Origin of the sequence: Rhodococcus sp. FH8, from assembly GCF_019266085.1 — a bacterium.
In the GTDB taxonomy this organism is placed as follows: Bacteria; Actinomycetota; Actinomycetes; order Mycobacteriales; family Mycobacteriaceae; genus Rhodococcus_F; species Rhodococcus_F qingshengii.
The window spans coordinates 228,798-269,534 of record NZ_LPNQ01000073.1 but is presented as its reverse complement, the minus strand read 5'-3'; the positions used below and the strand labels follow the sequence as shown (position 1 = coordinate 269,534).

The 40,737-nt window shown below is 60.1% G+C and carries 44 protein-coding genes and 2 pseudogenes (1 of these 46 cut by a window edge); 24 read left to right on the top strand and 22 right to left on the bottom strand.

What is annotated here, in order from left to right:
• Window positions 1-21: 21 nt before the first annotated feature.
• The 5 genes and pseudogenes from ATN38_RS19775 (at window position 22) to ATN38_RS19755 (ending at window position 4,131) form a co-directional block, all read left to right on the top strand.
• Window positions 22-378 (top strand): YraN family protein, encoded by a 357-nt coding sequence (locus tag ATN38_RS19775; protein WP_041815868.1) that lies wholly within the window; start codon window positions 22-24, stop codon window positions 376-378.
• A pseudogene (locus tag ATN38_RS19770) lies at window positions 378-1,301 on the top strand (YifB family Mg chelatase-like AAA ATPase); the annotation flags it as partial. The gene ATN38_RS19775 and the pseudogene ATN38_RS19770, both read left to right, overlap by 1 nt.
• Window positions 1,302-1,434: 133 nt before the next feature.
• Entirely contained in the window at window positions 1,435-2,373 is a 939-nt protein-coding gene (locus ATN38_RS19765) for a restriction endonuclease (protein ID WP_218748422.1), read from the top strand.
• 242 nt (window positions 2,374-2,615) lie between these two features.
• Window positions 2,616-2,924: a hypothetical protein gene (locus ATN38_RS19760; RefSeq protein ID WP_065455570.1), complete on the top strand. Its 309-nt coding sequence runs from the start codon at window positions 2,616-2,618 to the stop codon at window positions 2,922-2,924.
• A gap of 358 nt (window positions 2,925-3,282) precedes the next feature.
• Window positions 3,283-4,131, top strand: a complete 849-nt coding sequence (locus tag ATN38_RS19755) for a deaminase (protein WP_218748421.1) — start codon at window positions 3,283-3,285, stop codon at window positions 4,129-4,131.
• Window positions 4,132-4,176: 45 nt separating this feature from the next.
• Here the strand turns inward: ATN38_RS19755 and ATN38_RS19750 are convergent, their stop codons facing one another.
• The 12 genes from ATN38_RS19750 to ATN38_RS19695 form a co-directional block, all read right to left on the bottom strand.
• Window positions 4,177-4,674 (bottom strand): DUF3846 domain-containing protein, encoded by a 498-nt coding sequence (locus tag ATN38_RS19750; RefSeq protein WP_256932005.1) that lies wholly within the window; start codon window positions 4,672-4,674, stop codon window positions 4,177-4,179.
• 76 nt (window positions 4,675-4,750) lie between these two features.
• Window positions 4,751-5,338 carry a hypothetical protein gene (locus ATN38_RS19745; protein WP_218748419.1) on the bottom strand — a complete coding sequence of 196 codons (588 nt, stop codon included), beginning with the start codon at window positions 5,336-5,338 and terminating at the stop codon, window positions 4,751-4,753.
• A 182-nt stretch (window positions 5,339-5,520) separates the two neighbouring features.
• A complete protein-coding gene (locus tag ATN38_RS19740; RefSeq protein ID WP_218748418.1) occupies window positions 5,521-5,742 on the bottom strand; it encodes a hypothetical protein in 222 nt (73 codons plus the stop codon).
• Between the two features lie 144 nt (window positions 5,743-5,886).
• Window positions 5,887-6,153, bottom strand: a complete 267-nt coding sequence (locus ATN38_RS19735; protein ID WP_218748417.1) for a hypothetical protein — start codon at window positions 6,151-6,153, stop codon at window positions 5,887-5,889.
• Window positions 6,150-6,653 (bottom strand): hypothetical protein, encoded by a 504-nt coding sequence (locus ATN38_RS19730; RefSeq protein ID WP_218748416.1) that lies wholly within the window; start codon window positions 6,651-6,653, stop codon window positions 6,150-6,152. Before ATN38_RS19730 ends, ATN38_RS19735 begins: the two co-directional genes overlap by 4 nt.
• The gene (locus ATN38_RS19725) at window positions 6,650-6,877 is read right to left on the bottom strand and encodes a hypothetical protein (protein ID WP_030537804.1); all 228 of its coding nucleotides are present in this window, start codon (window positions 6,875-6,877) and stop codon (window positions 6,650-6,652) included. The genes ATN38_RS19730 and ATN38_RS19725 overlap by 4 nt, the downstream gene beginning before the upstream one ends.
• A 1,460-nt stretch (window positions 6,878-8,337) precedes the next feature.
• The gene (locus tag ATN38_RS19720) at window positions 8,338-9,117 is read right to left on the bottom strand and encodes an antirestriction protein ArdA (RefSeq protein ID WP_218748414.1); all 780 of its coding nucleotides are present in this window, start codon (window positions 9,115-9,117) and stop codon (window positions 8,338-8,340) included.
• A gap of 29 nt (window positions 9,118-9,146) precedes the next feature.
• Window positions 9,147-10,040 carry a toll/interleukin-1 receptor domain-containing protein gene (locus tag ATN38_RS19715; RefSeq protein WP_218748413.1) on the bottom strand — a complete coding sequence of 298 codons (894 nt, stop codon included), beginning with the start codon at window positions 10,038-10,040 and terminating at the stop codon, window positions 9,147-9,149.
• Between the two features lie 28 nt (window positions 10,041-10,068).
• A complete protein-coding gene (locus ATN38_RS19710; RefSeq protein WP_218748412.1) occupies window positions 10,069-10,473 on the bottom strand; it encodes a hypothetical protein in 405 nt (134 codons plus the stop codon).
• On the bottom strand, window positions 10,470-10,685 hold the full coding sequence (locus ATN38_RS19705; protein WP_218748410.1) for a helix-turn-helix domain-containing protein: 216 nt from the start codon (window positions 10,683-10,685) through the stop codon (window positions 10,470-10,472). The genes ATN38_RS19710 and ATN38_RS19705 overlap by 4 nt, the downstream gene beginning before the upstream one ends.
• Window positions 10,685-10,924 (bottom strand): hypothetical protein, encoded by a 240-nt coding sequence (locus ATN38_RS19700; RefSeq protein WP_030537810.1) that lies wholly within the window; start codon window positions 10,922-10,924, stop codon window positions 10,685-10,687. Before ATN38_RS19700 ends, ATN38_RS19705 begins: the two co-directional genes overlap by 1 nt.
• 592 nt (window positions 10,925-11,516) lie before the next feature.
• Window positions 11,517-12,095, bottom strand: coding sequence for a recombinase family protein (locus ATN38_RS19695; protein WP_218748408.1), 579 nt, complete (start codon window positions 12,093-12,095; stop codon window positions 11,517-11,519).
• A 37-nt stretch (window positions 12,096-12,132) separates the two neighbouring features.
• On the opposite strand from ATN38_RS19695, the pseudogene ATN38_RS19690 reads away from it, so the two are divergent.
• The 4 genes and pseudogenes from ATN38_RS19690 to ATN38_RS19675 form a co-directional block, all read left to right on the top strand.
• Window positions 12,133-12,855 (top strand): annotated as a pseudogene (locus tag ATN38_RS19690) (ATP-binding protein); the annotation flags it as partial.
• Window positions 12,852-13,979 carry a DNA-processing protein DprA gene (dprA, locus tag ATN38_RS19685; protein ID WP_003942814.1) on the top strand — a complete coding sequence of 376 codons (1,128 nt, stop codon included), beginning with the start codon at window positions 12,852-12,854 and terminating at the stop codon, window positions 13,977-13,979. The pseudogene ATN38_RS19690 and the gene dprA, both read left to right, overlap by 4 nt.
• 461 nt (window positions 13,980-14,440) lie before the next feature.
• Window positions 14,441-14,800: an Lsr2 family protein gene (locus ATN38_RS19680; RefSeq protein WP_003942721.1), complete on the top strand. Its 360-nt coding sequence runs from the start codon at window positions 14,441-14,443 to the stop codon at window positions 14,798-14,800.
• Between the two features lie 293 nt (window positions 14,801-15,093).
• On the top strand, window positions 15,094-15,864 hold the full coding sequence (locus tag ATN38_RS19675; protein WP_030535667.1) for a siderophore-interacting protein: 771 nt from the start codon (window positions 15,094-15,096) through the stop codon (window positions 15,862-15,864).
• On the opposite strand, the gene ATN38_RS19670 is transcribed toward ATN38_RS19675, so the two are convergent.
• Window positions 15,861-17,033, bottom strand: a complete 1,173-nt coding sequence (locus tag ATN38_RS19670; protein WP_165638371.1) for a multidrug effflux MFS transporter — start codon at window positions 17,031-17,033, stop codon at window positions 15,861-15,863. The genes ATN38_RS19675 and ATN38_RS19670 overlap by 4 nt on opposite strands.
• Before the next feature lie 84 nt (window positions 17,034-17,117).
• Here ATN38_RS19670 and ATN38_RS19665 point away from each other — a divergent pair, with 84 nt between their 5' ends.
• Together ATN38_RS19665 and ATN38_RS19660 are read left to right on the top strand one after the other, a co-directional pair.
• On the top strand, window positions 17,118-18,044 hold the full coding sequence (locus tag ATN38_RS19665; RefSeq protein ID WP_164490574.1) for a tyrosine recombinase XerC: 927 nt from the start codon (window positions 17,118-17,120) through the stop codon (window positions 18,042-18,044).
• Window positions 18,045-18,167: 123 nt separating this feature from the next.
• Window positions 18,168-19,277, top strand: coding sequence for a MinD/ParA family protein (locus ATN38_RS19660; RefSeq protein ID WP_058226325.1), 1,110 nt, complete (start codon window positions 18,168-18,170; stop codon window positions 19,275-19,277).
• A gap of 25 nt (window positions 19,278-19,302) precedes the next feature.
• On the opposite strand, the gene ATN38_RS19655 is transcribed toward ATN38_RS19660, so the two are convergent.
• Complete coding sequence (locus tag ATN38_RS19655) at window positions 19,303-19,803, bottom strand: M23 family metallopeptidase (protein WP_063316577.1); 501 nt, start codon at window positions 19,801-19,803, stop codon at window positions 19,303-19,305.
• Between the two features lie 307 nt (window positions 19,804-20,110).
• Between ATN38_RS19655 and rpsB the strand changes: the two genes are divergently transcribed.
• The 6 genes from rpsB to ATN38_RS19625 all read left to right on the top strand — a co-directional run bounded on the left by rpsB (window position 20,111) and on the right by ATN38_RS19625 (window position 25,158).
• Complete coding sequence (gene rpsB, locus ATN38_RS19650) at window positions 20,111-20,968, top strand: 30S ribosomal protein S2 (protein WP_003942709.1); 858 nt, start codon at window positions 20,111-20,113, stop codon at window positions 20,966-20,968.
• 152 nt (window positions 20,969-21,120) lie between these two features.
• On the top strand, window positions 21,121-21,948 hold the full coding sequence (gene tsf / locus ATN38_RS19645) for a translation elongation factor Ts (protein WP_003942779.1): 828 nt from the start codon (window positions 21,121-21,123) through the stop codon (window positions 21,946-21,948).
• A gap of 200 nt (window positions 21,949-22,148) precedes the next feature.
• Window positions 22,149-22,877: a UMP kinase gene (pyrH, locus tag ATN38_RS19640; protein ID WP_003942722.1), complete on the top strand. Its 729-nt coding sequence runs from the start codon at window positions 22,149-22,151 to the stop codon at window positions 22,875-22,877.
• A gap of 43 nt (window positions 22,878-22,920) precedes the next feature.
• Window positions 22,921-23,478 carry a ribosome recycling factor gene (gene frr / locus ATN38_RS19635; RefSeq protein WP_003942777.1) on the top strand — a complete coding sequence of 186 codons (558 nt, stop codon included), beginning with the start codon at window positions 22,921-22,923 and terminating at the stop codon, window positions 23,476-23,478.
• 48 nt (window positions 23,479-23,526) lie between these two features.
• Complete coding sequence (locus ATN38_RS19630) at window positions 23,527-24,423, top strand: phosphatidate cytidylyltransferase (protein WP_003942673.1); 897 nt, start codon at window positions 23,527-23,529, stop codon at window positions 24,421-24,423.
• 6 nt (window positions 24,424-24,429) lie between these two features.
• Complete coding sequence (locus tag ATN38_RS19625) at window positions 24,430-25,158, top strand: class I SAM-dependent methyltransferase (protein WP_218748407.1); 729 nt, start codon at window positions 24,430-24,432, stop codon at window positions 25,156-25,158.
• Between the two features lie 79 nt (window positions 25,159-25,237).
• On the opposite strand, the gene ATN38_RS19620 is transcribed toward ATN38_RS19625, so the two are convergent.
• Both ATN38_RS19620 and ATN38_RS19615 read right to left on the bottom strand, forming a co-directional pair.
• Window positions 25,238-26,080, bottom strand: coding sequence for a CoA ester lyase (locus ATN38_RS19620; RefSeq protein WP_030535660.1), 843 nt, complete (start codon window positions 26,078-26,080; stop codon window positions 25,238-25,240).
• A gap of 95 nt (window positions 26,081-26,175) precedes the next feature.
• Complete coding sequence (locus tag ATN38_RS19615; RefSeq protein WP_020969349.1) at window positions 26,176-26,586, bottom strand: lipopolysaccharide assembly LapA domain-containing protein; 411 nt, start codon at window positions 26,584-26,586, stop codon at window positions 26,176-26,178.
• Window positions 26,587-26,688: 102 nt separating this feature from the next.
• On the opposite strand from ATN38_RS19615, the gene rlmN reads away from it, so the two are divergent.
• Complete coding sequence (gene rlmN, locus ATN38_RS19610) at window positions 26,689-27,798, top strand: 23S rRNA (adenine(2503)-C(2))-methyltransferase RlmN (RefSeq protein ID WP_003942816.1); 1,110 nt, start codon at window positions 26,689-26,691, stop codon at window positions 27,796-27,798.
• A 77-nt stretch (window positions 27,799-27,875) separates the two neighbouring features.
• Here rlmN and ATN38_RS19605 read toward each other — a convergent pair whose 3' ends face one another.
• Window positions 27,876-28,145, bottom strand: coding sequence for a DUF2631 domain-containing protein (locus tag ATN38_RS19605; RefSeq protein WP_218748406.1), 270 nt, complete (start codon window positions 28,143-28,145; stop codon window positions 27,876-27,878).
• Between the two features lie 120 nt (window positions 28,146-28,265).
• Here ATN38_RS19605 and dxr point away from each other — a divergent pair, with 120 nt between their 5' ends.
• The 5 genes from dxr (at window position 28,266) to ATN38_RS19580 (ending at window position 34,728) form a co-directional block, all read left to right on the top strand.
• A complete protein-coding gene (gene dxr, locus ATN38_RS19600) occupies window positions 28,266-29,423 on the top strand; it encodes a 1-deoxy-D-xylulose-5-phosphate reductoisomerase (protein WP_218748405.1) in 1,158 nt (385 codons plus the stop codon).
• 7 nt (window positions 29,424-29,430) lie between these two features.
• On the top strand, window positions 29,431-30,651 hold the full coding sequence (locus tag ATN38_RS19595) for an RIP metalloprotease (RefSeq protein WP_218748404.1): 1,221 nt from the start codon (window positions 29,431-29,433) through the stop codon (window positions 30,649-30,651).
• Between the two features lie 87 nt (window positions 30,652-30,738).
• Entirely contained in the window at window positions 30,739-31,896 is a 1,158-nt protein-coding gene (gene ispG, locus ATN38_RS19590) for a flavodoxin-dependent (E)-4-hydroxy-3-methylbut-2-enyl-diphosphate synthase (protein WP_007734888.1), read from the top strand.
• Between the two features lie 111 nt (window positions 31,897-32,007).
• Window positions 32,008-32,844, top strand: a complete 837-nt coding sequence (locus ATN38_RS19585) for a GNAT family N-acetyltransferase (RefSeq protein ID WP_003942692.1) — start codon at window positions 32,008-32,010, stop codon at window positions 32,842-32,844.
• Window positions 32,845-32,913: 69 nt separating this feature from the next.
• Window positions 32,914-34,728: a penicillin-binding transpeptidase domain-containing protein gene (locus tag ATN38_RS19580; RefSeq protein WP_047271308.1), complete on the top strand. Its 1,815-nt coding sequence runs from the start codon at window positions 32,914-32,916 to the stop codon at window positions 34,726-34,728.
• Between the two features lie 4 nt (window positions 34,729-34,732).
• Here the strand turns inward: ATN38_RS19580 and ATN38_RS19575 are convergent, their stop codons facing one another.
• Window positions 34,733-35,542 (bottom strand): LuxR C-terminal-related transcriptional regulator, encoded by an 810-nt coding sequence (locus tag ATN38_RS19575; protein ID WP_042450799.1) that lies wholly within the window; start codon window positions 35,540-35,542, stop codon window positions 34,733-34,735.
• A 178-nt stretch (window positions 35,543-35,720) separates the two neighbouring features.
• Between ATN38_RS19575 and ATN38_RS19570 the strand changes: the two genes are divergently transcribed.
• On the top strand, window positions 35,721-37,343 hold the full coding sequence (locus tag ATN38_RS19570; protein WP_003942743.1) for an AMP-binding protein: 1,623 nt from the start codon (window positions 35,721-35,723) through the stop codon (window positions 37,341-37,343).
• Window positions 37,344-37,399: 56 nt separating this feature from the next.
• Here ATN38_RS19570 and ATN38_RS19565 read toward each other — a convergent pair whose 3' ends face one another.
• The 4 genes in view from ATN38_RS19565 to ATN38_RS19550 are tightly spaced (at most 2 nt apart) and all read right to left on the bottom strand, a layout consistent with a single transcriptional unit that may run on beyond the window.
• Window positions 37,400-38,185 (bottom strand): ABC transporter permease, encoded by a 786-nt coding sequence (locus ATN38_RS19565; protein WP_003942733.1) that lies wholly within the window; start codon window positions 38,183-38,185, stop codon window positions 37,400-37,402.
• The gene (locus tag ATN38_RS19560) at window positions 38,160-39,062 is read right to left on the bottom strand and encodes a 2-aminoethylphosphonate ABC transporter permease subunit (protein ID WP_149357715.1); all 903 of its coding nucleotides are present in this window, start codon (window positions 39,060-39,062) and stop codon (window positions 38,160-38,162) included. Before ATN38_RS19560 ends, ATN38_RS19565 begins: the two co-directional genes overlap by 26 nt.
• Complete coding sequence (locus tag ATN38_RS19555; RefSeq protein ID WP_161121033.1) at window positions 39,059-40,234, bottom strand: ABC transporter ATP-binding protein; 1,176 nt, start codon at window positions 40,232-40,234, stop codon at window positions 39,059-39,061. Before ATN38_RS19555 ends, ATN38_RS19560 begins: the two co-directional genes overlap by 4 nt.
• Before the next feature lie 2 nt (window positions 40,235-40,236).
• Window positions 40,237-40,737, bottom strand: partial view of a 2-aminoethylphosphonate ABC transporter substrate-binding protein gene (locus ATN38_RS19550; RefSeq protein WP_003942754.1) — the end only. 549 nt of this gene lie beyond the right edge of the window; the window shows 501 of its 1,050 coding nt (coding positions 550-1,050); its start codon lies beyond the right edge, outside the window; the stop codon is at window positions 40,237-40,239.

The window sequence follows — 40,737 nt, the reverse complement described above, 5'->3', positions numbered from 1 at the left end:
GTGTGAGTGGTGGGGGCTGTGATGGCGAGGAATATGGCGTTGGGGGCTCGGGGCGAGGATGTGGCTGTCGAGTTCCTGGTCGATGCGGGTTTGGAGATTGTCGAGCGGAATTGGCGTTGTCGGTACGGCGAGTTGGATGTTGTTGCGACTTCCGGTGATCGGATTGTGTTCGTGGAGGTGAAGACTCGGTCGGGTGTCGGGTACGGGAGTCCGGCGGAGTCGGTGACGTTCGCGAAGCAGCGTCGGATTCGGGTGTTGGCGATGCAGTGGCTCACTGATTCGGGTCGGTCGTGGTCGAGGGTGCGTTTTGATGTGGTGGCGGTGTTGATCGGCCGGGACGGTGTGCCTTCGGTCGAGCATTTTGTGGATGCGTTCTGATGGCGTTGGGGCGGGCGCATTCTGTTGCGGTCAGTGGCGTGGACGGGCAGATCGTGGAGATCGAGGCGGATATCGGGCGCGGGTTGCCTGCGGTGCATTTGGTGGGGCTGCCTGATACGGCGTTGCACGAGTCGCGTGATCGGATTCGGGCCGCGGTGACCAATTCTGGTGAGGAGTGGCCGGACAGCAAGGTGATTTTGGCGTTGTCGCCGGCGACGTTGCCGAAGGTGGGCAGTGTTTACGATTTGGCTTTGTCGTTGTCGGTTCTCGATGCGGCGAAGAAGTTGCCGCGGAAGTTGTTGCGGGAGACTGTGTTTTTGGGGGAGTTGGCGCTCGACGGTCGTTTGCGGACGGTGCGTGGTGTGTTGCCTGCGGTGCTTGCGGCGAAGCGGGCGGGGTGGGGGACTGTGGTGGTTCCGGCTCGGGCGTTGGCTGAGGCGGGCTTGGTGAAGGGGATCGAAGTGCTGGGTGCTGACGATCTGTCTGCGGTGATCGGGTGGTTGCGTGGTGAGTTGGCGCTGGCTGTTCCTGATGTTTTCGAGAGTGCTGGTGTGGTGGCGGTGCGGGATTTGAGTGAGGTTGTCGGGCAGACGGATGCTCGGTGGGCGATCGAGGTTGCGGCGGCGGGTGCGCATCATTTGATGTTGACGGGTCCGCCGGGGATCGGGAAAACGATGTTGGCGCAGAGGCTTCCGGGGATTCTTCCGCCGTTGACGGAGGGGGAGTCGTTGGAGGTGACGGCGATTCATTCGGTGGCGGGGGTGTTGCCGGAGGATCGGCCGTTGATCGATATGCCGCCTTTCATTGCGCCGCATCACAGTTCGTCGGTCAGTTCGCTGGTGGGTGGTGGTAGTGGGATGGCTCGTCCTGGTGCGGTCAGCCGCGCCCATCGCGGCGTGCTGTTTCTCGACGACGCGAAAGATCGGACGCCACCCCACAATGCCTAATCTCTAATACTTTCATAGGACGACTCTTCAGCGCCAGGTGTTGGGTCGGGCCTGAGGAGAATCGCGAATGCCCGAACCTTATGATTCCCTGTGACGATAGGGGAGTTAGATGGCGTTCATTGCCAGCGCACGAGAGGCTGAGATCAATGCAGCCGCGCGTATGCGTGAATTTGGGTTTGGTGATGCTCAAGCGACGCCCATTGGAGCAGACGGCGGCGTTGATGTTCGCTCATCGCGTGCCATAGCCGAAGTGAAGTGGAAGAGCGCACAGGCTGGTCGTCCCGAGGTTCAGAAGCTCTATGGTGCTCGTGGCACTAAGCATCATCTTCAGCTCTTTTTCTTCGCTGCTGGCGGTTTCTCAAAAGGCGCGGTTCAGTACGCGGACGAAACCGACGTGAAGTTGTTCACCTACGACCCCAACGGTGTCGTGACACCAGCAAACCGCATTGCAACGGCGTTTGTTCATCGGCTTCGAAGCGAGGAAGCGGAACGCAGAAGGCTGGCTGATCAAAAGCGCGCCGACGCTGAACGTGAGCGTGTCAAGGCAGCGCAGGAAAAGCGTGAGGCGGAGCAGCAACGCAGGACCGAGGAAGAGGAACGGAAGCGCCGCTCGGCTAGTCCTCCGCACGCTCATGCGACCCCTCCACCACCAACTGACGTATTTGCGGCCCAGCGTGCTCAGATTGAATCCGAGCTAGCAGCGCAGGAAAAGCGAGAGGCGAAGCGCCGCGAGACGGAAGCCGCACAGGCGCAACGACGAATACACGAGTACAACAAAAGGATGGTGGAGCTGCACCGGCAGAACGAGATTCGGTCGCGTGGCAAGATCCCCACATCCGCTGTCACAGTCGTTTTCTTGTGGTTTCTGGTTGTGGTTCTGTCGTTTGTGCTTTTCATATTCGCAGGTGGAGCTGCCACGGGATGGTTTCAAGGAGGCCCCTATGGTGAGGCAGCGATGGTCACCGTGGTTCTTCTAGTCATGGCTTCTCCGTTTGCGTTCCTGCTGCGCGGCATTCTCCGGTCATTGAAGCGCCGCGAAATCTTGTGACAGCTACTTGGCGTGGATTAGACGGGCGATTCTCAAGAGCGTCGGCTGATGCACCACTTTCAATGGAACCCCACTAGCCTGTGTGGATTTCGCAAGATAGGTAGCGAGATCAAATCCGTCTTTCATGTACCTCTATTGTCTCACATTTCCCTATTTACTTAAAGATTCAACTATGTCTAACTAGAAGTATCGCAATGGCAAAAGTCGTTGTGTCGCATCTAGTTTGAAAGTTGGTGAGAGCAATGGGTTTCAGAAGCGTTCGCGTATCTGACCTTACGGGTATCGAGCTCGATGATGACCAGGTGGTCAACGTCGTCGTTCGACATCCCGAGCACGAAGAGGCTCGTCAGTTCGACGCCTCGCAGGAAGAGCTGAAGGCGCTCAAGACAGTGGGAAACCTCGTGAGTCTCGAACTTCGGTTTGCAAATGGGACTTCGCAGGACGTGTTCGCCACTGCTGTCGAGTTCGCAAAGTTGGTTCCTGCGGAGAAGTTGACGACATTCGATCAGCTTCGTGGTCGTCGCAAGGGTTATCGTCCGAATGCTGACTGACCCGCTCGCCGGAAACGGCTGACTCACTGTCCCGACTACAGAACTAAATCATCCCCCACGTCAGCTGCAGAACATGCGCTGAGGTGGGGGATTTTCCACAGTATCGATCCCGACCAAGGAGTGCTTTGACAAATGACGAGATCCCGCCGATCGAGTATGAACCGCCGTACTCGGAAGATTTCATAGCCCACCTGCACGCTGGATGCTACGACGATGAACCTGACTTCACGAAAATCTTGCTGGCTGCACTAAAAGACGAGGGTGCTACTGAGCTGATCTTTCGCCTAGACGAAGTGCGAAGGATTCTTCGTCGCTAGGTCTTCATAGACTGACCGACAGCGAATTGGAAGGACTACGGGTGAACGAGTACACACAGAGGCGCGCCTTCATGCGTCGTGCAGTTGAGTTGGGTAAGAAGAGCATTTCGGAGGACGTCAAGAAGCCGGTAGTTGGTGTCGTGATTGTCCGCGACGGTGAAGTTCTTGGCGAATCGTTCCGAGGTGAAACAGGCGAGGGCCGTCACGCCGAGTTCGGACTGCTTGATCGACTCAAGTCAGAGGGCATCGACGTTGTTGGTGCCACTGTTTACTCGACACTGGAGCCGTGTTCGCGCCGCAACGAGCCGAAACGCCCTTGTGCTTCGCATCTGATGGAGGCCGGGGTGTCCGAGGTATGCGTCGGAATCTATGATCCCAATCCTGAGATCTACAGAGAAGGCTGGAAGCTGCTGAATGAAGCCGGGATCAAGCTGACAGACTTTGACGAGGACTTCCGTGACGCGATCAGCACTGACAATGCGGAGTTCATTGACCAGTACCGCGTGGCGATCGGAGAGCGTGGAAGTGCTCACTATGACTTCACGCAGAATGGCGGACGTTTTCGAATTCAGCATGAAGATTTGAAGTTCTCACTGCGAACCAGCGAGTGCGGCGATGACTCGGTTTACATCATCGATCACGCCGGGAACGTCGCGGCGCTGAAGCATGCGAGGGAGTTTGCCGAGGTTGATGACCCCGGAGCCTATGACTGGAGTAATTACACTCGAGACATCTCGGTCGGGGCGATTGGCGCGATACGTGTCGATGGCGGGTATTTGATGGTCAAGATCGTTGACGTCAAGTGTCAAAATCGGGGGGCGACCCACACAGAGGTGAGATTTGACTACGAGATCCGACGTAAGCGAGCGCTTCCAGCACCTGGCGAGTGATGAAATGCCCCGGCTCGCAATGAGCCGGGGTCTTACTCCCACGATCTAAGCTGCAACGACACGAGCTTCCTTGACGAGCTGCCACCGTGAAGCCAGTTCCAGCACGCTATGTGCGGCTTCCCAGTAGTCAGGGAACTCCAGGTTGTTGCTGCTCCAGGAGTCCTCGTCGTTGAGGGTGGTGACCTCGCCCTTGTACTTCTCGGTACTGAACAGCAGATCCACCAACTCTTGCGGAACGGATGTGGAGTCGCCTTCATCGTCAGGTGGTCCGATGATGAACACGTTGCCTGCCACGACATCTTGGAATCGCCAGACACTATCCGACAGCCAGAGCAGCATCGTCGCTCTCTGGTTCATTTTGAGGCCGATGTTCTTCCCCTCCTCGTTCACGAACATCGATGCCTTCTGAGCTTCGAGTTCGAGTACTTGGAAACGTCCATCAACGATGCCTTGCATAGTCTTGATGTCGCCTTGTTCAAGTTCCATCGTCTGTACCAGTACATCGAGGTCTGCAGGAATGATGAGGCATTGGATTGAACCCATCGTGCTCACGTCCTTCTTGATCGTGGGGCCTACCTGATCTCGGCTGAGATCAGGACAAGCACCGCGAGCGGCGCTACTATTTGACCTTGGGCTTCTTGTAGGTCGAGCTGAATGCGCAGTGCTTGTCGAGACAACGGTTAGAGCCAGGCGAGACGATGTGACCGTTACGGCAAGTGGCTACACCGGATATAGCGATGCGCTTTGTCAGTTCGGACAATGCGTTTGACGGGTTCGGCTCCACCACGAGTTCTTTACTGCCGTTGTCGTTCTGGTCGCCAAGGTAGGTGAGTCGACTTGCGGGGATCGGAGATCTCAGATCATCGATCTCAGCAGTGAGGTCTCGGATCTGAACTGCGAGGTTAACCAGGTCATCGAACGGGATGCAGGCGAGTACGTCATCGTCTGCGTTGAACACGAGTGTAGGGATTCGACCAGGACTCGTGCCGGCCTTTGTCTGTCGCATCCACTCTTTAATCGCGATGGACTTGTGATTTTTTGCTTCGATTGAGAATGGGGTGTCTTGGAAGTAGTCAGTCAGATCCATCTTCTGATGCGAACCTGCACCACTTCGCTTGTCCCGCTGGACTCTTGCGCCTAGCTTCTTACGGAGGGTCTTGGCGATGTGCTCTTCGAGAGACTTGCCCTTTTCGCTGGCGAGGCTCATGACAACCCCGCTGCGAGCGTTCCGCTAGTCAAGAACGTGATCATGAGTGCAAAGAGCAGATGCTTAGCGAACCTACCCGTTCGGCTGCCGCTGGCGTTCGATACAACCACATGAAATGCAACGGCAACCATTGGTAGACATGTAAGAAGACACAGCGCTAGGAAGAAGTTGTGCCAGTTCATTTACTCGACCGCCCGTACACGCTTCTTACGTGACTTCGGCTCGATCTCGAAGGCTACGAGTACGTCTGTGATCTCGTACGCTGCATCAAGGTTGCGTTGAGCTTCAAGTAGAAGGTTCGCTCTCAACTCGATCAGGGCGTCAGGTGACTGATCCTCGTAAAAGGCTTCGCGGGGGATGCCTAGTTGTTCTGCTGCTGTTTCTGCTGTGTGTAGTTCACTCATATCACCTCTTTCATTCTGTTGAGTTTGTGTTTGACCAGGTGCCTCAGCTTCCTGTTTCGTTTCTTGAATCCGTATGCGCCGTCATCCATCTTGCAACAAGGTTCTCGACGGCCGGACGCCTTCCATTGCTTGAGATGGATGTTCTTACTCACTGCTCACCCCTGGTGTGTCTGGTTGCGTTTCAACATCTTCCGGCCGATACACCTCGACCGTTGGTCGGTAGAAGTCCCCGCTCCATCGCCATGCGAGGCCGCCAAGGCGCAGTCTGCGGTTAAGTTCAAACTCTTCGTCGTCGTAACCGAAGTCTTGGGCGTGCTCCATCTTGCGGATGAGTTGAGCGTTCGGGATACCTACGAACTTGGCAGCGATCTCGGTTTCTATGCGGGATGGTTTTGGCGGTTGTTCGTTCATAGCTGGCTTCCAATCTCTTGCAACGCTGCAATGATCGGTTTCAACTCGTGATTCCTGAACGCACTCTCCGCGTACACAACCCCTTTGGTGAAGTGGTAGCTGTTGGATTCAAGGTATTCTTGTGCGGCCTTTTCGGTAAGGAAAGCTACGCCGTCATACCCACCAACCGCCGGTAGTAGTTCGATGTCGTAGGTCCAATGCGCATCAGCAAGACCGTCGCAGTAGCAATCGTCTTCGCCAAGTGCTGGCAACTTGTCATCGTTCCAATCAAACTCTTCCCAGATCCGCTTGCACGGTTCACACCAGTGTTCATGTGCGCCTTCATAATCAAGTCGTTCAGTATGGTCGCCGCATCCGTCGCGACGCTCGACCTTCTGCTCTTCGTAGATGCGGAAGATTGGAGTATCGGTATGACGGTTGTTCTGTGTGCTCAGTTCATGGGCGATGCTCTTGATGAACAGGGCTGTTTCTTCGTTGATGTCCACAGTCAGTTTGCTCATGCAGCACCTCCCCGGTAAGCACCGTGCAAGATGTGCGGAGCCAATGCCTCCATGCGTACAAGAGCTTCTTCCCGTGTAATCAGGCGCTCGTCTACCTCGCTGAAGGTGTCCTCGAACGCGAGTATGAGTGCGAGCTTGGCGATGTCTGCCCGTAGATCCACCGTGTCGGCTAGATGGTCGATGCACGGTTGGTTTGGCAGTGATTCAGGTCCGTTGTGTGCCATGGATGATTCCTTGTTCAGTTGTTATTTAGTTGTGTGACAGTCGATCTGGTTGCGCCATCGAGTAATCAAGCGTCCTGTTGAGGGTGGGCTTCAACAGAACCTCGATGGAGCAACTCGATACCCGTCATGAGTCCACGTACTAGCCGTCATGCAAGCGGATTACGTTCCACGGGCAGGAAACTTCAGAGAAGCTGGAGGGCAAACTTTGAAGCCAAATGAATTGTGGGAACTCGTGACAGGTACGAAGTGCTGATCCAGGTGCAGAGATCAGCGACTTGGGGTCAGGGGGTGAGCTGGGCCTCGCGGAAGGAGGTCTCACGACGTGGACTCACTTGCGCCTTATTAATCGGCGCGACCGTCTCACCTAAACCCTAACCAGTAGAGCGCACGAGCTGTGGGTTCATGCGCCCACTTCCCAGCACACGATGAATATGCCGGGAAGTGGAAGTGGTTCATGCGGTTAAAAGGCTGCTAGTAGTAGTGGCCCTAGTCCGGATCAGCTCGAAAGCCTCACTCCGCCGCAGATCACTCTTTTGGCTGCCCTACTACTAACAGTGGTCTATGTAAGCAACTGAGGGCGCTACCCTAGATACTCGGTCAAATGCCTTCAACCGCTCGTTCCTGTCGAAATAAGTCCGAGTTTTATATCTATTCGTTTCGACAGCGCCCTCAGTTACTTACATAGTCCATGTTGTGCATACAAGGCGGTACTCGAAACCGCACCTTTCCTCCCGGATAAACGCGACTGCTGCTACCAACTTGAGCTACTTGTATGCCCATTGAAGCGCACCAGGTAGTTGTAAAAAATCGCAATCTAATGCTCTAATTATTTTCTGATGCGCCCATCTAACTGCATGAACTGTATTGAGCGCATGGTGCTAGTAGCAATTACCCTCCGCCGTGCACGGTTATGGCTTCGCTAACTAGTATGTGTGCGATTTTGAACACTCCATATAGCGGTTTGTAGGCCGCCAGCTTTGCCTCTCCTGTTGTATCGTCTCCTAGAGTCAGTTGTTTCACTACCGGCACTACTACGCTCAATGCTCTAATTCTGTAAAGGTGCATCTCGGCCGCCCTCGCTGTGCGGCTAAGTGTGGTGCTTGGTTGCCGTCCTAATCAGACGCGGCCTTACCGTTCGAGACGGGGTTTTGCGGGCAACCTTGCTACCTTCTGGGTCTCACTATCGCAGTGAACGCTTTCGTGAGATGAAAGACTGTGAGCGCGATAATATCGTCTCCTTGTCTTTGCGAGCCTCACGTGCTCGGCGCTTTGTCTTGTACTGGCCGATCAACCGTAGAAACGGTGTGTCATCGGCGTGCTCGTACTCGAGATTGATGTTCACGATTTCGCGTTCTGTATTCATTGCTTTGGTGTTCCCCTCTGCGAATAACTATGAGCCAAACCGTCTTCTTTTGCAATAGCGAAATGTCACGAAATGCGTTGTGGTTGTGGATAACTCGCTACTTGGTGAACAGGTACAGATGGCCGTCGTCGTCTTCAACAGAGTGGATGGTGTTCAGGGCGAAGTCGTGCGCGATACTTGCCTCATCCCACTTGGCGTGTTGTCTCATGTCTTCGGGTAGGTACTGCCTCAACTGATCCAGCTGAGCTTCGAGTCCGCTCTCGTTCAGGTAGTCGGCTGCGTATGCCTCGATGCTCTCGAAGTGACCCAGGTAGTGGTCCTCGAACATGTTGATCGCCGCTTCTAGCTCTTCGCCGTTCCGGAAGCCGACGTACTCAAGCCAGTGTGCGACTGCGATTCCCTTAGTTGTGACAGCCTGTTCAACCCGTTCAAGTAGCTCGGGATCTTCTTCACCGAGTGGGCAACCTACGGAGTGAGGGGCGGATATGTGGGCGCGACAGGCGGGGCAAAAGTCATCTTGTTCAGCTGATTCATCTGGGGGAGTGAGCCACTGCTTCGACCATCCTTCGACGGGATCATGTGACTCACGAGCCATGACGTACGCGCCGAGGGCTTCGAGGTGTTCGCGGTTGTAGTCGGTGTCTGCGTTGGCCCAAGACTCGTTGATCTCAGCGACTACCTGGGGTAGATCGATAGCTCCAGTACTGGTGAGGCTGTAGAGGGCGCTCGCCTGACCGCCATGCCATTGCGAGGCGATCACGCGTGCGCCAGCGTCTCCAATTGAGCGTTCTTCTGATGTGGCGCTTGCTATTTCGTGGTCGATGAGTTGTTCATCTGACCAGTGTTCAGGGTTGGGCTGGTTTAGTTTTTCATTCATATCACCTCCTTAGGTTTTCGTTGGTTGAGCTATTTGCTATGAGTGGCGTCGTCTGACTGTGTAGGCAAGAAGTGATAGGAGATATTCAGCCCCTCCTTCCTGAGTCGGGCAACAAGGTCGTCCAGGATTCTTCTGTGCTTCCTGTTGTAGGTGTCGCTCATGCCCACTTCGTATGTGTCGATTCCATCGACCATCCCTAGCCACATCATCTGGGTGGGCTTGATCCCCGACTCATTGAGGACGCCGAGGATGTAAGAGTCCGCGTCCCCCTTGGTGCGCGGCCCAATAGCCCAGTCAGCCTTCGCGAATCGTGGACCGTTGACGGGTTTCGGCGGAATGTCTCGCTGAATCTCACGGACGATGGTCAGTACCTCGTCAAGCATCTCTTCGGATGTACGGGTTGACGGCTTGGCTGGATTCAGGGCATTGACGATGCAGTCGTTGAATCGCTGTTCGTACTCGGGCGACCACGCTCGATTGAAGGTTCTTTCTTTAGTTGACCAGTCAGCATCGACTCCCTTCGCGATTGTCTTCAGGATCTTCATGACGCCCTCTTGGTTCAGCAGATTGCCTTGAAACTGCTTCAAGGGGCTAGTCACCTGTGACGGAGACGTGAAGTTGACCAGACTGGGCATCACGCGAGTGGTCGCGTCAGACAGGGCCTTTGAGAGCGCGCCTGCCTCGAAGTTGAGCCACGGAGCGTTCTGGTTTTCGGGAGTCACGACGATAATCCCGAAGGACGTTCCGTCTAGCTCCCGCTTGATGTCGTCAAGTGGACGTGCACCGGCCTCGATGTCGAGATCAGAGACCCACGGTGTGGCGCGGTCGAACATCTCAAGTAGCAGGTCATGCCATACGCGTGCGATGGACTTTGCTAGGTCGCCGGACCAGCTAATAAAGATCTTGAGATCGTCGTCTGCCATGCCGGAACAGTACCAATCCGACCAGTCCCTACGTGTGCCAGATCAGCACTGGAACGATGAACAGCGACAGGTAGAGGGTTCCAACGATGATCACGGCGGTTACCAGGAACATCGCGATCCATCGGCCGGCTAGCTTGAGTGCGGGGATCAAGTAGGGGAGAAGATTCATGCTGCTGCCCCGTGAAGCTCGTTGTACATCACGGCGTGGTTCTCTGCATTCGTGATGTCCCCGTTCATTTGCCTGGTACCAGCTGCCGCCATCCAGGCTGAGTTCGCCGCACTTGCAGGTAACCCAGTCGTGTCGGTTCTTGCTACGGATGATCCACCCGCACTTGGTGTGCCGTACCTGGTTGATGAAGATGTCGCCAACGTCCAGCTTCCGACGCTCGATTGAAGGGGTGATTATGGTGGTGAACTCGAGGTAGTCGGTCATACCACCACTCCGTCGTCCTGTTCGCCGTCGTAGATGTAGAACCACAGCGGTCCCTTGTCGTGGACACTGCGGATCAGGTGACCTTCGTGCTTCAGATCGAGGACGCGAGCGGGGTAGCGCCACGCGACCTTGCGGAGTTCAAGGTTGCTGACCTTGCCCTTGGTCTTGAGCAGTTTGAGGATCTTGGCTGTGTGAGTTTCCTTGGTAGCCATTACGAGTTGACCCGTCCGTCTGGTGACACCCCGACGTACAGCCGTGACTCACCATCTACGTAACCGCCAACCCAACCCTCGGCATAGCCTGGACACATTGCTGCATCTGGTGGGTAGACGTAGTAGTCGTCAGCTCGGTACTCCACGCCGTAGCGGTGGCAGAGGTTGCGTAGTGCTTCCTCTTGAGCGGTGTTGATCTTGTAGCGCTCGGGTTCTTCGGGGGAGGGGAAGCGTTCCATCAGTTGCTCCCTCGCTGGGGTTTTCGTTCAACCCAGGGGAGGCGATCGCCTTCATCGCCGTTTGCTTTGGCGACAGCCAGTGCATCTGACAGACCCCTCTTGATGCCACGCAGACGTCCACGTACTTCGTGGAGTGCCGCAACGTCTGGTGTGTGGGCGAGTGCGTTGGTTGCTTCGCCCAGTAGTAGTTCAATGTCAACGCGGCCCAACGCAATCCAGTACTGGCGCTTGCCGGATGGTGCGATTTGATCGTGTCTGAATCTCATAATGGTTCTCCTTATTAAGTTGTGTATTCGCTGACACAGCTGGACGACGAGCGGGTGTATAGCAACTAACATCGCGATTTCGCTTGGATAGTTAGTTACGCTCGACGGCCAGCAATGCCAGCGGTTTGTCAAGAGAAAAGTTGTTCACTTGACGATTTTCGATTTCAATGTGCTGCTACCTGTGGATAAGTTTCCCATTGACTTTCGCTGCGATTTGATGTCGCAACCACGTCCAGCAGATCTTGCATATATCTACTAATTGGTGGTTTTGTTGTGGCGTCTCCACAGCAATTCCCGGTCCAAATTTTGACGTTTGATGTAGCGATTCAATGTTTCGCGGTTACGTCAAACATGCGGGCGATTGCCGACTTGGAGACTCGTTTCAGCTGAAGTTCGAGGATCTGCTCGTCTTTGCCATACAGCTTGAGGTTTTCGACCTTGCCCGAACCAATTGGCCGGCCCAGGATCATGCCTTCAGCTTTTTTGCGTGCCAACGCTTCCCGTGTTCGTGCCGAGATGAGATTGCGCTCGATCTCAGCAGACAGTCCGAACGCGAACGCGAGCACCTTGGAGTTGATGTCGTCCTTGAAGACGATGTTCTCTTTGACCGCGACGACACCGATGCCACGATCGAGTAGGTCATGGATCGTGTTCTGTACGTCCAAAAGCCGACGCGAGATACGACTGGTCTCGCTCACGACGAGCATGTCGCCGCGTTCAAGCCCTTCGAGTACTTCGCTTAACTTTCGTTCGGTGAGGGTGCTCTTGTAACCACTGATCGTCTCGCCGACAGTCTCAGTGATCTCGATTCGTTCTCGCTCGGCAAAGATGCGTATGCCGCTGAGTTGGTTCTCCACGTCTTGCTTGTTGGTGCTGACTCGCACATAGGCGATAACTCTTGGCATAGGCCTCCTCTATTTGGCTTTGTAGTGATTCGTGTGNATCGATATGCCGCCTTTCATTGCGCCGCATCACAGTTCGTCGGTCAGTTCGCTGGTGGGTGGTGGTAGTGGGATGGCTCGTCCTGGTGCGGTCAGCCGCGCCCATCGCGGCGTGCTGTTTCTCGACGAATGTGCCGAGATCGGGGTGAAGGTGCTCGAAGCGCTACGCACACCACTCGAAGACGGGGAAGTGCGAATCGCCCGGCGGGACGGAGTTGCTCGGTACCCGGCGCGGTTCCAGCTGATACTGGCCGCGAATCCGTGCCCATGCGCGCCGCCGCGAGATGCGGACTGCGTCTGCGCACCCGCGGCGCGTCGCCGTTACCTGGGGAAATTGTCTGGCCCGCTCTTGGACCGAGTCGACATCAGGGTCCGGATGCAGGCGGTTGCGACCGGAGCGCTGATCGACGAAGTGGGGGAAAGCACCAGCGATGTTCGTGCGCGCGTGGCGGCAGCTCGAGACACTGCAGCCCAGCGGTGGAGTGAGTACGGGTGGCGGACCAACGCGGAGGTACCAGGGCCGGCGTTGAGACAGAAGTTCAGACTCTCGCGTGCAGCGCTGGCGCCGGTGGAACGGGCGCTGCGTAAAGGTGTCATCACTGCTCGTGGGGCGGACCGAGCGTTGCGGGTTGCCTGGAGTGTCGCCGATCTGGCAGGTGAGCCGATGCCCGGACCAGACCAAGTTGTCACCGCACTCGACTTTCGAGACAGGGGATTCCAATGACTGCACACGATCCACGACTACTCGCTTGGGCATATCTGTCCCGCGTCGTGCAGGGCCCTAGCGCATATATGTCCATGTTGATCGGCGAGCTCGGGGTCGAAGAAACTGCGAGGGCGGTTCGCAACGGCGATCTGCCACCCGCAATCGAGGAGAAGACGCGAGCCCGCGCTCACATCGACACAGCCCAACGAGACCTCGACCTGATGGAGGCGATGGGTGGCAGACTCGTAACACCGAACTGCGCCGATTGGCCGGCGTGGCGAATGCTTTCCTTTGACGGACTCGATCCCTCCGGGGGTGAGACGGCACCATTTGTGTTGTGGGTGTTGGGGTCCGGGGATTTGGTTGATCTGACCGAGAGATCGGTTGGAATTGTGGGCACGCGGGCATCTACTGCGTACGGCGAACACGTGACGGCAGAGATTGCCGGTGACCTCGCTGTCGACGGATGGACCGTGATTTCCGGGGCGGCCTTCGGTATCGACGGGGCCGCGCACCGCGCTGCATTGGGCGTAGGTGGAAACACACTGGCTGTCTTGGCCTGTGGGGTGGACCGGGCGTATCCGTCAGGGCATGCGCGACTACTCAAACAGATAGCGAGTTCGGGTGCAGTGATAAGTGAATATCCGCCGGGCACAACACCTGCAAAGTTCCGGTTTCTGGCAAGGAATCGACTGGTAGCTGCGTTGTCGGACGGAGTAGTGGTGGTCGAGGCGGGTTGGCGCAGTGGTGCACGCAATACCGCCAATTGGGCTCGAAAACTAGGCCGTCCCGTGATGGCGGTGCCCGGACCGGTTACCTCGGCATCGTCGACCGGATGTCACCGGATGATCCGCGAAGGTGAAGCGCAACTCGTTTCCAATGCCGTGGATGTAGTCGAAGCGTCAGGCCCATTTGGAGTCGGGGATTCCGCGGAGGATGCAGCCGCGACGCGTGACATCGACGCATTGCGAGGCAATTCTCGATTGGTATACGAAGCATTGCCGGGAACGGGGTCTCGCAGTACGCGTGAGTTGTCCGAGGAATCGGGATTGCTCATAGCTCAGGTTCGTGCCACTCTTCCTCTGCTCGAACTGGAGGGATTTGCAAGTTCTGATTCCAGTGGTTGGTTTCGGACGCGGTAGTACGTGAACTACTTCTGCGCCCGTCAGACCATGCGTGGCGATGCTCACTAATCGTTTGCGAAGACCGTGAATCGTCAATACCCGCAGCGCATCGGAAATGGCACGTCAGGGCTATTTTTCACGAATTTGCTCGACTGTGTGCAATGTAATTCTCGATGCGTTTCGCCGACCCGACCCGCAAGTTCGACGGGTCTCAGGAAAGCCTCAGGTCAATGTGCATGGAAGTCCGATTAGTCTGGATCACGATGACGGCGGGTATTGATTGACACCCGGCATCCGAGGGATGAATGTGCAGAATTTTCAGGGTCGTGTTCGGTCGAGGCAATGCCGCTAACCCGCTGCTAATTCGGACCATTGAGTCTGTTCGGAAACGGTGAAGGCTTTCGAACTTCTTTTGTTCATCAACGCTCTATCTGTGTATTGTGAAGGAGAATTGAATCGATCATTGAAAGAGGAGTGCAATGGCTGAGAAGCTGATTCGGCAACTCATCGACGACCTTGATGGTAAGCCGATTGACGATGGATTCGGTGATCGAATTGAGTTCTCTTACCAGGGAACGGATTACGTGATCGATCTGCGCGCCACCAATGCAGAGAAGTTCGACGCTGCGGTGAAGCCGTTCGTCGAGGCTGCTGCGAAGGTGAGCGGGAAGCGCGGCAAGAAGGCTCAGGCTGCATCTCCACAGGCCACATCAGGTTCCGGACGCTCCAAGGAGACGCTCCAGGCCATCCGTGACTGGGCAGGTAAGAACGGTTACGAAGTTGCTCCGCGTGGGCGTATCAAAGCGGAAATCATCGACGCTTTCGACGCTGCACACTAGATTGAATTAAATACACCTCTGGCTCTCGGCGAACTCGCCGGGAGCCAGAGGTGTATTTTACTGTTGCTTTGCCGAGTTCTCGGACAGCTTTGTCCGACAGGTCGTCCGTGTGAAGCAGATCAGATAATTCGTCTAAACAGCGCCGAATTTACCCAGCAGATTGGTCGGTTTCTTTCGCTGTGCACAAAGGTCGACAGAGCGCTATGTGGAGTCGCCGGCGAGGTATTTCGCCCTCGTGCTGCAATAGTCGTGTACATTAGTTAGGTAACACTAACTTTCGGAAGGATCTTTCTGTGGCCAAGCCGACAACTGCATTGACGGTTCTGCGGACCGAACAATTGACCCCCCATATGGTACGAGTGTTTCTCGGGGGACCAGGCTTCGAGTCGTTCACTCCCAGCGAATACAGCGATTCCTATGTAAAGATCGAATTCGGCACTCCTGATCAGCCGACACTGCGCACCTACACGATTCGTTCGTACGATCTTGATGCCAAAGAGATTGCAATCGATTTTGTCGTCCACGGCGACATGGGTGTCGCAGGTCCGTGGGCCGCGTCAGTTCAGCCGGGCGCTGAGATTACTCTGCGGGGACCCGGTGGCGCGTTTTTGCCGTCACCAACCGCTGATTGGTATCTCTTCGTCGGAGACGAGACCGCAATACCCGCTATTTCCGCGTCGATAGCGCGATTGGCGCCGAATGCGGTCGGCTACGCCGTCGTCGAAGTCGGGGGACCGGAAGACGAAATCGCGCTCGATGCCCCAGAAGGTATTGCCGTGACCTGGCTGCATCGCGGGGCATCGTCCGACGCGGTCGGCGAAGAATTGGCGGGCGACAACGCTCCGGTTGTCGCCGCGGTCAAGGCGCTCGAGTGGTTGCCGGGCGAACCGCACGTGTTCATTCACGGTGAAGCGCAAGCCGTCATGCACAACCTCCGGCCGTACATTCGCAAGGAACGAAATGTCCCGGCGTCGGCCGCTTCTATTTCCGGCTATTGGCGTCGTGGTCGCACCGAAGAGGGCTTCCGGGTCTGGAAGTCCGAACTCGCTGCGGCCGAAAACTAACTCGCGGCGGCCGTGCCGCGAGTCAGCAACACGAGCGCAACGGCCGCGAGAACTCCGAAGGTGGGAATTGCGATTGCCATCGGAACTGCCGTGTCTTCTCCCGCAATTCCCACCAACGGCGAAACCAGCGCCGCCAAGCCGAACTGGCCCGCTCCCATCAGCGCTGAACCGGTCCCGGCCGCGTTGGTGACCTCTCCTTGGGCGAGAGCGGTCGCATTGCCCATGATGAACCCGATGCTCGAAATTGCCACCAACAGTGGGACCAAGATCAACCAGGTATTCGTGGAACTGAAAACCACGCTGGTGCAGAACAATACGGCGCCGCCCATGAGGAGTAGGCACACGCCGAAACGCAGCAGCGTGCGTGCTCCGACGCGACCGAGCAGGCGAGTGGTGATCATCGCTGCCGTGACCATTCCGGTGGCGTTCACTGCGAACACGATCGAGAATTGTGACGGACTCAGCCCGAGAACGTTCTGAACGACGAACGGTGACGCGGAGATGTAGGCGAACAGGGCGCCGAATCCGAAGACGAATGCGAGCGCATATCCGAGGTAGTGCCGATTGCGGACCACGTATCGCAGATTCGAGATCAGGGCCTTCAATCCGCCGCCGTGGCGTCGCTCGGGCGGAAGTGTCTCGGGAACGAGCAAAACGACACCAGCCACCATCACGGCGCCCGCGACAGCCAGGACCCAGAAGATTCCGCGCCATCCGACGGGGCCGAGAAGTGCGCCGCCGATCAGTGGCGCGACGACGGGAGCGATACCGCCGATGATCATCATGATGCTGAAGAGCTTCGCTGCGTCGTCGCCGCGCGCTCGGTCGGCAATACAAGCGCGGGCAAGAACGATGGCAGCGCCTCCACTCAAGCCCTGGACGAGTCGTGCACCGATGAGAAACTCGATGTTCGGCGCCACCGCGCATGCCGCGCCGCTCAGTGCCGTGATGATTGTCGCGGCCAGCAGTATTCGTCGCCTGCCAAGTCCGTCGGAGATCGGACCGATGATCAGCTGGCCGATTCCGAGGCCTGCCATGAAGGTGGTCAGCGTGAGTTGAACGCTGGCGGCAGTAGTGTCGAGTGCATCCGCCATCAACGGTAGGCCGGGCAGGTACATGTCGATAGACAGTGGAGCGATTGCGGAAATCAGTGCCAGTACGCACAACATCTTCAGAGGAATTGCTCGATTCACCGATCAACCCTATCGGCGAGGGAGCTTGCAGTTTCAATCGCGGCGAGCGAGCGTGTGTTCATGACTGACGCATTGCCGGCGAGCTTGAGCGTTCACCTCGATGCGTATGCCGAGCACCTCCGACTGAGCCGAGGCCGGTCGGAACACACGATCCGCGCCTACGTCGGTGACGCGCGGGCATTGCTGACCCATTTCTCCGCGGGTTCGGAGAATGCAGATCTCGACCGCCTCGACCTTGGAGTCATGCGTTCGTGGTTGGCCGCCCAGAATGCCGTAGGAACAGCCCGTACGACGGTAGCTCGACGGGCTTCTTCGGCGCGTGGGTTCACTGCGTGGCTCGCGCAGACTGGACGCATTTCCGTCGACCCGGGCACACGTCTGGCGGCTCCACCCGCTCGCCGGACGCTGCCGACGGTGCTGCGTCAGAGCCAGGCCCTCGACGCAATGGATGCGGCGGAAAGCGGTGCGCAGCAACAAGAGCCGCTCGCCCTGCGAGACCGACTCATCGTGGAATTGTTGTACTCCACCGGAATTCGAGTCGGCGAGTTGTGTGGGCTGGACGTCGAGTCGGTCGATGCGGATCGACGTTTGCTTCGTGTTCTCGGCAAGGGGAACAAGGAGCGGTCGGTGCCATACGGCCTGCCCGCGGAATCGGCACTGAACGGCTGGCTGGAGCACGGACGACCCGCGCTGTGTTCGGATCGGTCCGGGCGAGCGTTGCTCCTCGGAGTTCGAGGCGGCCGGCTCGATCAGCGTCAGGCGCGTTCGGTGGTCCACGAAACCATGGCTGCAATTCCAGGGGCTCCCGACATGGGTCCGCACGGGCTTCGGCACTCGGCTGCGACACATTTGCTGGAGGGTGGTGCGGACCTTCGTGTGGTCCAAGAACTCCTCGGTCATGCGAGTTTGGCGACCACTCAGCTGTACACGCACGTGTCGGTCGAACGGCTTCGATCCGTCCACGATCAGGCCCATCCGCGCGCCTGATTTGTGGAGCGACGCGAGTTCTCGGCTGGTATTTGGTAGCGTCGCAGCTCAGAAGAGTGAACAATCGGCAAAGTTCGATCGTCGTATCGAGACACTCGATTACATGCGATATCCGGGGGATTCGTGAACCGCCAAGATGTGAAGCACCTGCCGAACAGCGGCCAACCAGCCTGGCTGTCCGAATCGCCGCAACCGGCTCCCGAGCCGGCGCCGACGCCGGAGCCTGTGGCGCGACTGCAAGAGGTCTGGTCCGCGCCACCGCCACCGTCGAGTCAACAGCAGGTGACAAACCAGGATCTGGTTGCCGAAGCTTTACTGAAACGCCCGAAACGGACGCCGCGTGGCGGCTGGCGTAGGGGATTGCATCGTGCGACCGGAGGTGTGGTCAATCTGGGGGATTCGACCAACGAACAGCGCAACCGTGCACTGGCCGCCCGAATCGAGCAGCCGATCCGCAACGACTACCGAGTCGCTCTGCTCTCGCTCAAAGGGGGAGTGGGCAAGACGACGGTCACGGTCGGACTCGGTGCGACGTTTGCTTCGCTGCGTGGTGACTGCGTCGTGGCGGTTGACGCCAATCCCGATTTCGGGACTTTGGCACAACGTGTTCCGCTGCAGACCAATTCGACAGTGCGCGATCTGATTGCTGCTAGACCGGACATAAAGAGCTATTCGGACGTTCGAGTGCACACATCCCAGTCGTCGAGTCGTCTCGAGGTGCTGGCGAGTGAGCAGGATCCGGCGATTTCGGAGGCATTCAGCGAGGCCGACTATCGCCAGGTCATCGACATCTTGCAGGTCTACTACAACATCATCCTCACTGATTGCGGTACCGGGATCATGCACTCGGCGATGAACGGCGTTCTGGATCTTGCCAATTCGTTGGTTCTGGTCAGTTCGCCGGCAATCGACGGAGCGCGCAGTGCGGCGGCAACGCTCGATTGGCTTCAGTTGCACGGATACGGCCATCTGGTCGAGCGGACCGTCGTCGTCATCAGCGCCGCCCGACCAGGGTCGAGCGTCATCGACATGGACGCGTTGGTGGACTATTTCATGCGTCGATGCCGCGCCGTCGAGGTCATTCCTTTCGACGAGCATCTCGCGGAGGGGTCGGTGATGGACCTCGAATTGATGCGACCGGCCACCAGACGAGCGTTCATGGAACTGGCAGCGATGGTGGCCGACGACTTCGCGGACGCTGTGGGTCGGCACGCCGTTTCCGAGTGGCACTGATTCTGCGACCGATTTCTGCGACCGATCAGCCTCCTTTCAATGGCTTGAGCCTGAGCGGTTGCGACCGAACCAGTCCGAGTGGATCGAGATACTCGCGTCCTCTGCGCAAGCCCCAGTGCAAACATGCTTCGACAGCGCACCCTTCGTGCCCGGTTTCGAGGGTTCCGATCACTGACCTGGCTGCGACGCGTTCACCTGTGCGAACGACTGCGGTGACGGGTTCGTAGGTCGTGCGTAGGCCGCCGGAATGATCGATCGACACCGTCGGCTTTCCGGCGACCACTCCCGCGAACACCACGATGCCGTCGCCGGCCGCGAGGACGGATTGGCCGGCGCTGCCGCCGAGATCGACCCCGCGATGACCCGGCAGCCAGTTCTCGGCCGGTTTGTCGAAAGCGCGTTCCACGTGCGGCCGAGGAGCGAGCGGCCAGTCGAATCGCGTGTCTGCTGACGCCGTGCCTACGGCGACACAGCAGGAGATCACGGCAAAGACCACGCCTCGTCGAGCTCCGCGCAACATCGTCATTCCTTGATCTTGCGTGGAGTAGCGCACGCTTCAATGCAGATCAGACGGGTAATCCACAAGGTAGCCGCCGATCCACAACCGCCGGTTCGGTCTGTTGCTTCCGGGGTGGTTATGGCATCGGGGGACGAGGACGTACACTTGTCGAGCGGTCTGTGCTCGCACAGTCCGACTTCGCGCGCCCGCGCACGTTTTCCGGCCTCGGCTGGTCCTGGTTCTCACGAAACAGGTCCGACGGCCGTGCGGGTGCCAGGGCAGGGATCACCCGATCGCCTGCATCAACCGGATTGAAAGTTTGAGGTACACAGCCATGGCTGTCGTAACCATGAAGCAGATGCTCGATAGTGGAACCCACTTCGGACATCAGACCCGTCGCTGGAACCCGAAGATGAAGCGATTCATCTTGACCGACCGCAACGGCATCTACATCATCGACCTCCAGCAGACGCTGACGTACATCGACAAGGCGTACGAGTTCGTCAAGGAGACCGTTGCCCACGGCGGCACCGTTCTCTTCGTCGGTACCAAGAAGCAGGCGCAGGAGTCCATCGCTTCCGAAGCGACTCGCGTCGGAATGCCCTACGTCAACCAGCGTTGGCTCGGCGGCATGCTCACCAACTTCACCACCGTTCACAAGCGTCTGCTTCGCCTCAAGGAGCTCGAGGCAATGGAGCAGACCGGTGGATTCGAAGGTCGCACCAAGAAGGAAATCCTCATGCTCACGCGTGAGATGACCAAGCTGGATCGCACCCTCGGTGGTATCCGCGACATGGCCAAGGTTCCTTCCGCGGTGTGGATCGTCGACACCAACAAGGAGCACCTGGCAGTTGCCGAGGCTCGCAAGCTGAACATCCCGGTCATCGCGATCCTGGACACCAACTGCGACCCCGACCTCGTCGACTACCCGATCCCGGGCAACGACGACGCCATCCGTTCCGCAGCACTGCTGACCAAGGTTGTCGCTTCCGCGGTTGCCGAAGGTGTGCAGGCACGTGCAGGACTGAGCGCCGACAAGGACGCGAAGCCCGAAGCCGGCGCAGGCGAGCCCCTCGCCGAGTGGGAGCAGGAACTGCTCTCGCAGGCAGCTCCGGCCGCAGAGGCTGAGGCAGCTCCGGCTGCAGAGGCTGAGGCAGCCCCCGCCGCAGAGGCACCGGCCACCGAGGCCTGATTCGTTGAAACCGGCCCTGACCAAGAGTTCTTTTGGTCAGGGCCGTTTCACCGTTAGGCCCGAGCACCACCGTCAGGCCGTGCTTCACCGTTAGGCCGTGCTTCACCGTTAGTCCTAGGTCCGAAACAGACACATGAGGAGGCTCGCTAATCATGGCGAACTACACCGCCGCTGACGTCAAGCGGCTCCGTGAGCTCACCGGCTCCGGAATGATGGCATGTAAGAACGCACTCGCAGATGCAGACGGCGATTTCGACAAGGCCGTCGAGCAGCTGCGCATCAAGGGCGCGAAGGATGTCGGAAAGCGCGCAGAGCGCACCACTGCTGAGGGTCTCGTCGTCGCCAAGGACGGCGTCATGATCGAGATCAACTGCGAGACCGACTTCGTCGCCAAGAACGACGAGTTCATCAAGCTGGCCGACGAGATCGTGACCGTCGCTGCTGCTGGTAAGCCTGCTGACCTCGACGCTCTCAAGGCGCTCGAGCTCGACGGCAAGACCATCGACACCGTCATTGCGGAGCAGTCCGCGAAGATCGGTGAGAAGCTCGAACTGAGCCGCGTCGCTTCCTTCGACGGCCCCGTCGCCGTTTACCTGCACAAGCGCAGCTCCGACTTGCCGCCCGCTGTCGGCGTTCTCGTCGAGTACACCGGTGAAGGCGATGTTGCTGCTGAGGCCGCTCGCGGCGCTGCAATGCAGGTCGCAGCACTCAAGGCGAAGTACGTCACGCGTGACGAGGTTCCCGAGGAGATCGTCGCTTCCGAGCGTCACATCGCCGAAGAGACCGCCCGCGCAGAAGGCAAGCCCGAGCAGGCACTGCCGAAGATCATCGAAGGCCGCGTCAACGGTTACTTCAAGGACGTCGTTCTGACCGAGCAGTCTTCGGTCACGGACTCCAAGAAGACCGTCAAGGCGATCCTCGACGAGGCAGGCGTGACCATCAAGCGCTTCGTGCGTTTCGAGGTCGGCGCCTCCGCTTAATTCGGAGCCCGCACACATGGACCCCGCCTGAAGAGCATTTGCTCTACCGGCGGGGTCTACGTGTACCTGGGGCCTCCGATGAGGCAGGATGAGAGTGCCTCGGGACGAGTCCCGGGGGCTTTCCTATGCCGCGGTGTCCGATTCGGCGGCAGAAGAAGAATGAAGGACCTACAAGGTCTTGTATCGAACTGAGGAGAACAATGTCCGAACCAGCCAACGAACGTCCAGGATTCAAGCGGGTCCTGCTCAAACTCGGCGGCGAAATGTTCGGAGGCGGCAAAGTCGGTCTCGATCCCGACGTGGTCACCAAGGTGGCTGAGCAGATCGCAGAGGTCGTTCGATCGGGCGTACAGGTTGCAGTGGTCATCGGCGGCGGAAACTTCTTCCGCGGAGCGGAATTGCAGCAGCGTGGCCTCGATCGCGCGCGCTCCGACTACATGGGCATGCTAGGCACCGTCATGAACTGCCTCGCTCTGCAGGATTTCCTGGAGAAGGCGGGCGTCGATTCTCGCGTGCAGACGGCCATCACCATGGGCCAGGTCGCCGAGCCGTACCTCCCCCTTCGCGCACGTAGGCACCTCGAGAAGGGGCGCGTAGTCATCTTCGGTGCCGGGATGGGTATGCCCTACTTCTCGACTGACACCACTGCTGCGCAGCGCGCGCTGGAGATCGGTGCCGAGGTAGTGCTGATGGCCAAGGCTGTCGACGGCGTCTACTCGGCCGACCCGCGTCTCGACCCGGACGCGACGATGTACGAACAGATCACGCACCGTGAGGTCATCGAACGTGAGCTCAAGGTCGCGGACGCGACGGCATTCAGCCTGTGCATGGACAACTCGATGCCGATGATGGTGTTCAACCTCCTCACCGAAGGAAACATCGCTCGCGCGGTGTCCGGTGAGAAGATCGGCACCCTGATCAAGTCGTGAGTGACACCCAAAAAATGATGCAGAACAACATGGAGGAACAGCCGTGATCGATGAAGCGCTCTTCGAGGCAGAAGAGAAGATGGAAAAGGCTGTCACGGTAGCCAAGGACGATCTCGGCTCGGTTCGCACCGGACGCGCGAACCCCGGTATGTTCTCGCGCATCGTGATCGACTACTACGGTTCGATCACGCCGATCACGCAGCTCGCGAGCATCAACGTCCCCGAGGCCCGCATGGTCATCGTCAAGCCGTACGAGGCTTCGCAGCTCAACGCGATCGAGACGGCGATCCGCAACTCGGATCTCGGTGTGAACCCGTCCAACGACGGCAGCATCATCCGTATTTCGGTTCCGCAGCTCACGGAAGAGCGTCGTCGTGAACTGGTGAAGCAGGCCAAGTCCAAGGGCGAGGATTCGAAGGTCACGCTGCGCAACATCCGCCGCAAGGCGATGGACGAACTCGGCCGGATCCAGAAGGACGGTGAAGCCGGCGAGGACGAGGTCGGTCGCGCAGAGAAAGAACTCGACAAGACCACGGCGAAGTACGTGCACACGGTCGAGGAACTCGTCAAGCACAAGGAAGCAGAGTTGATGGAGGTATAGCCTCCTCATTTGCAGTGTTTGTCGTCGGGAGTAGATCAGGGAGTTTGGGTGCACGCACAAGAGGGAACCGCCGGTGGTCCCGTCACGGACGGGCCTACGGGCGGCGCTGAGGGCGCGCAACCGCCGAAGTCGAAGGCGGGCAGGAACCTACCTGCCGCCATCGGCGTCGGAGCTGGCCTCGGCGCCTTGGTCATCGGCACTTTGATCTTCCTGCCCCCGGGATGGATCGCTGTCGTCGCGATCGCGATGTTCATCGCGACGTGGGAGGTCACCACGCGGCTTCGTGAAGCCGACATCGAGGTGCCGCGAATTCCGCTTCTCGTCGGCGGGCAAGCCACGATCTGGCTCGGCTGGCCGTGGGGACCGGTCGGGGTGCTCAGCGGATTCACCGCGACCGTTCTGGTGTGCATGGTGTGGCGGTTGTTCGACCACGGGCTCAAAGCGACCCCGAAGAACTTCCTGCGAGACACCTCCATCACGGTGTTCGTTCTGGCGTGGATCCCGCTGTTGGCGTCATTCGGTGCGTTGATGGTGCTCGAAGACGACGGCCCCGGTCGCGTCTTCGTCCTGATGATCGGTGTCGTGTGCTCCGACATCGGCGGCTACGCGGCTGGAGTGCTGTTCGGGAAGCACCCGATGGTGCCGGCTGTGAGCCCGAAGAAGTCCTGGGAAGGATTCGTCGGCTCCCTCATTTTCTGCGTCATCGGCAGTCTGCTTTCGGTGACGTTGATCCTCGACGCGAATTCGATGATCGGCGTCCTGCTCGGTGTCGTCCTGGTGGTAGTCGCGACGGTCGGCGACCTGATCGAATCGCAGATCAAGCGTGAACTCGGCATCAAGGACATGGGAACCTTGCTTCCCGGCCACGGCGGAATCATGGACCGCCTGGATTCACTCCTGCCGTCGGCATTTGTCACCTGGCTGATTCTGTACGCACTCGTCTGATTTCTCGTGCGTGATTTCTTCTCCGGCCGATCCAAGCCCATTCCCAGTCCGAACATCTGGCATTGGCCGGACGTCTACGAGGTCGAGAACCGCGCGCAGGACGTCGACGGTTCCATCTGGGCCGCGATGGGAGCCCAGGTCGACTGGTCTGGACGCGATGTCGTCGATGTCGGCTGTGGGGCAGGGTTCCATCTACCGGAGTTCGCTCGTACTGCCCGTCGTGTTGTCGGAGTGGAGCCGCACGCACCGCTGGTGAAGGCCGCGCGGGAACGAACCCGCGATTCGGCGTCGATCGACGTAGTCCAGGGTTCAGCAGAGTCCACGGGTCTGGTGGATGCTTCAGTCGATCTCGTTCATGCCCGTACGGCGTACTTCTTCGGAAAAGGCTGCGGCCCGGGAATTCGTGAGGCCATGCGCATCCTGAGGCCCGGGGGAGTCTTGCTGATCGTGGACCTCGATGTGAGCGCCGGACCGTACGGGGAGTGGATGAGGGCGGATCTGCCCAAATACGATCCCGCGGCGGTCGAAGCGTTCTTCGAGGCTCAAGGATTCTCGCTCACGCGCGTCGACACCCGGTGGGAGTTCGAGAATCGAGACGATATGCGGCGGGTACTCGGAATCGAGTTCACCGAGAAGACTGCCGAGCGTGCGTTCTCGCAAGTAACGGGATCGGGCTTCACGGTGCGATACCGGATCCATGTTCGGTCCAAACCACGATCACTCGAACTTGCGTGAAGGCGGGCTCAAAAGACGAACGTCAGGCGCTCCGACTTGAGCGCCTGACGTTTTCTGCACCGATTCAGTAGTAAAAAAATCAGTGATCGGTGGGGATGTGGAACAGGGTGGCGAGCTTGTGAATCTTCTTCGCCTTGGCGAGCTTGGGCAAGTCGCTGCCGTCGCGCACGCGTGAGCCGTCTTCGCCGAGATCGTCGATGACATTCTGAGCCCAGATCGCGTCGGCTACAGAGGGACTCAGTCCTGCGTTGACGGGGGCAGTCTGCGCGGTGGTCATGCAGAGTTTGCCGGCCATGCCGAGTGACAAGGTGATCGCACAGTCTCGGGCGAGCAGATCCAGATCGGGGCCGAGCGTGGGACCGTCGATCGGCGGAGCGATGCGTGCCGCGCGGCTGGCGATGGTGAGCCGCGAACGCGGGTACGACATCGACGTGGGGGAGTCGTCCATCCCAGTGTCGCGCCGGAAGTCGCCGCTGCCGAATGCGAGACGGAAGATGCCGTCAGTGCGTGCGATCTCGGGGGCAGCCTCGAGTCCCACCGCAGATTCGACGAGAGCAAGAATCTTGGTGCCGTCGGGAAGTCGCTCGGCCGTGGCGTCGGCCTGCTGACCGCTTTCGGTCTTTGCGAGCATGACACCCTCGAGTCCGGGGAGGCCCGCGAGTACGGCCAGATCCTCTTCCCAGAACGGTGTCGTGGCGTCGTTGATCCGAACCCAGGCGTGATTGTGTTCGCTCAGGAATGCGGCGACATCGCGGCGGGCAGCTGGTTTGTTGGGTGCGGTGACGGCATCCTCGAGGTCGAGAATGACGGCGTCGGCCGCACTCGCGAGTGCGGCGTCGAAGGTGTCCGGTTTGGACGCGGGGACGAGGAGCCAGGATCTTGCCTGCTGCGGGGCAATTCGCGAGGTCACAGGTCTCTCCATGTGAGTAGTCACATCAGGGCCTTTCCGGTGATTTCCACGACATCAATGATGCCTGCTGGCCCATCGATCGACCCAATTGCGTAACTAGATTTCAGTCACATCTGCCGCTTCGCTGCGCGCCGGATCTGAATGATGCGAACGCCACCTGCCAACGCCATGATCAACGCGCCCGCGATGGCGGAAAGCAGGATCGTGATTCCGAGCGGAAAGTCGATCTGCCAGGCGAGGATCTTGACGGAGACGCTCTCGAGGTTCTGCAGGATGAACACAAGCAGTAAGATCAGCACAATTGCGCCTATGACCAGGCCAACCCAGGTCGTCGCAGCCCTGGTTCGGTCGGTGACCGACGTTCCGGTCGGCACCGGTTCAGGCGTCGGTGTCGGTTCCGGATCGTGTTTTTCCACTGCCTTGTCCTCGCCCACCTTCGGAAGTTCCGGATCGGGACCGAAACCGTCGGCTGGGCCGTACACGGGGGAGTTCGACGGATCCTCTGGTGTGGTTGACATGACATGATCATCACGCAACCTGCGCAAAGTTGCACGGGTAATCCGGCCACAATCGGGTGGCAGTGGGGTAGCACCCCAAAACAATGGGACAATGGTGTAACTATGGCTGCCTCTCTTCCCCTCGTTTTCACTGCACCCAAGCGCGGAATGCCTCCACGGCACCTCGCCGATCTCGATTCCGCCGAGCGCAAAGAAGCGGTGAAAGAGCTCGGCCTTCCGGCTTTCCGGGCTGATCAGCTGGCGCGTCAGTACTACGCGCGGCTCGAAGCCGATCCGGAGAAGATGACCGATCTTCCCGCATCGGTGCGCGAGAAGGTGGGGGAGTCGCTGTTCCCGACCTTGTTGACCCCGATCAAGCACCTCGCGTGCGATTCGGGCGACACTCGCAAGACCCTGTGGAAGGCACATGACGGAACGCTGCTCGAAAGCGTCCTGATGCGTTATCCCGATCGGGCGACACTCTGTATCTCGAGTCAGGCGGGCTGCGGAATGGCCTGCCCGTTCTGTGCGACGGGTCAGGGCGGCCTCGACCGCAACCTCTCGACCGCCGAGATCGTCGATCAGGTTCGCGAGGCAGCGGCCGCCATGCGCGACGGCGAAGTCGCCGGCGGCCCCGGACGCCTCTCGAACGTCGTGTTCATGGGTATGGGCGAGCCTTTGGCGAACTACAAGCGCGTGGTGGCAGCGGTACGACGCATCACCTCGCCCGCACCCGACGGGCTCGGCCTGTCTCAGCGGTCCGTCACGGTCTCGACCGTCGGCCTCGCTCCCGCTATCCGCAAGCTCGCTGACGAAGGCCTGAGCGTCACGCTGGCGGTATCGCTGCACACACCGGACGACGAACTGCGCGACACACTTGTGCCGGTCAACAATCGCTGGTCAGTGTCGGAGGTACTTCAGGCTGCCCGGTACTACGCAGACAAGACCGGTCGCCGTGTGTCCATCGAGTACGCGATGATCAAGAACGTCAACGATCAGCCGTGGCGCGCGGACATGCTGGGCAAGAAGCTGAAGAAAGCACTCGGCGGGTTGGTGCACGTCAACCTGATTCCGCTCAACCCGACTCCGGGTAGCGAGTGGGACGCGAGCCCCAAGGACGTCGAGCGTGAGTTCGTGCGTCGGGTCATCGCCCAGGGCGTCTCGTGCACGGTGCGCGATACGCGCGGTCAGGAAATCGCCGCAGCCTGTGGCCAGCTGGCAGCCGAGAACTGAAACGTTCCAGGCCTGAACACGTAAAGAGAAGGCCTCCACGAACTTTCGTTCGTGGAGGCCTTCTCTTTGTCAGGTCTCTAGCGCGGGCGGCGACGGATCACGATGTCGCGGACCAGAATGAAGACCATCAATCCGGCGGTGCCGATGAGCCACAGATCCTCGACCTTGCCGTGATGGTTTCCGATCATCATCAGAAGCAGGAATATTGCGAAGAACCATCCGAGGAAACGGAAAAACTTGAGTCCTTCACCACTCCACCCCCATGCGGCAGAGGGAACCTCGGCCTCATCGACGTGCGAGACCACGACGGGGGCGCTGGACTTGACGTCCAACTGGGTATCGGCCACGGTCGATCCTCCTGCTCATTCGGTTGCACTACTGCCCAATATGGTGACATACGACTGCCTGTCGTACGTAGTTGGGCGTCGATAAGGTTGTTCTCAGGTGTTATCAGGAACAATGGGCGAGTGCAGGAAACCACACGTACCCGCGTCCTCCTCCTCGGCAGTACCGGTTCGATCGGTACCCAAGCGCTGGAGGTCATCGCTGCCAACCCCGACCGTTTCGAAGTAGTCGGTCTTGCAGCGGGCGGCAACAACGTCGAGTTGTTGGCCGAACAGATTCGTGCAACCGGCGTTACGGACGTCGCCGTCGCCGATCCTGCAGCGGCATCGGCGCTGGAATCGGTAACCGCCCGTTCGGGACCGAGCGCCGTGACAGAACTGGTTCGGGACAGCGGTGCCGATGTTGTCCTCAATGCGCTCGTCGGTTCTTTGGGACTCGAACCGACACTGGCGGCTTTGAACTCGGGAGCGCGCCTGGCGCTGGCGAACAAGGAATCGCTTGTCGCCGGCGGAGCGCTGGTGACGAAAGCCGCCGCCCCCGGTCAGATCGTGCCGGTCGACTCGGAGCATTCGGCGCTTGCCCAGTGCCTACGTGGTGGAACAGGCGACGAGGTGGCCCGGTTGGTTCTCACCGCTTCGGGTGGGCCGTTCCGTGGCTGGAGCGCCGAGGATCTCGAAAGTGTGAATCCGGCTCAGGCAGGTGCGCACCCCACCTGGTCGATGGGCCCCATGAACACCCTCAACTCGGCAACTCTGGTCAACAAGGGCCTCGAGTTGATCGAGACGAACCTGCTGTTCGGGATCGACTACGACCGCATCGACGTCACCGTGCATCCGCAATCGATCGTGCACTCCATGGTGACCTTCTTCGACGGATCGACGCTGGCACAGGCGAGTCCACCGGACATGAAGCTCCCGATCGCTCTCGCTCTCGGCTGGCCGGACCGCATCGAAGGTGCGGCGTCGGCATGCGACTTCACCACCGCCACCACCTGGGAATTCGAGCCGCTCGATTCGTCGGTGTTCCCAGCCGTCGATCTGGCGCGAAGCGCAGGAAAATCCGGAGGTTGCTTCACCGCGATCTACAACGCGGCCAACGAAGTGGCGGCTCAGGCATTCCTCGACGGTGTCATTTCCTTCCCGGCGATCGTCCGCACGGTGGCTGCTGTTCTCGACGATGCAGGTCAATGGTCCGCAGAACCGGTTACCGTGGACGACGTTCTGGCCGCAGACGGCTGGGCACGCACACGAGCGCGTCAGCTCGTGAAGCAGGAGGGCTAGAGCTTTCATGGTTTTTGCACTGGGCGTAGTGCTGTTTGCCCTCGGCATCGGCGTGTCCATCGCCCTGCACGAAGCCGGTCACATGTGGACGGCCAAGGCTTTGGGAATGAAGGTTCGCCGCTACTACATCGGCTTCGGACCGAAAATCTTCTCGTTCCGTCGAGGTGAGACCGAGTACGGCCTCAAGGCGCTGCCGCTGGGCGGATTCTGCGACATCGCGGGCATGACGGCCCTGGACGAGATGACGCCTGAAGAAGAGCCGCACGCGATGTACAAGAAGGCGGCGTGGAAGCGCGTCGTCGTCATGTCCGGCGGTATCGCGATGAACTTCATTCTCGGGTTTGCGCTGCTGTACGGGCTGGCTCTCGGCTGGGGCCTGCCGGATCGCAGCGGGGATACGTTGGCGAAGGTGGGCAGTCTGTCGTGCGTCGCACCGACGCAGTCCAAAGACGGAACTCTGGCGACCTGCTCCGGTGACGGTCCGGCGCAACGGGCTGGGTTGGAGCCGTCGGATGTGATCACAGCCGTTGATGGGCAACCGGTGTCGACATCGGCCGATGTGGTGGCCAAATTGCAGCCGGTCACCGGTACTGCAGTGCTCAGCGTCGAACGCGACGGGCAGGATCTAACGATTCCAGTCGTCGTAGAACAAGCGCAGCGGTGGGTGACGGATCCGGCAACAGGTGATTTGCGTTCGGCGACTGTGGGCGCGGTCGGAATGAGCCTGGGTACCGTGTCGCCACCCCTGCTCCAGTTCAACGCTTTCAGCGCAGTTCCGGGCACCCTGAGTTTCACCGGCTTCACTCTGGTCGAATCGGTCAAGGCCATGGCTGATCTGCCGGCAAAGGTCGGTGCGTTGTGGGAATCGGTGACAGGCGGCGAACGCGCCCAGGACACACCTATCAGCGTGGTCGGTGCAAGCGTTATCGGCGGTGAAGCGGCGGACCGTGCACAGTGGGCGACGTTCGTCGGACTGCTCGCATCGATCAACTTCTTCCTCGGTGTTTTCAACATCCTGCCGCTGTTGCCGCTCGACGGCGGTCACATCGCGGTGGTCTTCTACGAGAAGATCCGTGATTGGTTCCGCGCCCGCCGAGGCTTGATTCCCGGCGGCCCGGTCGACTACACGCGACTCCTTCCGATTACTTACGTATTCATCGTGATCGGTGGCGCGTTCATGTTGCTGACACTCACGGCTGACATCGTCAATCCGATCAAGATCTTCTGACCGTGTGAGAAGGGTGACGGTTGCCGCGCGGTAGTGCGGCGATCGCCCGGCTAAACTTGCAGTGAAGCTATGAAAGAAGGCACAGACGTGACCATCCCTATCGGACTGGGAATGCCCTCGGCACCCGCAGCGATCCTTGCTCCTCGACGCAAGACACGGCAGCTGCAGGTCGGCACGGTAGGTGTGGGCAGCGATTTCCCCATCTCGGTGCAGTCCATGTGCACCACGAAGACGCACGACGTCAATGCAACGCTCCAGCAGATCGCGGAACTGACCGCGTCCGGTTGCGACATCGTCCGTGTCGCCTGCCCGCGTCAGGAAGACGCGGACGCGTTGTCGATCATTGCGAAGAAGAGCCAGATCCCGGTTATCGCCGACATCCACTTCCAGCCGCGCTACATCTTCGCGGCAATCGATGCGGGATGCGCTGCGGTGCGCGTCAATCCGGGCAACATCAAGGAATTCGACGGCCGTGTCAAAGAGGTAGCCAAGGCTGCCGGTGATGCAGGCATTCCGATTCGTATCGGTGTCAACGCGGGATCGCTCGATCCTCGGTTGATGGAGAAGTACGGCAAGGCGACGCCCGAAGCGTTGGTCGAGTCCGCGCTGTGGGAGGCCGGGTTGTTCGAAGAGCACGGCTTCGGTGACATCAAGATCTCCGTCAAGCACAACGATCCGGTGATCATGGTCGAGGCTTACCGCCAACTCGCCGCCAAATGCGATTACCCGTTGCACCTCGGCGTCACGGAGGCAGGGCCGGCGTTTCAGGGCACGATCAAGTCCGCGGTCGCCTTCGGTGCGCTGCTCGCGGAGGGTATCGGCGACACGATCCGGGTTTCGCTCTCGGCCCCGCCGGCCGAGGAAATCAAGGTCGGTAACCAGATTCTGCAGTCTCTGAACCTGCGTCCCCGCAAGCTCGAGATCGTCTCTTGCCCCTCGTGTGGCCGTGCACAGGTCGATGTCTACACGCTTGCCGACGAGGTCTCCGCTGGCCTCGAAGGCATGGAGATTCCGCTGCGCGTGGCAGTCATGGGTTGCGTCGTGAACGGACCGGGCGAAGCGCGTGAGGCCGACCTCGGTGTGGCGTCCGGCAACGGCAAGGGCCAGATCTTCGTCAAGGGCAAGGTCATCAAGACGGTGCCCGAGGCACAGATCGTCGAGACGTTGATCGAAGAGGCGATGAAAATTGCCGAAAGCATGGAGGGTGACGCTTCGGAGGGTGCGCCGGTCGTCACCGTGAGTTGAGTGATTGCCGGATGAATCTTCCCCGTCGGTGTCAGGTTCGTGGCAATCTGAGTGCATCATGATCGGGTAGTGATATTCGTGGACGCGCAGTCGAGTCGAGGGGGTTGACGGATGCTCAAACTCCTCGGAGCCAAGCAGGTCGGAAGTCGAGATCTCGAAGACGTCCGACGGGTACTCGACGCCGATCCGGTGGCGGCCTGCATGATTGCCGCGCGCGTCGAAGAATGCGGCGTCGACCCACGCATGATTCACGGCGAGCTGTGGAGTCGAGGCGGGCCGTTGTCCTCACTGTGCTTTGCCGGGGCGAACCTGGTTCCACTTCGAGGCGATCCGGATGACATTCGGGCATTCGCCGACCGTGCCTGTCGGATTCCGCGCATGTGCTCGTCGGTGGTCGGCCGCGCCGAATTGGCGCTGCCGCTGTGGGAGATGCTCGAGCTCGACTGGGGAACTGCGCGGGAGGTGCGCCCCGAACAGCCGTTGCTCGCGGTTTCCGAGCCGCTGGCGTGCCCGTCGGATCCACTGGTCCGGCAGGTTCGCTCGGACGAACTCGAGATCTATCTGCCTGCCGCGATCGCGATGTTCATCGAAGAGGTCGGAGTCGACCCGCGTGCCAACGACGGTGGGCGCGGATACCGGCACCGTGTCGCTAGCCTGATCGCCGCTGGTCGAGCGTGGGCGCACATCGAGGACGGCCAGGTCGTTTTCAAGGCGGAGGTTGGTTCGATGTCTGCTCGCTGTGGCCAGATTCAGGGTGTGTGGGTCAACCCGGAATTTCGTGGGCAGGGCTTCGGCGTGACCGGTACAGCGGCTGTAGCGGAGTCGATCATGGCGACCGGTCGCATTGCGAGCCTGTACGTCAACAGCTTCAATACGATTGCGCGGTCGACCTATTCGCGGGTGGGGTTCCGACAGGTCGCGACCTTCTCGACGGTGCTGCTCGACTGACCGTACAAGCTGCGTGCAATGGTCGCGCCTACGCTGGGTGGAGCATTTGTCGCCCTACTATGGGGCTCGATGAACACTCGGCATTTCTCTCGTAGTCGCTCGGCCCAACTGTTGGCCTCCTGCACCGTGATTCTCTTGGCGGTGGGGATCAGTTCGTGTACTCCTAAACCCGCCGGCCCCGAGCCCGTCGCGCAGCAGTTCCTGAGTGCGTTCGGTGACAGGGATATCGACGAGGCAGCAAAACTGACGGACCGGCCTGACTCCGCGGGTCCTGTATTGAGTGACACCTGGGATGCGCTCCAGGCCGAGTCGATGACTGCCGAGACCACGTCGGTGAAGATGAACGGTGACACTGCGACGGTCGGCTACACCTACGAGTGGCACCTTCCGAAAGACCGCGTGTGGACGTACGACGGCGAGCTGCAGATGGGACGCAAGGACGGCGACTGGTCCGTCCGGTGGAGTTCGACGGACGTTCATCCGCGCCTCGGTGACAAGCAGACGATGTCGTTGCGGGCAACCGCGGCGCCGCGAGCGCGGGTCAACGAGCATTCAGGCACGGATGTCCTGGTGCCGGGAATCGTCTACCGAGTGAAGTTCGATCGCTCCAAGAGCAACGACATCATCGGTTCCGCGAACAGTCTCGCAAGTGTTCTCGGTCGGTTCGATTCTTCGCTGACGGGTCAATCGATCGCCGAATCCTCGACGGCCGTCAAGGGTGACTATCTGGTGACCCGCCTGCGCAGTGACGACTACGACCAGGTATCGGCGCAACTGGGAGCCATCTCGGGAGTATCTGTCTCGGACGAATCGGATCTCGTCTCGACGGACCCGGAGTTCGCGCCCGACCTTCTCGGGCAGATCAAGAAGACGATCATCGACGAGGTCGACGGCAAAGCCGGCTGGAGTGTCGTCACGGTCAACCAGAACGGCGTCGACACCGATGTGCTGACCGAGACTGCGCCGCAACCTGTTCCGTCGTTCAGTATCAGTTTGGACCGCAACATTCAGATCGCTGCTCAGCGTGCCGTGAACGTGAACAAGGATCAGGCGATGATGGTAGTCATCGAACCGTCGAGTGGGGCGATCCTGGCTGTCGCACAGAACAAGGCAGCAGACCGCGACGGACCGGTCGCGACGATGGGTCAGTACCCGCCCGGTTCGACGTTCAAGATCATCACGGCAGGCGCCGCAATTTCGACCGGTCAGGCGACCCCCGACACGATGGTGCCCTGCCCGGGCCGGATCGAGATCGGTGAGCGAAGCGTCCCCAACTACAACGAGTTCTCACTCGGCACGGTGCCGATGGCAACGGCCTTCGCGCGTTCGTGCAACACGTCCTTCGCCAAGCTGGCCAGCGAGATGCAACCAGACACGTTGACCACTGCCGCAGCGCAGTTCGGCATCGGCCAGGACTACAACGTGGTGGGATTGCCCATCGATTCCGGTTCGGTGCCGCCGGCGTCGGACCTGGTGCAGCGGACCGAAGACGGGTTCGGTCAGGGAAAGGTCGTGGTCAGTCCGTTCGGAATGGCGATGGCAGCGGCGACGGTCGCGAACGGTTCGACTCCGGTGCCGCAACTGATTTCAGGGCGCGAAACCACCATCGACGGTGAGCGCCCGGCGATCTCGCCCGCCATGGTCGACGGCCTGCGCGGCATGATGCGACTCGTGGTCACCAGCGGTACTGCAGAACGAGTCGAAGATCAGGGTGAGGTGTACGGCAAGACCGGTGAAGCCGAGGTCGAAGGGGGATCGCACGCGTGGTTCGTCGGCTATCGCGGGAACCTGGCATTCGCGACTCTGGTTGTGCGGGGCGGAAGTTCGGACAACGCCGTCGCAGTCACCCGCGACATGCTCACCGCCCTGCCTGAAGGCTACTGACCCGTCAGGGGAGCAGTCCCAACCTCCGGGCGGTCACCACGGCTTCGTGGCGTGAGCTCGCGTCCAGCTTTCCCATCGCGCTTCGCAGATAGCTCTTGACTGTTTCCGGGCGAAGGGAAAGCCGTTGGCCGGCTTCGATGTTGGTGCAGCCGAGTGCGACCTGAGAGAGAACATCCACTTCACGCGGGGTGAGCGTGACGTCGGATTCGGCGTCGGCGGTGGGACGGAGCAGGTTGGCCAAACGCTGGGAGAGTCCGCGGAGTTTGGTCTGCAAGTCGGTGTCGGTGACGGTCTGGGCGACACTGCGTAGTTCGGCGTGGACTCCGCGGATCTCTTCCGAAGACATACCGTCGGCGGTAGTCGCGGCGGCGGCTTGCAGTAGTTGCAGGCGACGATCGACTTCGTCGCGGATGGCGAACTCCATCCCGAGACGCCGGGATGCGCCGACCATGACGTCTGCTGTTCGGTCACCCAACGGAGCGGAATCGCGGATCGCGGCGTAGAGCACAGCGCGCGATTTTCCCGAAACCATGACCGGAACGGCGATGATCGAATGCAGGCCCTCGCTGAGAACAGGACGGTCGAAGTGATGAGTGATGGACTGCGAATTGCCGTAATCGTTGACGGTGATCGGTGAACCCTGGGCTACGACGCGCCCGCCCATGCCCGAGCGCGGCGGGATGGCCAAGCCCTTGAGGTTGTTGGTGCGGGTGCCGACGAATTCGCTCAGGTGCAGGGTTCCGTCCTGGACCTCGCCTCCGAACAGCACGGGAACAACGCCCTGAGCTGCGATTGTTCGGAGTTCACCTCGCATTGCGTCCCCGTCGCGGGGACGCAGAAGTGACGAAGCATGTCGGTTCACGCAGGTACCCCTTTCTGGGGGTAGTGAAGTTCTCTTGTGAGCTAGATCATAGGGGGTGAACAGTACGTATGACGAGCCGCCAACGTAACCGGTCGGGCCAACCATACGACGATCGATAAGGAGCAAGTTGATGAGCACCGATCCCACCGCACGGGTGCGCGAGCTGCTGGACCAGTACGACACCCCGCATGCCAGCGCCGCAGAATTGCTCTGCGATCGGCATCCCGCGGATGGCGTTGCATTCACCGTCGTCGAGGCAGACCTTAGCTCGGTGGACCTCACTTACGGTCATCTACGTGAGCAGTCCGCGCGTTTCGCGGCAGCTCTGGCCGACCTCGGAGTCGAGCCGGGTGACAACGTCGCGACCTTGATGGGTAAGTCTGCGGACCTGGTGGTCGCGCTCCTCGGAATCTGGCGCCGCGGAGCGGTCCACGTGCCCTTGTTCACGGCGTTCGCTTCGCCGGCCATCGCTTTCCGCTTGACGGCCAGCGGCGCGAAGGTGGTCATTTCCGACGCCAATCAGCTCGAGAAGCTCGCGCCGGGAGAGGACATCCCCGCCGACGCAGCGTGGCAGGTCATCGTCGCGGGCGGCGCGGCCGGTGACGAGTTGGACTTCGACGCACTTGTCGCAGCTCAGGATGCCGAAGACCCGAAGGGCGCTGCTCAGGCAGTCGGCGGTAACGCACCGATGGTGCAGTTGTTCACCAGTGGCACCACGGGAACACCCAAGGGCGTGCCGGTTCCGGTGCGCGCGCTCGCCTCGTTCCACGCATACCAGGAGTTCGGCCTCGACGTCCGAGAGGACGACGTGTTCTGGAACGCCGCAGACCCGGGCTGGGCGTACGGGCTGTACTACGCGTTGCTCGGCCCGCTTGCCGCCGGCACGCGAAGCCTTCTGCTGCACGCCGGATTCTCCGCGCCGCTGACGTGGCAGATCATCGAGAAGTTCGGTGTCACCAATTTTGCCGCCGCTCCGACCGTCTACCGCAGTCTGCGTGCCGACAAGGCTCCCGTTCCGGAAGGCATCTCGCTGCGCCGCGCTTCCTCGGCCGGTGAGCCCTTGACTCCGGATGTTGTTGCGTGGTCGAAGAACTCGTTGGGCGTCGAGGTCCGTGATCACTACGGCCAGACCGAGCACGGCATGTTCATCGTCAACGCCTGGGCCGACGGACTTCGCGACGATGTCCGTCCCGGATCCATGGGCCGTCCGTTGCCGGGTTGGTCTGCCGCTGTGCTGGAAGACAATTCGGATGACATTGCACCGGCCCGCACTCAGGGCCGCGTGGCGATCGATACTCACAACAGCCCGTTGATGTGGTTCACCGGGTACGTCGATGCGCCGGAGAAGACGAAGCAGCGATTCAGCGAAGACGGCCGCTGGTACATCACCGGTGATGCGGGAATGACGGACGAGGACGGATTCTTCTTCTTCTCCTCGCGCGACGACGACGTCATCATCATGGCGGGCTACCGCATCGGTCCCTTCGACGTCGAGAGCGTGCTGGTCATGCACGAGCACGTCATCGAGGCCGCCGTGGTGGGCATGCCCGACGAGTTGCGTGGTGAGGTTCTCGAGGCGTTCGTCGTTCTTCGCGAAGGTGTCGACGGTGACGACGAACTCGAGAAGGAACTGCAAACCCTGGTGAAGAAGAAGTTTGCAGCGCACGCATACCCACGCACGGTGCACTTTGTTCCGAACCTGCCCAAGACCCCGAGTGGCAAGGTTCAGCGGTACATCTTGAGGAAGGGATAAACCCCTGCTGTGCGCCTTTATTAACCCCCGGCGGTTAATAAAGGCGCACAGCAAGGTCAGCGCCGACGAATTCTGCCGACCACCATGAGGGCGACCAGGGTGACTGCGAGCAGCAGTGTCGTATTTGCTGCGGCAAGAAATACCTGGCCACGGTCGGTGAGTCCGAAGATGCTGACCGGCAAGGTCTTCCATGTCGCCGGGTAGACCATGACCGTTGCGCCCAGCTCACCCATCGACAGTGCGATGGAAAGCCCGGCGGCCGCACCCAACGCTGGGAGCAGCAGCGGTAGCGTTACCCGTGTCAGCACCCGCACCGGGCCGGCGCCGAGTGATTCGGCAGCTTGACGGTAGGCGGGATCGAGCCGTTCGAGCGCGGCCGATACGGAACTGAAGGCAAAGGCAAGCACCAAAACCGTGTGAGCGAGAATCACGATCCACTTCGTGCCGCCGAGCAGTAGCGGGCGCTCGTTGAAAGTGATGAGCAGACCCAAGCCGATCGCGACCGACGGAACCGCAATCGGTAAATGGAATACGGCATCGGTGATGCGCCGCAGCCACATCGGTGCCTCACGCGAGGCCAGCGCGGCCCACGTTCCGACGATCAATGCCAATGCCCCCGCGATGAATGCAGTCTGCAAACTGACGATCAGGCTGGCGAAGTTCTCGTCGGACAGCGCCGTGGAGAAGTTCTTGCCGCCGAGATTCGACGGAAGTGGACCGGTCCACGATCCGGCCAAGGCAGCCGCGACGACGGTGGCGATGGGCGCGACGAAAACCACCGCGACGACCAGGGTGAAGAATCCGAGTACGAGGGCCCTAGAGCTTCGTGTCCACAGCAGCACGGCTGCCTCCCATCAATCTGTTGAAGGTGAATCGGTAGAGGCAGTACAGGCCGAGTGAGAGTGCGACCTGGACCGTCGCGATCACTGCCGCGCCGGGCAAGTCGAAGGTGACAATGCCGCGGGTGTAGATGAGGACCGGAAGAGTTACGACGTCTTTAGCCCCGGTGAAGAGCACGATGCCGAATTCATTCAGTGTCATCAGAAGTACGAGCGATCCACCGGCCAGGAGGGCCGGCCACGCTTCCGGCATCACCACCTGCCGCAGAACTCGGACGGGTGACGCGCCGAGACTGGCTGCCACGTCGAGTTGTTCGCGCGGAATCTGGGTGAACGCTGCCAATAGCGGACGCACGACAAAGGGTGTGAAGAAAGTGATTTCGGCCGCGATCACACCGAACGGAGTGTTGAGGAAATTCAGTGGGCCGCTCGCATCGCCGGTGATGCGGACGATCAAGGCGTTGACGGCGCCGGCTGTCCCGTACAGGAACGTGAACGCCAGCGTGATCAGGAAAGACGGCAGGGCGAGCACCGTGTCGATCAATCGCCCCACCACCTTGGATCCGGCGAACGGAACGAAGGCCAGCACCAAGGCGAGGAAGGTTCCCAGGATCAGGCAACCCAGGGTCGACGCCACGGCGATTTGGATGGTCTGCCAGAGCGCGGTTCTGAACAGTTCCGAACCGAGCACGGACGACCACGTGGACAATCCGGTGCCATCTGCGGTGCTCAGAGATTCCGTGAGGACACGCGCAGTGGGATAGACAGCAAACACGAGGACAAGAAGCAGTGGTGGCAGCGTCCAGCCGATCCGGCGCCACGGGATCGGGTCTTTGTGCTGGGGCGCAGCGGTTTCGGGGCGTTCCAGGGTTGTCGTCATGGGTGGCGATCCGCCGGAACCAGGACACTGCCGTCCGTGGGCAGGACGACGCCCACTTCGGTGCCGACCGGGCGCTCGTCGTGCCCTGGAACATCCGCGTCGACGCGGACATCGTCGAGACCACGGACAGCCAGCGTCAGACGCGTCGTGGAACCGCGCCAGACGCTCGAGACGATGCGCGCCGGGAATGATTCTCGTGCGCCGACGCCGCTTACGCCTACCGCATGTGGACGAACACACAGGTAGGCGTCCATGTCGGACTCCCATTCGATGTGCCCGATCTCGGGCTGCGGGGCGTGAGCAGTGAACGGCGTGCCACCGATCGAGACCAGCGCGGAGGTGCCGATGACGCGTGTGACGGTGCAGGGCAGCAGGTTGGCACCCCCGAGGAACGCCGCGGTGAAGCTGGACGGCGGACGTTTCCACAAGGCCTCAGCGGTGTCGATGTCCGCGAGTCTGGCGTTGCGCATCACTGCGATTCGGTCTGCGAGCGCCAGGGCTTCACTCTGATCGTGCGTCACATAGAGCATGGCTGTGTCAGGTAGTGCTGCGCGCAGTCTCGCCAGTTCGCCGAGCATGCTCTCGCGAAGTTGAGCATCCAGGGCGGCCAACGGTTCGTCGAGGAGGAGTACTCCAGGGCGAATTGCCAACGCTCGGGCAATGGCGATTCGCTGCTGTTGACCGCCGGAAAGTTCACGGGGAAGCCGCTTTCCGTACGCCGACATCCCGACCATGTCCAGGGCTTCGGCCACGCGAGTGCCGATCTCCGACCGCGGCACGCGATGGGCTCGGAGTCCGAAGGCTACGTTTTCGGATACTCGCATGTGCGGGAAGAGAGCGTACGACTGAACGACGACGCCGATACCGCGTTGTGCGGGAGGCAGATTGGTGATGTCTCGGGTGCCGAGCTTGACGGAACCGGACGTGGGGCGGACAAATCCCGCGAGGGCCTTCAGAGCGGTCGACTTGCCGGATCCACTGGGCCCCAGCAGTGCCACAGTTTCACCCGGCGCCACTCGTAGATTGAAATCGACGAGTGCATGGGTTGCGGTCTTCCCGCGGCCGTAGGCGACGTTGACGCGATCGAAGGTGATGGCCGGAGCAGAATGTTCGATCGCTCCGTGAACACCGACGGTCTCGGGGAGCGTCCGCCCCAGTCTGGTTCTTGCCATGATCAGCTCCCGGTGGCTTTCTGGTAAGCGGCGATGTCGGCGTCGAGCGAGCTGAGGACGTCGTTCCAGTTCGGGGTCCACACGTTGACGCCCTGCAGAACTCCGGAAGGCGTGTTCTTGTCGGTGGATTCACCGGCAGCGCTTCGGACGTCCTCGCGGACCGATACGCCGAGTGCATCGGTGGCGACGGTCTTCTGGGATTCTTCGGAGAGCAGGAACTCCATCAACTTCTTGGCTTGTTCGCTGCTCGGTGCGCTCTTGGCGAGGCCCATCACGTAGGGCAGTGCAATGGTGGTGCGAGTGCCGTCGGCTCCAGCGGGGAAGAAGATGTCGAACTTCGATCCGTCGTCGGCGATGGAGGCGAGGTTCATCTGGACGTCACCGTTGGCGACCAGCAGCTCTCCGTTACTGACCTTGGGCTGGAGCTTTCCGGTGGAAGACGAGGGTCCGACGTTGTTGGCCTGGAGCTTTCCGAGGTAGTCGAGTGCTCCTTCCTTACCCAT

Coding starts and splice junctions, on each gene's coding strand:
- ATN38_RS19775 (WP_041815868.1), top strand. CDS start 22: ATGGCGAGGAATATGGCGTTGGGGGCTCGGGGCGAGGATGTGGCTGTC.
- ATN38_RS19765 (WP_218748422.1), top strand. CDS start 1,435: ATGGCGTTCATTGCCAGCGCACGAGAGGCTGAGATCAATGCAGCCGCG.
- ATN38_RS19760 (WP_065455570.1), top strand. CDS start 2,616: ATGGGTTTCAGAAGCGTTCGCGTATCTGACCTTACGGGTATCGAGCTC.
- ATN38_RS19750 (WP_256932005.1), bottom strand. CDS start 4,674: ATGGGTTCAATCCAATGCCTCATCATTCCTGCAGACCTCGATGTACTG.
- ATN38_RS19745 (WP_218748419.1), bottom strand. CDS start 5,338: ATGAGCCTCGCCAGCGAAAAGGGCAAGTCTCTCGAAGAGCACATCGCC.
- ATN38_RS19740 (WP_218748418.1), bottom strand. CDS start 5,742: ATGAGTGAACTACACACAGCAGAAACAGCAGCAGAACAACTAGGCATC.
- ATN38_RS19735 (WP_218748417.1), bottom strand. CDS start 6,153: ATGAACGAACAACCGCCAAAACCATCCCGCATAGAAACCGAGATCGCT.
- ATN38_RS19730 (WP_218748416.1), bottom strand. CDS start 6,653: ATGAGCAAACTGACTGTGGACATCAACGAAGAAACAGCCCTGTTCATC.
- ATN38_RS19725 (WP_030537804.1), bottom strand. CDS start 6,877: ATGGCACACAACGGACCTGAATCACTGCCAAACCAACCGTGCATCGAC.
- ATN38_RS19720 (WP_218748414.1), bottom strand. CDS start 9,117: ATGAATGAAAAACTAAACCAGCCCAACCCTGAACACTGGTCAGATGAA.
- ATN38_RS19715 (WP_218748413.1), bottom strand. CDS start 10,040: ATGGCAGACGACGATCTCAAGATCTTTATTAGCTGGTCCGGCGACCTA.
- ATN38_RS19710 (WP_218748412.1), bottom strand. CDS start 10,473: ATGACCGACTACCTCGAGTTCACCACCATAATCACCCCTTCAATCGAG.
- ATN38_RS19705 (WP_218748410.1), bottom strand. CDS start 10,685: ATGGCTACCAAGGAAACTCACACAGCCAAGATCCTCAAACTGCTCAAG.
- ATN38_RS19700 (WP_030537810.1), bottom strand. CDS start 10,924: ATGGAACGCTTCCCCTCCCCCGAAGAACCCGAGCGCTACAAGATCAAC.
- ATN38_RS19695 (WP_218748408.1), bottom strand. CDS start 12,095: ATGCCAAGAGTTATCGCCTATGTGCGAGTCAGCACCAACAAGCAAGAC.
- dprA (WP_003942814.1), top strand. CDS start 12,852: ATGACTGCACACGATCCACGACTACTCGCTTGGGCATATCTGTCCCGC.
- ATN38_RS19680 (WP_003942721.1), top strand. CDS start 14,441: ATGGCTGAGAAGCTGATTCGGCAACTCATCGACGACCTTGATGGTAAG.
- ATN38_RS19670 (WP_165638371.1), bottom strand. CDS start 17,033: ATGTTGTGCGTACTGGCACTGATTTCCGCAATCGCTCCACTGTCTATC.
- ATN38_RS19665 (WP_164490574.1), top strand. CDS start 17,118: ATGACTGACGCATTGCCGGCGAGCTTGAGCGTTCACCTCGATGCGTAT.
- ATN38_RS19655 (WP_063316577.1), bottom strand. CDS start 19,803: ATGACGATGTTGCGCGGAGCTCGACGAGGCGTGGTCTTTGCCGTGATC.
- rpsB (WP_003942709.1), top strand. CDS start 20,111: ATGGCTGTCGTAACCATGAAGCAGATGCTCGATAGTGGAACCCACTTC.
- tsf (WP_003942779.1), top strand. CDS start 21,121: ATGGCGAACTACACCGCCGCTGACGTCAAGCGGCTCCGTGAGCTCACC.
- pyrH (WP_003942722.1), top strand. CDS start 22,149: ATGTCCGAACCAGCCAACGAACGTCCAGGATTCAAGCGGGTCCTGCTC.
- ATN38_RS19620 (WP_030535660.1), bottom strand. CDS start 26,080: ATGGAGAGACCTGTGACCTCGCGAATTGCCCCGCAGCAGGCAAGATCC.
- ATN38_RS19615 (WP_020969349.1), bottom strand. CDS start 26,586: ATGTCAACCACACCAGAGGATCCGTCGAACTCCCCCGTGTACGGCCCA.
- rlmN (WP_003942816.1), top strand. CDS start 26,689: ATGGCTGCCTCTCTTCCCCTCGTTTTCACTGCACCCAAGCGCGGAATG.
- ATN38_RS19595 (WP_218748404.1), top strand. CDS start 29,431: ATGGTTTTTGCACTGGGCGTAGTGCTGTTTGCCCTCGGCATCGGCGTG.
- ATN38_RS19585 (WP_003942692.1), top strand. CDS start 32,008: ATGCTCAAACTCCTCGGAGCCAAGCAGGTCGGAAGTCGAGATCTCGAA.
- ATN38_RS19580 (WP_047271308.1), top strand. CDS start 32,914: ATGAACACTCGGCATTTCTCTCGTAGTCGCTCGGCCCAACTGTTGGCC.
- ATN38_RS19575 (WP_042450799.1), bottom strand. CDS start 35,542: ATGCGAGGTGAACTCCGAACAATCGCAGCTCAGGGCGTTGTTCCCGTG.
- ATN38_RS19570 (WP_003942743.1), top strand. CDS start 35,721: ATGAGCACCGATCCCACCGCACGGGTGCGCGAGCTGCTGGACCAGTAC.
- ATN38_RS19560 (WP_149357715.1), bottom strand. CDS start 39,062: ATGACGACAACCCTGGAACGCCCCGAAACCGCTGCGCCCCAGCACAAA.
- ATN38_RS19555 (WP_161121033.1), bottom strand. CDS start 40,234: ATGGCAAGAACCAGACTGGGGCGGACGCTCCCCGAGACCGTCGGTGTT.